44 protein-coding genes are annotated in these 45,595 nt (G+C 68.0%); 29 read left to right on the plus strand and 15 right to left on the minus strand.

Annotation, left to right across the window (positions count from 1 at the left end; translation table 11 throughout):
• Positions 1 to 123: 123 nt before the first annotated feature.
• The 4 genes from ACXMYJ_RS20555 to ACXMYJ_RS20570 all read right to left on the minus strand — a co-directional run bounded on the left by ACXMYJ_RS20555 (position 124) and on the right by ACXMYJ_RS20570 (position 5,985).
• Positions 124 to 498 (minus strand): limonene-1,2-epoxide hydrolase family protein, encoded by a 375-nt coding sequence (locus ACXMYJ_RS20555; RefSeq protein ID WP_460358702.1) that lies wholly within the window; start codon positions 496 to 498, stop codon positions 124 to 126.
• A 54-nt stretch (positions 499 to 552) separates the two neighbouring features.
• A complete protein-coding gene (locus ACXMYJ_RS20560) occupies positions 553 to 1,977 on the minus strand; it encodes an HNH endonuclease signature motif containing protein (protein ID WP_443188634.1) in 1,425 nt (474 codons plus the stop codon).
• Between the two features lie 144 nt (positions 1,978 to 2,121).
• A complete protein-coding gene (locus tag ACXMYJ_RS20565; RefSeq protein ID WP_460358703.1) occupies positions 2,122 to 5,052 on the minus strand; it encodes an aminotransferase in 2,931 nt (976 codons plus the stop codon).
• Positions 5,053 to 5,112: 60 nt separating this feature from the next.
• A complete protein-coding gene (locus ACXMYJ_RS20570) occupies positions 5,113 to 5,985 on the minus strand; it encodes an alpha/beta fold hydrolase (RefSeq protein WP_460358704.1) in 873 nt (290 codons plus the stop codon).
• 106 nt (positions 5,986 to 6,091) lie between these two features.
• Between ACXMYJ_RS20570 and ACXMYJ_RS20575 the strand changes: the two genes are divergently transcribed.
• The 12 genes from ACXMYJ_RS20575 to ACXMYJ_RS20630 all read left to right on the plus strand — a co-directional run bounded on the left by ACXMYJ_RS20575 (position 6,092) and on the right by ACXMYJ_RS20630 (position 18,399).
• Positions 6,092 to 6,691 carry a TetR/AcrR family transcriptional regulator gene (locus ACXMYJ_RS20575; RefSeq protein ID WP_460358705.1) on the plus strand — a complete coding sequence of 200 codons (600 nt, stop codon included), beginning with the start codon at positions 6,092 to 6,094 and terminating at the stop codon, positions 6,689 to 6,691.
• A 78-nt stretch (positions 6,692 to 6,769) separates the two neighbouring features.
• Positions 6,770 to 7,243, plus strand: coding sequence for a VOC family protein (locus tag ACXMYJ_RS20580; RefSeq protein WP_443188636.1), 474 nt, complete (start codon positions 6,770 to 6,772; stop codon positions 7,241 to 7,243).
• Positions 7,244 to 7,421: 178 nt separating this feature from the next.
• Positions 7,422 to 8,189 (plus strand): MlaE family ABC transporter permease, encoded by a 768-nt coding sequence (locus tag ACXMYJ_RS20585; protein ID WP_460358706.1) that lies wholly within the window; start codon positions 7,422 to 7,424, stop codon positions 8,187 to 8,189.
• Complete coding sequence (locus ACXMYJ_RS20590; RefSeq protein ID WP_260754841.1) at positions 8,186 to 9,040, plus strand: ABC transporter permease; 855 nt, start codon at positions 8,186 to 8,188, stop codon at positions 9,038 to 9,040. The genes ACXMYJ_RS20585 and ACXMYJ_RS20590 overlap by 4 nt, the downstream gene beginning before the upstream one ends.
• Before the next feature lies 1 nt (position 9,041).
• A complete protein-coding gene (locus tag ACXMYJ_RS20595) occupies positions 9,042 to 10,490 on the plus strand; it encodes an MCE family protein (protein ID WP_260754840.1) in 1,449 nt (482 codons plus the stop codon).
• Between the two features lie 34 nt (positions 10,491 to 10,524).
• Positions 10,525 to 11,565, plus strand: coding sequence for a virulence factor Mce family protein (locus tag ACXMYJ_RS20600; RefSeq protein WP_396884627.1), 1,041 nt, complete (start codon positions 10,525 to 10,527; stop codon positions 11,563 to 11,565).
• Positions 11,562 to 12,914: an MCE family protein gene (locus ACXMYJ_RS20605; RefSeq protein WP_443188638.1), complete on the plus strand. Its 1,353-nt coding sequence runs from the start codon at positions 11,562 to 11,564 to the stop codon at positions 12,912 to 12,914. Before ACXMYJ_RS20600 ends, ACXMYJ_RS20605 begins: the two co-directional genes overlap by 4 nt.
• Positions 12,911 to 14,230 carry an MCE family protein gene (locus ACXMYJ_RS20610; protein ID WP_260754838.1) on the plus strand — a complete coding sequence of 440 codons (1,320 nt, stop codon included), beginning with the start codon at positions 12,911 to 12,913 and terminating at the stop codon, positions 14,228 to 14,230. Before ACXMYJ_RS20605 ends, ACXMYJ_RS20610 begins: the two co-directional genes overlap by 4 nt.
• Positions 14,227 to 15,381, plus strand: coding sequence for a virulence factor Mce family protein (locus ACXMYJ_RS20615; protein ID WP_396884625.1), 1,155 nt, complete (start codon positions 14,227 to 14,229; stop codon positions 15,379 to 15,381). The genes ACXMYJ_RS20610 and ACXMYJ_RS20615 overlap by 4 nt, the downstream gene beginning before the upstream one ends.
• 1 nt (position 15,382) lies before the next feature.
• A complete protein-coding gene (locus tag ACXMYJ_RS20620) occupies positions 15,383 to 16,882 on the plus strand; it encodes an MCE family protein (protein ID WP_260754837.1) in 1,500 nt (499 codons plus the stop codon).
• Positions 16,883 to 17,053: 171 nt separating this feature from the next.
• Entirely contained in the window at positions 17,054 to 17,713 is a 660-nt protein-coding gene (locus ACXMYJ_RS20625; RefSeq protein ID WP_443188641.1) for a tetratricopeptide repeat protein, read from the plus strand.
• The gene (locus ACXMYJ_RS20630) at positions 17,710 to 18,399 is read left to right on the plus strand and encodes a hypothetical protein (RefSeq protein WP_460358707.1); all 690 of its coding nucleotides are present in this window, start codon (positions 17,710 to 17,712) and stop codon (positions 18,397 to 18,399) included. Before ACXMYJ_RS20625 ends, ACXMYJ_RS20630 begins: the two co-directional genes overlap by 4 nt.
• Positions 18,400 to 18,403: 4 nt before the next feature.
• Here the strand turns inward: ACXMYJ_RS20630 and ACXMYJ_RS20635 are convergent, their stop codons facing one another.
• On the minus strand, positions 18,404 to 19,096 hold the full coding sequence (locus ACXMYJ_RS20635; RefSeq protein ID WP_460358708.1) for an SDR family NAD(P)-dependent oxidoreductase: 693 nt from the start codon (positions 19,094 to 19,096) through the stop codon (positions 18,404 to 18,406).
• An 89-nt stretch (positions 19,097 to 19,185) separates the two neighbouring features.
• On the opposite strand from ACXMYJ_RS20635, the gene ACXMYJ_RS20640 reads away from it, so the two are divergent.
• Positions 19,186 to 20,457, plus strand: coding sequence for a WS/DGAT/MGAT family O-acyltransferase (locus tag ACXMYJ_RS20640; RefSeq protein WP_460358709.1), 1,272 nt, complete (start codon positions 19,186 to 19,188; stop codon positions 20,455 to 20,457).
• A gap of 99 nt (positions 20,458 to 20,556) precedes the next feature.
• Here the strand turns inward: ACXMYJ_RS20640 and ACXMYJ_RS20645 are convergent, their stop codons facing one another.
• Positions 20,557 to 21,216: a TetR/AcrR family transcriptional regulator gene (locus ACXMYJ_RS20645; protein ID WP_260754833.1), complete on the minus strand. Its 660-nt coding sequence runs from the start codon at positions 21,214 to 21,216 to the stop codon at positions 20,557 to 20,559.
• Positions 21,217 to 21,280: 64 nt separating this feature from the next.
• Here ACXMYJ_RS20645 and ACXMYJ_RS20650 point away from each other — a divergent pair, with 64 nt between their 5' ends.
• The 3 genes from ACXMYJ_RS20650 (at position 21,281) to ACXMYJ_RS20660 (ending at position 25,159) form a co-directional block, all read left to right on the plus strand.
• Positions 21,281 to 22,747, plus strand: coding sequence for a carotenoid oxygenase family protein (locus ACXMYJ_RS20650; protein ID WP_460358710.1), 1,467 nt, complete (start codon positions 21,281 to 21,283; stop codon positions 22,745 to 22,747).
• Between the two features lie 22 nt (positions 22,748 to 22,769).
• Positions 22,770 to 23,291 (plus strand): DoxX family protein, encoded by a 522-nt coding sequence (locus ACXMYJ_RS20655; RefSeq protein WP_460358711.1) that lies wholly within the window; start codon positions 22,770 to 22,772, stop codon positions 23,289 to 23,291.
• Positions 23,292 to 23,416: 125 nt separating this feature from the next.
• On the plus strand, positions 23,417 to 25,159 hold the full coding sequence (locus tag ACXMYJ_RS20660) for a DUF3556 domain-containing protein (protein WP_460358712.1): 1,743 nt from the start codon (positions 23,417 to 23,419) through the stop codon (positions 25,157 to 25,159).
• A 30-nt stretch (positions 25,160 to 25,189) separates the two neighbouring features.
• On the opposite strand, the gene ACXMYJ_RS20665 is transcribed toward ACXMYJ_RS20660, so the two are convergent.
• Entirely contained in the window at positions 25,190 to 25,954 is a 765-nt protein-coding gene (locus tag ACXMYJ_RS20665; protein WP_443188657.1) for a FadR/GntR family transcriptional regulator, read from the minus strand.
• Positions 25,955 to 26,197: 243 nt separating this feature from the next.
• Here ACXMYJ_RS20665 and ACXMYJ_RS20670 point away from each other — a divergent pair, with 243 nt between their 5' ends.
• Genes ACXMYJ_RS20670 through ACXMYJ_RS20680 form a run of 3 tightly spaced genes read left to right on the plus strand, consistent with a single transcriptional unit; the run spans position 26,198 to position 29,319 of the window.
• Positions 26,198 to 27,355 carry a thiolase family protein gene (locus ACXMYJ_RS20670; RefSeq protein WP_260754829.1) on the plus strand — a complete coding sequence of 386 codons (1,158 nt, stop codon included), beginning with the start codon at positions 26,198 to 26,200 and terminating at the stop codon, positions 27,353 to 27,355.
• Complete coding sequence (locus tag ACXMYJ_RS20675) at positions 27,352 to 28,152, plus strand: crotonase/enoyl-CoA hydratase family protein (RefSeq protein WP_260754828.1); 801 nt, start codon at positions 27,352 to 27,354, stop codon at positions 28,150 to 28,152. The genes ACXMYJ_RS20670 and ACXMYJ_RS20675 overlap by 4 nt, the downstream gene beginning before the upstream one ends.
• A 24-nt stretch (positions 28,153 to 28,176) precedes the next feature.
• A complete protein-coding gene (locus ACXMYJ_RS20680) occupies positions 28,177 to 29,319 on the plus strand; it encodes an acyl-CoA dehydrogenase family protein (protein ID WP_460358713.1) in 1,143 nt (380 codons plus the stop codon).
• Between the two features lie 150 nt (positions 29,320 to 29,469).
• Here the strand turns inward: ACXMYJ_RS20680 and ACXMYJ_RS20685 are convergent, their stop codons facing one another.
• The 3 genes from ACXMYJ_RS20685 to ACXMYJ_RS20695 form a co-directional block, all read right to left on the minus strand.
• On the minus strand, positions 29,470 to 30,222 hold the full coding sequence (locus tag ACXMYJ_RS20685; protein ID WP_443188647.1) for a fasciclin domain-containing protein: 753 nt from the start codon (positions 30,220 to 30,222) through the stop codon (positions 29,470 to 29,472).
• Between the two features lie 121 nt (positions 30,223 to 30,343).
• A complete protein-coding gene (locus tag ACXMYJ_RS20690; RefSeq protein WP_460358714.1) occupies positions 30,344 to 30,940 on the minus strand; it encodes a TetR/AcrR family transcriptional regulator in 597 nt (198 codons plus the stop codon).
• The gene (locus ACXMYJ_RS20695) at positions 30,937 to 31,893 is read right to left on the minus strand and encodes an SDR family NAD(P)-dependent oxidoreductase (RefSeq protein ID WP_460358715.1); all 957 of its coding nucleotides are present in this window, start codon (positions 31,891 to 31,893) and stop codon (positions 30,937 to 30,939) included. The genes ACXMYJ_RS20690 and ACXMYJ_RS20695 overlap by 4 nt, the downstream gene beginning before the upstream one ends.
• A gap of 58 nt (positions 31,894 to 31,951) precedes the next feature.
• Here ACXMYJ_RS20695 and ACXMYJ_RS20700 point away from each other — a divergent pair, with 58 nt between their 5' ends.
• Genes ACXMYJ_RS20700 through ACXMYJ_RS20710 form a run of 3 tightly spaced genes read left to right on the plus strand, consistent with a single transcriptional unit; the run spans position 31,952 to position 34,387 of the window.
• The gene (locus ACXMYJ_RS20700; protein WP_260754823.1) at positions 31,952 to 32,473 is read left to right on the plus strand and encodes a gamma carbonic anhydrase family protein; all 522 of its coding nucleotides are present in this window, start codon (positions 31,952 to 31,954) and stop codon (positions 32,471 to 32,473) included.
• A gap of 58 nt (positions 32,474 to 32,531) precedes the next feature.
• Positions 32,532 to 33,680, plus strand: coding sequence for an NAD(P)H-binding protein (locus ACXMYJ_RS20705; protein ID WP_460358716.1), 1,149 nt, complete (start codon positions 32,532 to 32,534; stop codon positions 33,678 to 33,680).
• Positions 33,677 to 34,387: a CPBP family intramembrane glutamic endopeptidase gene (locus ACXMYJ_RS20710; RefSeq protein WP_443188651.1), complete on the plus strand. Its 711-nt coding sequence runs from the start codon at positions 33,677 to 33,679 to the stop codon at positions 34,385 to 34,387. Before ACXMYJ_RS20705 ends, ACXMYJ_RS20710 begins: the two co-directional genes overlap by 4 nt.
• Position 34,388: 1 nt before the next feature.
• Here ACXMYJ_RS20710 and ACXMYJ_RS20715 read toward each other — a convergent pair whose 3' ends face one another.
• The gene (locus ACXMYJ_RS20715; protein WP_260754820.1) at positions 34,389 to 34,667 is read right to left on the minus strand and encodes a helix-turn-helix domain-containing protein; all 279 of its coding nucleotides are present in this window, start codon (positions 34,665 to 34,667) and stop codon (positions 34,389 to 34,391) included.
• A gap of 78 nt (positions 34,668 to 34,745) precedes the next feature.
• Here ACXMYJ_RS20715 and map point away from each other — a divergent pair, with 78 nt between their 5' ends.
• Positions 34,746 to 35,516, plus strand: coding sequence for a type I methionyl aminopeptidase (gene map, locus ACXMYJ_RS20720; RefSeq protein ID WP_443188652.1), 771 nt, complete (start codon positions 34,746 to 34,748; stop codon positions 35,514 to 35,516).
• Here the strand turns inward: map and tet(V) are convergent.
• Positions 35,513 to 36,820: a tetracycline efflux MFS transporter Tet(V) gene (gene tet(V) / locus ACXMYJ_RS20725; protein ID WP_460358717.1), complete on the minus strand. Its 1,308-nt coding sequence runs from the start codon at positions 36,818 to 36,820 to the stop codon at positions 35,513 to 35,515. The two genes, map and tet(V), sit on opposite strands and share 4 nt — an antisense overlap.
• 121 nt (positions 36,821 to 36,941) lie before the next feature.
• On the minus strand, positions 36,942 to 37,763 hold the full coding sequence (locus ACXMYJ_RS20730; protein ID WP_460358718.1) for an enoyl-CoA hydratase: 822 nt from the start codon (positions 37,761 to 37,763) through the stop codon (positions 36,942 to 36,944).
• 119 nt (positions 37,764 to 37,882) lie between these two features.
• On the opposite strand from ACXMYJ_RS20730, the gene ACXMYJ_RS20735 reads away from it, so the two are divergent.
• Genes ACXMYJ_RS20735 through ACXMYJ_RS20745 form a run of 3 tightly spaced genes read left to right on the plus strand, consistent with a single transcriptional unit; the run spans position 37,883 to position 40,814 of the window.
• The gene (locus tag ACXMYJ_RS20735; RefSeq protein ID WP_460358719.1) at positions 37,883 to 38,977 is read left to right on the plus strand and encodes a CaiB/BaiF CoA transferase family protein; all 1,095 of its coding nucleotides are present in this window, start codon (positions 37,883 to 37,885) and stop codon (positions 38,975 to 38,977) included.
• Between the two features lie 31 nt (positions 38,978 to 39,008).
• A complete protein-coding gene (locus ACXMYJ_RS20740) occupies positions 39,009 to 39,761 on the plus strand; it encodes a 3-hydroxyacyl-CoA dehydrogenase (protein WP_460358720.1) in 753 nt (250 codons plus the stop codon).
• Positions 39,762 to 39,821: 60 nt separating this feature from the next.
• Entirely contained in the window at positions 39,822 to 40,814 is a 993-nt protein-coding gene (locus ACXMYJ_RS20745; RefSeq protein WP_460358721.1) for an NAD(P)H-dependent flavin oxidoreductase, read from the plus strand.
• A 101-nt stretch (positions 40,815 to 40,915) separates the two neighbouring features.
• Here ACXMYJ_RS20745 and ACXMYJ_RS20750 read toward each other — a convergent pair whose 3' ends face one another.
• Together ACXMYJ_RS20750 and ACXMYJ_RS20755 are read right to left on the minus strand one after the other, a co-directional pair.
• Complete coding sequence (locus ACXMYJ_RS20750; protein WP_260754814.1) at positions 40,916 to 41,047, minus strand: hypothetical protein; 132 nt, start codon at positions 41,045 to 41,047, stop codon at positions 40,916 to 40,918.
• A 104-nt stretch (positions 41,048 to 41,151) separates the two neighbouring features.
• Positions 41,152 to 41,718, minus strand: a complete 567-nt coding sequence (locus ACXMYJ_RS20755) for a DoxX family protein (RefSeq protein ID WP_460358722.1) — start codon at positions 41,716 to 41,718, stop codon at positions 41,152 to 41,154.
• A 154-nt stretch (positions 41,719 to 41,872) separates the two neighbouring features.
• Here ACXMYJ_RS20755 and ACXMYJ_RS20760 point away from each other — a divergent pair, with 154 nt between their 5' ends.
• Genes ACXMYJ_RS20760 through ACXMYJ_RS20770 form a run of 3 tightly spaced genes read left to right on the plus strand, consistent with a single transcriptional unit; the run spans position 41,873 to position 45,468 of the window.
• The gene (locus ACXMYJ_RS20760) at positions 41,873 to 44,161 is read left to right on the plus strand and encodes an MMPL family transporter (RefSeq protein WP_460358723.1); all 2,289 of its coding nucleotides are present in this window, start codon (positions 41,873 to 41,875) and stop codon (positions 44,159 to 44,161) included.
• On the plus strand, positions 44,154 to 44,858 hold the full coding sequence (locus ACXMYJ_RS20765) for a TetR/AcrR family transcriptional regulator (protein ID WP_460358724.1): 705 nt from the start codon (positions 44,154 to 44,156) through the stop codon (positions 44,856 to 44,858). The genes ACXMYJ_RS20760 and ACXMYJ_RS20765 overlap by 8 nt, the downstream gene beginning before the upstream one ends.
• Positions 44,839 to 45,468: a class I SAM-dependent methyltransferase gene (locus tag ACXMYJ_RS20770; protein WP_460358725.1), complete on the plus strand. Its 630-nt coding sequence runs from the start codon at positions 44,839 to 44,841 to the stop codon at positions 45,466 to 45,468. The genes ACXMYJ_RS20765 and ACXMYJ_RS20770 overlap by 20 nt, the downstream gene beginning before the upstream one ends.
• The last annotated feature ends 127 nt before the right edge of the window (positions 45,469 to 45,595 follow it).

Below are 45,595 nucleotides of genomic sequence, written 5' to 3' on the forward strand. Positions count from 1 at the left end.
GCCCGGCAACCGACTCCGCATCCAACAGCTCACGCTGATCCTCAGAATGCCCCTGCATCCATTAATCATCTCGAGAACCCAGCCACAAACCCCGCCACCACGCCGGATTAATTCAGCAGACTCCTAGCTCCAGGCGGAGGTCACCGTCGCCATGTCGAAATAGTCGCGCCAGGACGCGATCCGGCCGCCGACGATCTCGAACACGCCGGCCACCGGCAGCGGCAGTTCCCGGCCGTCCTTGAAGCGCATCACGTCGATTCGTTCGTTCAACACCAGTCCGCCCGAACAGACCTGACGGTGCACCTGGAAATCGATGCCGTCCACCATGCCGGTGAACTCGGCGATGAACGTCTTGATGGCATCGCGCCCGACCGCCGGATCCATCGGGATATTGTGGTAGACACCGTCTTCGGTGAAGTAGGCGGCCAATTCCTCGGGATCGGGGTCGGCCCACTTGGCGCAGAACTCGGTCACCAGGTCGTTGGGGGTGCGTGTCATCGTGTGATGAAACCCAGCGACGGCGCATAAAGCAACCCCTCTCATGCGGCGGCGTTACGGGCCTTGGTCGTTTTCGGGGAGTAGGTAGCGTTCGGGGTGGTGGTAGCCGTTGATGCGGTGTTGGCCGGCCTCGAGTTCGGGTGGTGGGTGCCATTCGGTCTGGTTCTTGGCGTTTTTGGTGGTGGTCCAGCCGGTGTTCTCGATCATGCGGTTGTGCGGTCCGCAGGCGAAGGTCAGATCGTCGATGTTGGTCTGTCCGTCGTCTTTCCAGCCGGTGACGGCGTGGTGGACCTGGGCCCACGAGCCGGGAACGGTGCAGCCGGGCCGGGTGCAGCCCCGGTCGCGGGCATGCAGGACCAGCCGCTGGGCGGCGTTGGCGAACCGTTTGGCCCGACCCAGATACAGGCTTTGACCGGTGTGCTCGTCAAAGACGTACAGGTAGTGGTGGGCCTGGGCGGCCATCCGGATCAGGTCGGGCATCGGTAGCAATGATCCGCCGCCGGTGACCGCCACCCCGGCCCCCTTTTCCAGCTCCTGCAAGCTGGTCGAGACGATCACCGTCACCGGGAGGCCGTTGTGGCTGCCCAGTTGGCCGGATTCGAGCAGCCTGCGTCCCACGGCCAGCAACGCATCATGGTTGCGTTGGGCCTGGGTGCGGGTATCGCGCCCACCGTCATCGCGGTCGGGCTCAGCGTGCCGATCAGCGCCCGGCGCCGCCCCGGTATCTCCGCCTGATGCCTGCTCGGCGGGTGGCGGGTTGTTACCTGCCGCGGGGTCGTCGGGGAGATTGGCGCCTGGGGCGGCTTCTTTGGCGAAGATCGCCTGCCAGATCGCCAGCGCTTCGGGGCTGAGCACCCCGGAGATCTTGGCCGTGCCGTCGGGACGCTGCTTGCTGATCGTGATGCCACACTTTTCGGCCAACTCCTTGTCGGAGGGTTCGGCGCCGTCCTGGTCGATCATCGTCAACAGCACCCGCGCGGCTTCGGTCAGGTTCTCCGGATCCAATCCCGCCCCGGCCCACGCCAGGTGCCGGTCGGCCTCGGCGCGGGTGCCGACGTCAACCCAGGACGGCAGCTTACGGTGGAACTTCGCGATCACCGCGACATGCTCCTCATCGAGCAACCCTCGAGCCTGGGCGGCGGCGGTGGCCTCCCACAGCGGCGGCAACGGTTGTCCGGTCATGGCTCGGCGCGGCCCCAACGTCTTGGCGCGGGCGAGCCGGCGCGCCGCCTCAGCACCACTGACCCGCAGGGTCGTGGTCAGCATCTCTTTCCAGCTCGCCGCGCCCACCCGGGACGGTTCGGTTTCGTCTGTCAGCCGCGCCAGCACCTTGTGCTCCAGTGCCGGGACCGACCGCAGCACCCTGGTCAACTCGGTCAGCAGGCCAATCAGCTCGCGGTGGGAGAGCTCGTCGGCGGCTTTGGACAGCACGGCGATCTGCTCGACGATCGCCTCCACCGCCTCGGACACCAACTCCATATATCGAACATTAGTTCGAGGGTCCGACAACAAACCCGCCCGCGCACAACGCAAGTGACACACGAAACCACAGTGACCAAAGAAAATTCTGAGGCTCAACTCTGATGCTCATCGGGCCGGCTTCGGCGCCATTGCCGGTGGGTGCTACCAGCCCTCGGTCAGCACCCGATCCAGGGTGTCGACGTAGAAGTCGGCGGCTTCGACGTCGATGCAGAGCGGCGGCTTGGTCTTGAGGATGTTCTGGTGGTCCCCGGTGGGCTGAATCACCACGCCGAGATCGAGCATCCGGTCGCAGATCGCTGCGGTCTCCTCGGTCGCCGGCGCCAGCGACTGCTCATCCCGGATCATCTCGACGCCTAGGTACAGCCCGAACCCATGCACGGTGCCGACGATCGGGTGACGATCGCGCAGCGCCTCCAGCCGGGCTTTGAGGTGTTCGCCGACGCGGCGGGCGTTGTCCTGTAAACCCTCGTCGCGCAACACGTTCAAGACGGTCAGACCGATCGCGCACGACAGCGGACTGCCGCCCGTCGACGAGAAGAAGTAGCCCTGGCTGGAGAACGCGTCGGCGACAGCGCGACTGGTGATCACCGCGCCGAGCGGATACCCGTTGCCGGTCGCCTTGGCCACCGCAACGATGTCGGGCACTGCGTCCTGTTGTTCGAAGCCCCAGAACCAGTTGCCCAGCCGGCCGTAGCCGACCTGCACCTCGTCGGAGATCGCCAGCCCGCCACCGGCCCGCACCGCGGCGTACACCTGCTGCAGGTAACCGTCCGGCAGCGCCATGCCGCCGGCGTTGCCGTATACGCTCTCGCAGATGAACGCCGCCGGCGCGCGCCCCGATGCGATGAGGTCTTCGATCTGAGCCACCGCCTCGTCGGTGTAGCGGAAAGCCTCAGTGCCGCGGAACTTGCCGCGGAAGCTGTTCGGCGATTCCACGGTGTGCACCCAATCCGGCCGGGTCGCAAGCGCATTCGGGTTGTCAGCGGTAGACGTCGACACCGCGTCGGTGCCGAATGTCCAGCCGTGATAGGCCTCGCGGACCGCGACCACGTCGCGACGGCCCGTCGCTGCCGTCGCCAGCCTGATCGCGAGATCGCTGGCCTCCGAACCCGAATTGACCAGGAACACCGTGTCCAGCGGGTCGGGCAGCAGCGCGGCCAGCCGCTCACTGAACTCGACAACAGCCTCGTAGTTGAACCGTGAATTCGTGTTCAGCTTGCGCAACTGGCGGGTGGCGGCATCTGCGATCCGCGGATGTGCGTGGCCCAGGACGGTCACGTTGTTGACCATGTCGAGATAACTACGGCCGGCGGTAGACATCAAATAGTGCCGACGGCCCCGCTCGATCTGCGGCGGTGTGCGGTAGTAGAACTCTTGAACCGGAGCGAAACTCGCGTCCCTGCGGGACAGCAGGTCCGCGGCGGCGCGGCCTGGCAGGGGTGCGAGGCCGAGTAGCGGTCGCGGATCCCGGGAGTGGGCCAGCCACCCCGCAGCGAGCTCGGCGCGCACGAACGCAGGGGCCGCCGGTGCACCGGCCGGGCGCACACTGACCTCGAACCGGTCGCGCGCACGCGAGGTGCCCACGAGCTCCCCGGCGGTGACGGCCCCGGTGGGCCCAGGAGTCACGCCGACCAGTGTCACCTCGAAATCCTTGCCGCGCAACGTGATCGATCCGGTGCTGTCGTGCAGCGCCTCGCCGTCCCACGGTGCTGCGATCGGCGTGTCGGCGGCAGTCCACACGCTGACGCCGGTGGCCACCACCTCCGGGCTGTCCTGGCTCAGTCTCGGCGCCCGGCACAGCATCGCCTCGCCGAAGCGGGTCACCACAACCGCGGCGCCCCGGTCCAGGGCGGCCTGTGCGGCGTCCTCGTCCGTGCCGGGTCGGAGCGATCCAGCCGAGTCGAACGCGTCGTCGTACAGATCCGACGTCGTTGACAGGTCGAGGCTCACGGCCGCCGACCGGTCCACGCCGATGAGCTGCGCCTGGACCGCCACCGGGGGACGCGTCTCGGCCAATCCCAGGTCGGCCTTGATCTGCGCGGTCATCACGTCGACCGGGACGGAGGTGGCCACCTCGAACATGCGACGCTCGCCGTCGGACTGCGCGGTGATGTAGTCGTTGTCCGGGTCGAGCGCTGCCTGCTGTGCTCCGCTCACGATCAGCACCGCGGTCCGCAACACGATCAGCGGCCAGAGCGCGTCGGCCTCGGCCGCCGACAGCGGACGTACGGCGTGGAAGGCCCTGATCGCCGGGAGTACAGAAACAACTTGGGCACCAACATGTCCCAGTACCGACGAGGCGGTGATGGCGAGCTCGGAGACCGCCCAGGTGTGGGACAGGTCGCCGAAGTCGATGACTCCGTCGGGGCGCACACGGGCGCCCTCGCGGGACACCACCACGTTCGCGTCGGTCAGGTCGATGTGGGCGGCCTGGCGCGGCAGCTTCTCATCGAGCGGGGTGATTCGCGCCCACGCCTCCCGCGCCGCTGCCAGCAGCCGGTCCCGCAGCGGCGCGTCGGCGACATGCGAGCTCAGCGTCTCCACCACATCCATGCCGAATCGCAGGTCCCACTGCAGGATCCGGTCCAGTCCGGGATGGGTGAACTGCGCCAGGGCCCGGCTCACGCGCCCGGCGACGTCGCCGAGACCGGCGACCGCCTCCGGGCTCAGGTACCCGGACTGTAGCAACGTCCCGCCCGGCAGGTAGCGCAGCAGCCGCACATACGCGGTGCCGTCTGCCAAATCCTCGACGGCCGTGCACTTCTGCCCGGCCTTGTTCTCCAACGGAACCGACACCCGCAGCGCCGGTTCGGCCTCCGCGATCAGCTGCGCGGCTTCGTCCTGTGCGGCCAGTTCCTCGGCTGTGAACGCCGGATTGGCGATCTTGAGGACGCCCACGATCTGACTGTCGTCGGCGTGGACGGTGAAATTCTTGTCCTGTTGGCTGCCCAGCGACTCCACACGCGCGGTGATGCCGTAGTGCGTGGACAGGATGTCGGCTGCCTGGGCCTCACTCACCTGCGGGGCGGGCAGCTCAGGCTGCTCCAGAAAGTTGAAGCCCCGAGCGCTCATCGGGCCACTCCGCTCTTCGCGCGAGCGCTCATCGGGCCACTCTGCTCTTCGCGCGAGCGCTCATCGCAACACGAACTCGGTGACGACGTCCGAGAACGCGTCGTTGTCGTCCCCGGCCGCGGTGTGTCCGGCACCGGAGAGCTCGACGAACTCGGCACCCGGGACCTTCGCCAGGAAGTCGTGCACCGCTTCCTCGCTCACCACATCGGACAGTTTCCCGCGCACCAGCAGGATCGGGATCGTTAACTCGATCGCCGCCTGCTCGAGCAGCTCGACCCGCACGAACGGGTCCTCGTTCGGCTTGGTCAGAAACGCCGGATCCCAATGCCAGTACCACCGGCCGTTGTGGCGCCGCAGATTCTTCCTGAGCCCTTCGGGGCTGCGGGGTTTCGTCCGGTGCGGCAGATACGCGGCCACCGCGTCGGCGGCCTGCTCCAGTGAGTCGAAGCCGTGAACGTGACTGAACATGAAATCGCGGATGCGGGCGCTGCCTTCCTTCTCGTAGCGCGGCACCACATCGACGAGGATCAACCGCGCCACGCGCCCGGCACGGGCCTGCCGGGCCGTCAGAATCCCGGTCAGGCCGCCCATGCTGGCGCCGATGAGCACGGTCGGCCGCCCGATCTGGTCGAGCACCGCGCAGGTGTCGGCACACAGCGACTCGACGGTGTAGTTCGCGTCGGGGGAGCGGTCGCTGTCACCGTGGCCGCGGCTGTCGAGCGCGACCACGTGCAAACCCTCACCGGCCAGGATCTTTCCGGTCTTCTTCCAGGAGAACCGGTTCTGCCCACCGCCGTGCAGCATCAGCACCGAGGGGCGCGCGGAGTCGAACCCGGCGGTCCCCGCCGGCTTGTTCCACTCGTCGGCCACAAGTGTCAGGTCTTCGGCGCCGCGGAAGGTGACGGTCCTTGGTTCGTTGCAGGTGGTGCTCACGGGCGTCCTCTCGGCTGGTCCCCGCGATCACGCTACTGCGCGGGCGGGTGGTTGCCGTCCCGGGGCCGGGTCAACCCTGCTGACAGTAATATTTACGGTTGTGACAATGGGGGGTCATCATGATGACGATCGACGGCGCATCATCACCGCCGCATACCACTGCCTGGCAGAACCGCACTCCGGACCTGTTCCGGTGTCGGCGATCCTGCGTGGGGCCGGAGTGTCCAGCCGGGCGTTCTACCGGCATTTTCTGTCGAAGGACGACCTCTTCCTGGCGTTGCTGCAGCAGGAGTGCGAGGCGGTCGTCGCTGCGGTGGACGCGGTCGCCGACGCCGCGGTCGGCACACCGACCGACCAGCTCGCGGCGTGGATCGCCGCCGTGTTCGACCTCGTGGTGGACCCGCAGCAGCGACTGCAGCTGACCGTCATCGACTCCGAGGAGGTCCGAGCGGCCAGAGGCTACCGCGAGCTGAGGGAGCGCTTTCACGCCGACCGTGAGCGGTCGCTGTCGGAGATCCTGCGCCGTGGCCGGCATGACGGCTCTTTCCCGCTTACCGAACCCGAGATCGATGCCGTCGCGATCAATGCGGTGGTCAGCAGGGTGCTCGGCAACCAAAACAGCGACGATCCGCAGATCCGCAAGCAGGCCCAGGAGACGGTGCTGGATTTCGCGCTGCGGGCGGTCGGAGCCACCGGCCCACGGTGAACCGCGGCGCCCGCCGATGAGTGGCGGGGCGTCGCCGAGTCGGAACGGGCAGGACACTGTTCGACCGAAGGAGCTGCCATGCCCGCCATCACGCCGTCGCTGTGGTTCGACGACAACCTGGAGGAGGCGGTCGCGTTCTACACCGCGATCTTCCCGAACTCCGCCGTCGAGTGCGTCGCGCGCTACACCGACGCCGGCCCCGGGAATCCCGGCGAGGTGGTGACGGCGACGTTCACGCTCGACGGTCAGCGCTTCATCGCCATCAACGGCGGGCCGCAGTTCCCGTTCACCGAGGCCGTGTCGTTCACCGTCGCCTGCCGTGACCAGGACGAGGTCGATCACTACTGGGACCGGCTGGTCGACGGTGGCCAGGAATCGCAGTGCGGTTGGCTCAAGGACCGCTACGGGCTGAGCTGGCAGATCGTGCCGGACCGGCTCAGTGAATTGATCGGCGATCCGGATCCCGCGCGGGCGGCGGCGGCGACCAAGGCGATGCTGGGCATGCGCAGGATCGTGATCGCCGAACTCGAAGGCGCCGTCCGGAGTATCTAGTCACGACGTATCCAGTTGGTCTCAGCTCGCCCGACGGCGTTCGTATTGCCAGCTCAGAATTTCTTGATATACGGTTCTGCGCGTCCTCGGCTGTGTAACCTCAGCCCCACCCGAATCGGGGCCAGGCCGGTTGTCGGAGGACCGATGGCTGAGGTGCACACGGGGAGGGGCGCGATAGATGGTCGCTTCTGACGTGATCGCCAAGCCCGTGCGCGCTTTCGGCGGCTTCTTCTCGATGGCGCTGGACACCTTCGTGGCGCTGTTCCAGCCGCCGTTCGCGTGGCGTGAGTTCATCTCCCAGGCATGGTTCGTCGCTCGGGTGTCGATTGTGCCGACGCTGCTGCTGACGATTCCCTACACCGTGCTGCTCACCTTCATCACAACGATCCTGCTGACCGAGCTCGGCGCCGCGGACTTCTCCGGGACCGGAGCTGCGCTCGGCACCGTCCGCCAGATCGGGCCGATCGTGACCGTGTTGGTGGTCGCCGGCGCGGGGGCCACCGCGATGTGTGCCGATCTGGGCGCCCGCACCATCCGCGAGGAACTCGACGCACTGCGGGTGATGGGCATCAATCCCATTCAGGCCCTTGTGGTTCCCCGGGTCCTGGCCGCCATGGTCGTGTCGCTGGCGCTGTCGGCGACCGTGATCCTCGTCGGCCTGTCGGGGGCCTACTTCTTCGTCGTGTACATCCAGCACGTGTCGCCGGGCGCGTTCGCGGCGGGCCTGACGCTGATCATCGGTACCGCCGATGTGGTGATCGCGTTGATGAAGGCCGCGTTGTTCGGGCTCTCCGCCGGTCTGATCGCCTGCTACAAAGGGATTTCCGTGCGTGGCGGCCCGGCTGGGGTCGGCAACGCGGTGAACGAGACCGTGGTGTTCACCTTCATGGCGCTGTTCGCGATCAACATCGTCGCGACGGCCGTAGCGATCAAGATCACGCTATGACAGTCGCTCGGCCCCATTCCCAGTTCCCGTGGCTGAAAGGCCGGTTCCGCTCCGTCGCCGATCCCTGGATCGACATCGGGGTGCAGACGAAGTTCTACGGCCGCACATTGCGCTCCGTCGGCTACGTCTTCAGCCACTACAGCGTCGAGTTGATCCGGATCGTCGCCCAGATGGGGCTCGGGGCGGGGGCGCTCATCGTCATCGGCGGGACGGTCGCGATCGTCGGCTTCCTGACGGTCACCACCGGCGCGCTGGTGGCGGTGCAGGGCTACAGCGACTTCTCCGAACTCGGCGTCGAGGCGCTGACCGGCTTCGTGTCGGCCTACTTCAACGTTCGGCTGATCGCACCGGCCACCACCGCGATCGCGTTGTCGGCCACCATCGGCGCCGGCGCCACCGCACAACTCGGCGCCATGCGGATCAACGAGGAGATCGACGCGCTCGAGGTGATGGGCATCCGGTCCATCGCGTTCCTCGCCTCGACCAGGGTGGTCGCCGGCTTCCTCGTGGTGATCCCGTTGTACTGCGTGGGTGTGCTGATGGCGTTCTGGGCGGCGCGGTTCGGTACGACCGTGATCTACGGTCAGTCGACGGGCGTCTACGACCACTACTTCAAGACGTTCCTCAACCCCACCGACCTGATGTGGTCGTTCGGGCAGTGCATCGTGTTGTCGGTGATCATCATGCTCGTGCACACCTATTACGGCTACACCGCGCGCGGCGGGCCGGCAGGCGTCGGGGAGGCCGTCGGGCGGGCGGTGCGCACCTCGCTGATCGTCTCGGCGTCCGTGCTGGTGCTCCTCTCGCTCGCCGTCTACGGCCAGTCCGGCAACTTCAATCTGGCGGGCTGACATGGACCAACACGACGAGGGCCTGCATCCGGCGTGGTACACGCTGATCCTGCTCGTCCTGCTCGCGGTCGCCCTGTGGCTGACGTACTCGTTGTTCTTCGGCACGTTCAAGCCGCACGAAACGGTGACCTTGACCTCTGAACGTGCGGGCCTGGTGATGGAGACCAACTCCAAGGTCAAGCTGCGCGGTGTCCAGGTCGGGCGGGTCTCTGCCATCCAGGGCGGCAGCCAACCGGTGGCGCTGACGTTGGAGATCGACAAGGACAAGATCGCGTTCATCCCGGCCAACGTCGAAGGTCAGATCCGGGCGACCACGGTCTTCGGTGCCAAGTTCGTCGACCTGGTCTATCCGGAGAATCCCCAGGGACAGCTGCAAGCCGGGCAGGTGATCGAGTCCCGCAATGTCACCGTCGAAGCCAACACGGTGTTCCAGAACATCGTCGACATCATCGAGCGCATCGACGTGGCCAAGCTCAACAGCACCCTGTCAGCGCTGGCCGACGGTGTCCGTGGGCAGGGCGAGCGAATCGGCCAGGCCACCACCGACGCGAATCAGGTCCTGCTCCAGCTGAATCCGCGCAGCGACACGATCGCCGCCGACTGGCGGGCGCTACGAGATTTCAACGACACGTACAGCGCTGCCGCGCAGGACATCCTGACCACCCTGGATGCGCTCAGCACCACCAGCACGACCATCACCGCCCGCGCCACCCAGCTGGATGCTCTGCTGCTGGCCACCACGGGACTCTCCAACAGCGGCATCAGCTTGCTGGCGCCCAACCAGGCCAACCTCATCAAGGCCGTCAACGTGCTCGAGCCGACCACGAACCTGCTGCACAAGTACAGCCCGTCCTACACCTGCCTGCTGACGGGGGCGAAGACCCTGCTCGACACCGGCGGCTACGAGGCGCCGGGCGGCAACGGACGAACGTTGGTGCTCGACGTCGGGCTGACGCTCGGCGATGACCCGTACCACTACCCGGACAACCTGCCGATCATCGGCGCCAAGGGCGGGCCGGGCGGCAAACCGAGCTGCGGTTCGCTGCCCGACGTCGCCAAGAACTGGCCCGTGCGAAACCTGGTCACCAACACCGGATTCGGCACCGGGATCGACTGGCGGCCCAATCCGGGCATCGGTTTCCCGGCCTGGGCCAACTACCTGCCTGTCACCCGGGCGGTGCCGGAACCGCCGAGCATCCGCAACCTCTTCGGCGGACCCGCGATCGGTCCGGTTCCGTATCCGGGCGCGCCCGCCTATGGCGCGGACCTGTACGCACCGGACGGCACCCCGCTGTGGCCGGGACTGCCACCGGCACCGCCCCCGATGGCGCCGCGGGACCCCGGACCGAGGCCCGGCTCCGAGCCGTTCATCGTGCACCACCCGGCGCAGATGCAGCCGACGCCCCGACCACCCGTGCCGTTGCCGCGCGAGGCGGCTCCGAAACCATGACCGCCGTCGCAAGAGCGAGGAGAGGTACACCGCCATGCCGGGCTTGACAACCAGGGTGCGCCACGACGCCGTGCGTCTCGGCGCGTTCCTGACTGTGTGCCTGATCGGTGTTTTCGGATTGTTCGCGGTGTTCGGTCAGATGCGTTTCGGGGAGAAGACCCACACCTACAAGGCTGCGTTCGCCAATGTGACCGGGCTGGAGAACGGGGACTTCGTCCGCATCGCCGGCGTCGAGGTGGGCAAGGTCAAAAAGGTCGCCATTCAGCCGGACACGACGGCGTTGGTCGAGTTCACCGCGGATCAGTCGGTGGTGCTGACCGAGGGCAGCAGGGCCGTCATCCGGTACGACGACCTGATCGGTGGGCGCTATCTGGCGCTGCAGGAGGGGGCCGGCGCGACGACGACTCTCGAACCCGGAGAGACGATTCCGATGGCCCGCACCGCGCCGGCGCTGGACCTCGACGCGCTGATCGGTGGATTCCGGCCTCTGTTCCGGGCGCTGGATCCCGAGCAGGTGAACGCACTGTCGGGTCAGCTGATCTCGGCCCTGCAGGGACAGGGCGGGACGATCAACTCGTTCCTGGCGCAGACTGCGACCCTGACGAGCACGCTGGCCGACCGGGACCAGCTGATCGGCCAGGTGATCACCAACCTCAACGTCGTGCTGGGCTCGCTCGGTGATCAGAACGACCAGTTCGCCAAGGCGATCGACGCGCTCGCCGACCTGGTGCAGACGCTGCGGGATCGCAAAGAGGACCTGAGCAACGGCCTGGCGTATACGAACGCCGCGGCCGCCACCGTCGCGGACCTGCTCACACAGGCTCGTCCGCCGCTGGCCAAGACGGTTCGGGAGACCGACCGCTCCGCGGCGATCGTGGTGGCCGATCACGAGTACTTCGACAACTTCCTCAACACGCTCCCGGACGCGTATCAAGCGCTGGCGCGCCAAGGCATCTACGGTGACTTCTTCAGCTTCTACCTGTGCGACATCGTGCTGAAGCTCAACGGTAAGGGCGGGCAGCCGGTGTACGTCAAGGTCGCCGGCCAGTCCACCGGGAGGTGCGCGCCGCGATGAAGTCCTTCAGTGAACGCAACCAACTCGTCGTCGGCGTCGTCGGGCTGGCGGCCACGATCGGCATCGTGCTGGGGTCGTTGAACTACGACAGGCTGCCGTTTCTGCAGGGCAAGGAGTACTCGGCCTACTTCGCCGAGGCGGGCGGCCTGAAAACCGGTGAAGACGTGCAGGTTTCGGGATTCACCGTGGGCGACGTCAAGTCCATCGAGTTGGACGGATCAAGTGCGCGCGTCACGTTCACCATCGCCCGGGACATCCGGCTCGGTGAGCGCACCGAGGCGGCGATCAAGACCCAGGGCCTGCTGGGCTCCAAGATGCTGGAGATCACCTCGCGGGGCGGGGGTCAACTCGACGGTCCGATCCCGCTCGAGCGCACCACGTCGCCGTACCAACTCCCCGACGCGCTGGGCGATCTGGCGATGACGATCAGCGGGCTCGACACCGATCAGCTGTCTGATTCGCTGCGGGTCCTGTCGGCGACGTTCGCCGACACCCCGCCGCAACTGCGCGTTGCCGTGCAGGGGGTCGCGCGGTTCTCGGAGACCCTCAACGAGCGCGACGCCGAGTTGCGATCCCTGCTGGGCAACGCCGAGAAGGCCACGACGGTGCTGGCCGAGCGCAGCAATCAGGTCGTGAGCCTGGTCGCGAACAGCAACGCGCTGCTGATCGAGCTGCGGAACCAGAGCGCCGCCCTTGATCAGATCTCCGGCAACATCTCTGCGCTCAGCGATCAACTGCTGGGCTTCATCGCCGAGAACCGCGAAACGCTGCGGCCCGCGCTGGACAAGCTCAACGGCGTGCTGACGATGATCGACAACCGCAAGGAACGCCTGCAGAAGTCCATCCAACTGCTTCAGCAGTACTCGATGTCGCTGGGCGAGTCGGTGGCGTCCGGGCCGTTCTTCAAGACCTATGTCGCCAACCTGCTCCCGGGCCAGTTCCTGCAGCCTTTCATCGACTCCGCGTTCTCCGATCTGGGGCTGGACCCCACTGTGCTGTTGCCCTCGGAACTGACCGATCCGCCCGTCGGACAGCCGGGCACACCGGCACTGCCTTCGCCCTACCCCCGGACAGGGCAGGGCGGCGAGCCGCGACTGACGGTTCCCGACGCCATCACCGGCAATCCCGGCGACCAGCCGTGCGGGCCGCCCGGGCTGCCGTTGCCCGGCCCGGGCTGCTACCCCTATCGCGCGCCGCTGCCGGCGCCGCCACCCGGCGGGCCGCCGCCGGGGCCGCCCGCCGAGGCGGCACCGGGCCAGCAGTCGATTCCGGGACCGACCCCGGCGCCGGTGCTGGTACCCGCGCCCGGTGAGGCGCCTCATCTCGGATCCGCGGAGGCCGGACGATGACGCGCACCCTCCGGATCCTCCTGATCGCTTCACTGGCTGTGATTCTGGTCGGTGGCGTGGTCGTGCTGCTGCGCACCACCGATCGGATCAGCCGCACCTACGCCGTCGCGTACTTCGAGAACAGCAACGGCATCTATGCAGGCGACCATGTCAGTATCGTCGGCGTGCCCGTCGGCAGGATCGAGTCCATCGAGCCGCAGCCGGAGTCGGTCAAGATCTCCTTCTGGTACGACAGCAAGTACAAGGTGCCGGCGGACGCGAAGGCGGTGATCCTGTCGCCGACGCTGGTGACGGCGCGCACCATCCAGCTCACCCCCGCCTACACGGGTGGGCCGGTGATGGAGGACGACGCGGTGATCCCGCGGGAGCGCACCGCGGTCCCGGTGGAATGGGACGAGGTCCGCCAGCAGCTGGCGACACTGGCCGACACATTGCAGCCCACCGAGCCCGGCGGCGTGAGCCCGCTCGGCTCCGTCATCAACACCACCGCCGACAATCTTCGCGGCGAAGGCGCCAACATCCGGGACACCGTCATCAAGCTGTCGCAAGCCGTTTCGGCGCTGGGGGACAACAGCACCAACATCTTCTCCACGGTCAAGAACCTGGCGACCCTGGTGTCCGCGCTGCAGGACAGCACCAACCTGATGCGTCAGCTCAACCAGAATCTGGCCGGCGTGACCGGTCTGCTCGCCGACGATCCCGACGAGGTGGCCAACGCGGTCCGGGACCTCGACAGGGCCGTCGGGGAGGTCCAGACATTCGTTGCCGACAACCGCGAATCGCTGGGCACCACGTCGGACAAACTCGCGGGCGTGACCCAGGCGTTGACGGACAGTCTCGCCGACGTGAAGCAGTTTCTGCACGTGGCTCCCAACACCCTGCAGAACTACGTCAACATTTGGCAACCCGCCCAGGGCGCGGTCAGCAGTGTGCCGATGATCAACAACTTCGCCGACCCGGTCTCCTTCCTGTGCGGCGCCATCCAGGCGGCCTCACGCCTGGGCGCCGAGGAGTCGGCGAAACTGTGCGTGCAGTACATGGCGCCGATCATCAAGAACCGCCAATACAACTTCCTGCCGCTCGCGCAGAACGTCTTCGTCGGCGCCACCACCAGGCCGAATGAGCTCACCTACAGCGAGGACTGGCTGCGTCCCGATTACATTCCGCCGCAACCGGTTTCCGCCGAGCCGCCGGCGGGTGCGCCACCGTCACCAGCCATGGGGCCGCTCCTGCCCGCGGAGGCGGCGCCGCCCACCGCGCCCAACCCGGCTGACGGCCTGCAGGGCCTGATGGTGCCGCATGGAGCAGGATCATGATGCGCGCCAGCGCATTTCGCGCGGTTGCCATCGCGACCGTGCTGGTCGGGTTGCTGGCGGGCTGTTCCGACTGGCGCGGGCTGAACTCCGTTCCGCTGCCCGGTGTCGAGGGCACGGGGCCGGGAGCGTTTCAGATCCAGGCGCAGATGCCAGAGGTCGACACCATCGAGCCGAACTCCCGCGTCCGGGTCGCTGACGTCAACGTCGGCCACGTCAGAAAGATCGAACGTCAAGGCTGGCATGCGCTGGTGACGATGCAGCTCAATGGCGACGTCGAGCTGCCGGCGAACGCGACAGCGACCCTCGGCCAGACCAGCTTGCTGGGTTCGCTGCACATCGAATTGGCGCCACCCACCGACGAAGCGCCGCAGGGCAGACTGAAAGAGGGCTCGCTGATTCCGCTGTCGTCATCGCGGGCCTACCCGACCACCGAACAGGCGCTGGCTGCCATCGCCATGCTGCTCAACGGCGGCGGCATCGGCGAGATCCAGGACATCACCGAAGCGTTGAGCACCGCCTTCACCGGTCGGGAGAACGACCTGCGCAGCCTGATCGAGCAGCTCGACAAGGCCATCGGTTACCTCGACGACCAGAAGGACGACATCATCGCCGCGGCGGAGAGCCTCAACAACCTGGTGGGACAGCTCGCGGAGCAGAAACCCGTGGTGGACAAGGCCCTACGGACCATCCCCGATGCGCTGGCCGTGCTCAGAGACCAGCGCAACAACCTTGCCGAGGCGCTCACCCAGTTGGGGAGGTTCAGCGCGCTGGCCGCCGACTCGGTCAACCAGACCCAGGAGGCGCTGGTTGCCGAACTCGAAGACCTGGGCCCGGTGCTGGAGGAACTCGCCGATGCCGGCCCCGCGCTGACCCGCGCGCTGAGCTTCCTGCCGACGTTCCCGTTCCCCAAGGAGACGCTGACCAACTGGATGCGCGGCGATTACGCCAACCTCACGTTGATCCTCGACCTGACATTGAGCAGGATCGACTCCGGATTCTTCACCGGAAGCCGGTGGGAGTGCGACCTGACCTGGCTGGAGTTGCAGTGGGGCCGCACCATCGGGCAGTTCCCCAACCCGTGCATCGCGGGCGGCCCCGGCACCGCGGGCAACCCGTTGGTCGCTCCGTACCGCTGGGACCAGGGGCCATAGCATGCGTCTGACTCGTCGAATCCTGATCCAGCTAGCGATCTTCGCCGTCATCGCGACGACCGCCCTGGCGATCATGGTTTTCGCCTACATGCGGTTGCCCGCGTTCCTCGGCATCGGGCAGTACCGGGTGACCGTGGAGCTGCCCGAAACGGGTGGCCTGTACCCGAGGGGCAACGTCGCCTATCGCGGCGTCGAGGTCGGCGAGGTGAAGAGCGTCCAGCTGACCGATAAAGGCGTCGTGGCGGTGCTGTCGCTGAATGACGACGTCGAGATTCCCGCCGATGTCGACGCCGAGGTGCACAGCGTGTCCTCGGTCGGTGAGCAGTTCGTGCAGTTGCTGCCCCGAAGCGCCGAGGGGCCGGTGCTCAAGGACGGCGACGTCATCCCGATGGACCGGACGTCGATTCCGACGGACATCAACGGGGTGTTGAACGCCACCAACACCGGCCTTGAGGCGATACCGCAGGAGAACCTGCAGACCGTCGTCGACGAGGCCTACACCGCCGTCGGCGGGCTCGGGCCGGACCTGCGCCGGTTGGTCACCGGCAGCACCGCACTGGCCATCGACGCCCGCAAGAACCTCGAGTCGCTGACCACGCTGATCGACCAGTCCAAACCGGTGCTCGATTCTCAGACCGAGACCGGCGACTCGATCCAGGCGTGGGCGGCGAATCTGGCGAGCATCTCCGGGCAGCTGCAGAACCAGGACCCGGCCGTGGCCGGGATTCTGGAGAAGGGGCCGGGCGGCGCCGAGGAGGTGCGGGCGCTGTTCGACCGGCTGCAACCGACGTTGCCGATCGTGCTGGCCAACCTGGTGAGCGTCGGCGAGGTGGCGGTCACCTATCAGCCCAGCCTTGAGCAGTTACTGGTGCTGCTGCCGCAGGGCACCGCGGTCACCCAAGCCGTCGGCGTGCACAAGCGCAACACCAAGCAGGACTACATGGGTGATGCCCTGGTCTTCAACCTGAACCTGGCGATCCCGTTTTTCCCGGCGCCGATTCCGTTGCCGCCCCAGCAGTTGCCGCCGCCATGCACCACCGGCTTCCTTCCGGCGCAGCAGCGTCGCGTGCCGACCTTCGAGGACTACCCCGACAGGCCGGCGGGCAACCTGTACTGCCGCGTCCCGCAGGACGCGCCGTTCAACGTCCGCGGCGCCCGCAACCTGCCGTGCGTCTCCGTGCCGGGCAAACGCGCCCCTACGTGGCAGGACTGTGAAAGCGACGAGGTGTACGTGCCGCTCAACGACGGCTACAACTGGAAGGGCGATCCGAACGCCACGCTGTCCGGAGAGCCGATCCCCGACATGCCACCGGATGTTCCGGTCGCGGTGACGCCTCCACCGCCGGGGACGCCTCCGCTGCCCGTGGCGGCTGCCGAATACGACCCCGCCTCTGGCGAATACGTCGGTCCGGACGGGAAGGTGTACACGCAATCCAACCTTGCCGGTGGCGCGTCGGGGGAGCGGCCGTGGCAGTCGATGCTCGTCCCGCCCGGGGGCTGACCGCTCGCTGTCTGCGGACGACTGGGGCACGGGACTGTTCCGAACGTGGTGGTCAATAGTCAGTGCGTCGAATCGGCTCGCGGCCGCCGACGATATGGTGTCGGACACGTAAGTTGGTACCGACCTGTGCACCGACCCCGATCTGGCCCGCCGGCCGCTGAGGAAACATTGATGGCAGACGAGAAGAGACCCGCTGAGGAGGAGTCGACCACCGAGGTCGGCGCGCCCGGCGAGAGCCCTGAAGCCACGGCGTCGGTCGCGGATACGGGCGAGACGGAGTCGGACGGGGTCCAGGACTCCGAGGCCGCCGCGGCCGAGGTCGAGGATGAGGTCGCGCCCCGCAGGCCGATCTCGCATGTCAAGCTCGCGCTGATCGCCGGGACGGTCGGCGTGCTGGCCCTGGCGGGCCTCACCGGCTGGCTCGGATACCGCACCTACGAGTCCAACAAGGCCGAGGAACAGCGAAACGTCTTCTTGCAGGTCGGGCGGCAGGGAGCCCTCAATTTGACGACCATCGACTGGCAGAACGCCGACGCCGACGTCCAGCGCATTCTGGACTCGGCCACCGGCACGTTCTACGACGATTTCCAGCGGCGCGCGGAGCCGTTCGTGGAGGTGGTCAAGCAGGCTCAGTCGAAGTCGGTCGGCACCGTCGCCGAGGCGGGCCTGGAGTCCTCCAGCGACAACGAGGCCCAGGTGCTGGTCGCGGTGACCGTGCAGACCACGAACGCCGGCGCACCCGAACAGCAACCGCGGGCGTGGCGGATGCGGCTGACGGTGCAGGACGTCGACGGCGAGGCGAAGGTGGCGAAAGTGGAGTTCGTGCCGTGAGCGACAAGAACGACGTGACAGTCGGCGCGACCGACGACGACGCGACCGAGATCGTCGAGGCCGACACCGCTGAGCCGGCCGAGCCCGCCGACACCGGGGCGGCCGACGAGACCACCGGGCCGGACGAAACCGAGGCGGTCGACGAGACCGCCGCGGCTGACGAGGTGGCCGGGGCCGCTGACGCGCCTGCGCCGAAAGGCGGCATCGCATGGTCGCGGGTGGTGGCGTTCGCGGTGCTGCCGGCGCTGGCCCTGGTGCTCGCGCTGGGCGCGGGATATCTGAAGTGGCGCGACAATTCGATCCGCAACAGCGAAGTCGCCGCTGCGACGTCGGTGCAAGCGGCCCGCGACAGCACGATCGCGCTGCTGTCCTATAAGCCCGACACCGTCGAACAGCAGCTCGGTGCGGCACGCGAGCTGCTGACCGGTGAATTCCGGGACGCCTACACGTCGTTGACCAACGACGTGGTGATCCCCGGCGCCAAGGAGAAGCAGATCTCGGCCGTCGCGTCGGTGCCTGCCGCGGCGTCGGTGTCGGCGACTCCGAGCGAGGCCGTGGTGCTGCTGTTCGTGAACCAGACGGTGTCGGTCGGCGCGGACGCCCCCACCGACACCGCCTCGAGCGTGCGGGTGACGCTGGAGAAGGACGGCGACCGCTGGCTGATCTCCAAGTTCGATCCGGTGTAGCGGTTCAGCGCGGCTCGCGGCCGGGGTGGTTGCGGGCCAGCATCGGCAGCAGGACCCAGCGCGGGGCCAACCGGTTCAGCGCCGCCGCCACCCGGTTCGCAGCGCCGGGCACGATGATCCGCCGGCCACGGACCAGGCCGTCGACCGCGGCCCTGGCGACGGCCTCCGGCTGCTCCCACAGGAAACTCGGGAGCAACTTCTCGGCGTCCTCGTCGGGAATGCCGGCGGCCTCGCCGAACCCCGTCCGCACCGGACCCGGACACACGACGGCCGCCGTCACGCCGGTGCCCTTCAACTCCTCGCGCATCGCCTCGGTGTAGGAGAGCACGAACGCCTTGGCTGCGCCGTAGGACGCCTGCCACGGCACCGGACCGAACGCCCCGACCGACGCGACATTGAGCACAGCGCCCCGTCCGCGCGCCACCATGGCCGGCACGAACCGGGTGCACAGGTCGACGACGGCAGCGACGTCGACCTCGATGAGCCGCAGTTCGTCGTCGACGTCCACCCGCGCGACCGCCCCCACATTCGCCACGCCCGCGTTGTTGACAAGCACATCCACCGTCAGCCCCAGGGCGGCCACCCGGTCGGGTAACGCCGCCCGGTCCGCACGCTCGGCCAGGTCGGCGGCGAGCACGTGGGCGCGCGTGCCGAGCGCATTGGCCAGCTGCCGCAGCCGCTCGGAACGCCGCGCCACCAGGACCACCTGATGCCCGCGCCATCAACGCCGCCCCCGTGTCCGAGGGCGCGGGCATTGTCGCCATGCCGGCAGCCTAGCCTGGGCCGATGACGGTGCGCCGGCTCACGGCGGTCGACGCGCAGATGTACTGGATGTCGGCGGCGGTCCCCAACGACCAGTTCCTGCTGTACGCCTTCAACGCCTTTGACGACGGCGGCGTCGGCGACCTGGACCGGGCGCTGGACGTCGTGCGTGGCCGGGCGCAGACCTGTGCGGAGTTCGGACTGCGGATCGCCGACACCGGGTTCTGGACATATCCGGTGTGGGCGCCGCGCGAGGTCGCCGTCGACCAGATCGTGGTGCACAACCTCGGCGCGCTCGACTGGCAGGCGTGCCTGGCGGCGGTCGCGGATCTGACCGACGAACAGCTCGACGCGACCGCTCTGACCTGGCGGCTGCACGTGTTCCCGTCCGTCGGCGGCCTGCCGGGCAACGGCACGGGATCGGTTGCGGTGCTGCAGATCTGCCACGCCCTCGCCGATGGCACCCGGGCCTCGGCGCTGGCCGCCCGCCTGTTCGGCCGTGACGTCGATGTGCCCGCGGTGACCGCGCCGGCGGCGTCCGGGGCGGCGCTGCCCTGGCGAGCGTTCGCCGCCGGCCGGGCGCACCGCCGGCTGGTGCGCGACACCGAAGCGGGACTGGTTCCACCGCAAGCGCTTTCGCGACCCGCGTTGACCAGCAATACCCGCCCCGACGGCGCTCGCCGGCTGCGTACGGTGGTGTGCCCGCGCGGACGGTTCGGTGCGTCGACAGTGACCGTCGGCGTGCTGGCGGCGGTGTCGGCGGCGCTGGCCGGTCATCTGCGTGAGATCGGTGACGACCCGGCCGAGTTGGGAGCGGAGGTGCCGATGGCCCGGCCGGGGCCGCCCAGGGCACACAACCACTTCGGCAATGTCGGCGTCGGCCTCTATCCAGGTCTGGCGCCGCAGGAGCGCGCCGAAGCGATCGCGGGGGACCTCCACCGGCGGCGGCGCCGTGCCGCACACCCGGCGATGGAGAGCGAGGCGGCTGCGTTCGCCACCCTGCCGGCCCCTCTACTGCGTTGGGGTACAGCGCAATTCGATCCCGACGTGCGGTCGCCCACAGTGACGGGCAACACCGTGGTCTCCAGCGTCAACCGAGGTCCCGCGGATCTGCGGTTCGGCGCCGCGACGGTCGTGCTGACCGCCGGCTTTCCGAGTCTGTCGCCGATGATGGGCGTCACGCACGGCGTGCACGGCATCGGCGACACGGTCGCGGTCAGCGTGCACGCCGCGGACTCGGCGATCGGCGACATCGACGCCTACGTCGAGCGGCTGGCCCACGCGCTGTCGCCCTGACCGCCGAAATCGCATTCCACGCGCGTCAAGTCGGGAAAATCGCACGCTGGACGCGATCTCGGCGAGGATGATGCGGATCTCACGACGACTCGGCCAACCCTACGAATCGGCCAGTGCCGCGACGACGGACTCCATCGAACGCGTCGCGGCGTCCCGGTCGTCGCCCATGCCGACGAGGGTGTCGATGACCAGAGGGCCGAGGATCTGCGCCAGCCCGTGGCCCTCGTGCCCGAAGAAGCCCGCCAGCTCGAGCATCACCGCGCCGTGGTTGATGCTCCACAACCGGCCCGCGACGGCGAGCTCGTCGTCGACGCGGATGCGGCCGGCCGCCATCATCCGGTGCACGGCGCGGTGCAGCGCGCCGAACGACGCCGCCCATTCGGCGCGGTTGGTCGCGGTACCGGTGGCGGTGATGTCGCTGCGGAATCGGGCGATGGACGCCGGCGAGGCCGCGCCGAACATCATCTGGTAGCGCGCCGGGTTGGCGAGCGCGAACCGGTGATACGCCAGCCCCATGGCCAGGAAATCGGCGACCGGATCGTCGGTGTCCGCGACTTCGGTGAGGACCTGGGTGAACCGGCTGAACACCTCGACGGCGATCGCGTCGAGCAGGCCCGTCATGCCGCCGAAGTGCGTGTAGACCGCCATCGTCGACGTGCCGGCCTCCGCGGCGACGCTGCGGGCACTCAAGGCCGCGAGGCCGTCGCGTTCCATCAGCCGTACCCCGGCCCCGACAAGGCTGTCAGCTACCTGTTTCATGGTTGCCATGCTGCCATAACGGTGTTATACAGAGACCACGTATAACGCTGTTATAGGGGGCGGTATGGCCAATCAGTACCTCGAAGGCGCATTCGCCCCGGTGGCGCAGGAGTACACGCTCACCGATCTCGACGTGGTCGGCCGTATTCCGGACCATCTGGACGGCCGCTACCTGCGCAACGGCCCCAATCCGGTCGCCGAGATCGACCCTGAGCTCTATCACTGGTTCACCGGTGACGGCATGGTGCACGGCATCCGCCTGCGCGACGGCCGGGCCGAGTGGTATCGCAACCGGTGGGTGCGCAGTCCGCGAGTGGCCGCGGCGCTCGGGGAGACACCGCCCCGGGGGGACTACGGCCTGACCCCGATCGGCGCCAACACCAACGTGATAGGCCATGCGGGCAGGACGATGGCGCTGATCGAGGCCGGGGTCGCCCAATACGAACTGACCGACGAACTGGACACCGTCGGCGTCTGCGATTTCGACGGCACGCTGGCCGGTGGCTACACCGCTCATCCCAAACGCGACCCCCAGACCGGTGAGCTGCACGCGGTGTCCTACTGCCTACTCAACGGGAACACCGTGCAGTACTCGGTGATCGGCGTCGACGGCCGGGCCCGGCGCACCGTAAACGTCGAAGTCACCGGAAGTCCGATGATGCACGACTTCTCGTTGACCGAACGGCACGTGGTGTTCTACGACCTGCCGGTCACGTTCGACGCCTGCCAGGCCGCCGCGATCGGTGTGCCGCGTGGGCTGCGGCTGCCCGCCCGGCTGCTGCTGTCCGCGCTGATCGGCCGGGTGCGCATCCCCGACCCCGTCGCGGCGCGCCGCCCGGGCGCCGGCGGCTCTGAGGCCGCCTTCCCGTACTCGTGGAACCCCCGCTATCCGGCTCGTGTCGGCGTCATGCCGCGCGACGGCGGCAACGGCGACGTCCGCTGGTTCGAGGTCGAGCCGTGCTACGTCTTCCACCCGATGAACGCGTTCGACGACGGCGACACCGTGGTGCTCGACGTGGTGCGGCACGAGAAGATGTTCGCCACCGATCATCGTGGTCCCAATGAGGGCCCGCCGACATTGGACCGCTGGACCGTCGACCTCGCCGATGGAAAGATTCGCGAATCCCGGATCGACGACCGCGGCCAGGAGTTCCCGCGCGTCGACGAACGCGTCGTGGGCCGGCGGCACCGGTACGGCTACGCCCCGGCCGTCACCGGAGGCGGGTCCTGCGCCGACACGCTGCTCAAGCACGATTTCGTCGGGAACCGCTCCGTGGCCCGGTCGTTCGGAGCCGGAAAAACGTTGGGCGAGTTCGTGTTCCACCCGTCCAATCCTGAGGCCGGCGAGGACGACGGCGTGCTGATGGGCTACGTCTATGACCGGTCCACCGACCGCAGCGAACTGGCGATCCTGGACGCGGCCACTCTCGATGACCTCGCCTCCGTCCGGCTGCCGCACCGGGTGCCGGCCGGGTTCCACGGCAACTGGGTGCCGACGGCCCAGACGGGCAGGGGGTGGGCAGCGACGTGACAGATGTTCTAAGTTCTGTTGCATGACTGCCTATGACGTCGGAGTGCTGATCCTGCGAGTCGTCCTCGGCTTGACCATGGCTGCGCACGGCTACAACAAGTTCTTCGGCCCAGGAGGACTCAAGGGCACCGCCGGCTGGTTCGACAGCATGGGGATGAGGCCGGGCATGTTCCACGCCCGGGTCGCCGCGACCACCGAGATGGCCGCGGGCATCGGGCTGGCGGTCGGTCTGCTGACCCCGATCCCGGCCGCGGGTTTCGTCGCGCTGATGCTGGTCGCCGCCTGGACGGTGCACAAGCCCAACGGGTTCTTCATCGTCAAGGAGGGCTGGGAATACAACCTGGTGCTCGCAGCGTCGGCGGTCGGCATCGCGACCATCGGCGCAGGCAAGCTGAGCCTCGACCACCTGCTGTTCTCCGGCACGGGCGTGTATGACCTGCTGCACGGCTGGTGGGGGCTGGTGATCTCGGTGGTGCTCGGCCTGGCCGGCGGCATCGGTCAGCTGGTCATCTTCTACCGTCCGCCCGCCAAGACTGGCGCGTAACCTCCCGGCCAACCCCGCAAGGTAGCCCGCGAGCAGACACAAAATCGCACGATCGCGCCGCGAATCGTGCGATTTTGTGTCTGTTCGCGGCCATCGAAACTGAAACACGTTCTAGTCTGTCCGGCATGGGGTTTCTCAAGCAGGACGCTCCCGTCGTCGACTACGCGGAATGGAGTAAGGGCACCCGCGCGGAACGCATCGTGCCGATGGCGCGGCACTGGGCGGAGGTCGGTTTCGGCACTCCCGTCGTGCTGCACCTGTTCTACGTGGTGAAGATCCTGCTCTACGTGCTCGTCGCGTGGCTGATCGTGCTGAGCACCAGCGGGATCGACGGCTTCACGAACGTGGCCGCCTGGTATCACGAGCCGATCGTGTACCAGAAGGTGGTCTTCTACACGATGCTGTTCGAGGTCGTCGGTCTCGGCTGCGGGTTCGGTCCGCTCAACAACCGGTTCTTTCCGCCGATGGGCTCGGTGCTGTACTGGCTGAGACCCAAGACCATCCGGCTCCCGCCGTGGCCGAACCGGGTTCCGTTGACAACAGGCGACACCCGCACCCTGTTCGACGTCGCGCTCTACGGCGCCCTGCTGGTGGTGCTCGTGGTCGCTCTGTTCTCCGACGGCACCGGCCCGATCCCGGAGATCGGGTCCGAGATCGGCATCCTGCCGGTGTGGCAGACGGCGACGATCATCGGGTTGCTGATTCTCGCCGGGTTGCGCGACAAGGTCATCTTTCTGGCCGCCCGCGGCGAGGTGTACGGGTCGCTGGCGGTGTGCTTCCTGTTCAGCGGCGCCGACATCATCATCGCCGCGAAGCTGGTCTGCCTGGTGATCTGGATGGGTGCGGCGACCTCGAAGCTCAACAAGCACTTCCCGTTCGTGATCTCGACGATGATGAGCAACAACCCGGTGATCAGGCCGCGGGCGATCAAGCGGAAGTTCTTCGAGCGCTTCCCCGACGACCTGCGTCCTGGCCGCGCGTCGCGGGTACTCGCGCACTTCTCGACGGCCATCGAGATGCTGGTGCCGCTGGTGCTGTTCTTCTCTCACGGCGGATGGCCCACCGCGATAGCGGCTTTCGTGATGCTGGTGTTCCACTTCGGCATCCTGTCCGCAATCCCGATGGGGGTGCCCCTGGAGTGGAACGTCTTCATGATGTTCAGCGTGCTGGCGTTGTTCGTCGGCAACGCCGGGGTCGGTCTGTCGGACCTGCAGAGCCCCTGGCCGATCGTGTTGTTCGTCGTCGTCGCCGGCACCGTCGTGGTCGGAAACCTCTTCCCCCGCAAGGTGTCCTTCCTGCCGGGCATGCGTTACTACGCCGGCAACTGGGACACCTCGCTGTGGTGCGTGAAGCCGTCGGCCGCCGAGAAGATCACCAACGGCATCGTCGCGATCGCCAGCATGCCCGCCGCGCAGATGGAGAAGTTCTACGGCAGCAAGGAGACCGCCGAGATCTACCAGTACATGGGGTATGCGTTCCGGTCGTTCAACACCCACGGCCGGGCGATGTTCACGCTCGCGCACCGGCTCATGGCCGACGGGAACGAGGACGAGTACGTGCTCACCGACGGCGAACGGATCTGCAGCACCGCGATCGGGTGGAACTTCGGTGACGGACATATGCACAACGAGCAGCTGATCGCCGCCCTACAGAAGCGGTGCCATTTCGAGCCCGGCGAGGTGCGGGTGCTGTTGCTCGACGCGCAGCCGATCCACCGGCAGCGTCAGGAGTACCGGCTGGTCGACGCCGCCACCGGCGAGTTCGAACGCGGTTACGTCATAGTCGACGACATGGTCACCCGGCAGCCGTGGGACGACACTGTTCCGGTGCACGTGACGTGGCAGAGGGACGCCGCCGACGCCTCGTGAGTCGCGGATCGGCTCTGTCTGTGCGGGGGGTCAGCCCATGACGTCGCGGACGGGCACACTCTCGAGGCCGGTCAGCAGCAGCTCCCTGGTCTTGTCGAGATGCTTGCGCCAATGCGTTTCGGCGCCGACGGCGTCGCCGGCGCGCAGAAATTGCATCAGCCTGCGGTAGGACCGCAACAGCGTGTCGTAGTCCGCCTTCGACACCGGGCGCCGTTCGTTGAACACGAAGGCCGTGTGCCTGACCGTGATCTCGTGCAGCATGCCGGCCACGATGCTCAGCGTCGCGTTGCCCGACAGCTGCACCACGCGCAAATGGAACAGCCCGGTGGCCTCGGCCAGCCGGCTGGACTGGTGACCGTCGGCGGCGAGTTCCTCCAGCATCTGCTCCAGCTCGTCGAACGCCTCGGGCGAACCGGACTCGGCGAGCAACCGCGCGGCCATCGGTTCGATGCCCGACTTCGCGGTCAGCAGGTCGGCGATCGTCGCGCCGGACAGTTCGAGCAGCAGCCCCGCCGGTCGGGCGACGACCTCGGGGCCGGGCACCCGCACGCGCGCGCCGGTGCGGGAGCCGCGGCGCACCTCGACCAGGCGCTCGGACTCCAGCACCCGGACGGCTTCGCGCAATGTCGGGCGGCTGACGCCGAAGTGGGCCATCAGCTCGGCTTCGTTGGGCAGGAAGTCGCCGTCCTTGAGCTGTCCTTCGACGACCATCCGGCGCAGCGTGCCGGCGACGAGCTCGGCGGTCTTGGGGGAGCGAACGGCGGCGCGAGAGGCGACGGCGTCCGGCCCGATCATCGGGGCCAGGGGTATGCCGTGGGTCACTGCACCTCCTCGTCGGTCGACTACGCTGCGTGACAGCTGTGCAACTCAGTAAACCATGTGATGACGGGGTAATCGGACCACGCGGGGGTCCGTCCAGGTGCGAACCACCCTGGGAGGTGGCGGCCCGGGTCCAAACCCCTACCAACCAGTAGGTTGACCTAGTAAACCTTGTTGGTTAGGTTCGTGGTAAAGCCGATTCAATGAAGGAGTATCCGCATGGCTGAAGCCGTCATCGTCGAGGCAGTCCGCTCACCAGTCGGCAAGCGCAATGGCGCTCTGTCGGGGATCCATCCGGCCGAGCTGTCGGCCCAGGTGCTCAACGGACTGGTGCAGCGTGCCGGTGTCGACCCCGCGCTCGTCGACGACGTGATTTGGGGCTGCGTCATGCAGGCCGGCGAGCAGGCGCTCGACATCGCCCGCACCGCGGTGCTGTCGGCCGGCTGGCCCGAGACCGTCCCGGGGGTGACCGTGGACCGCCAGTGTGGCTCCAGCCAGCAGTCGCTGCACTTCGCCGTCGCCGGTGTGGTGGCCGGTCACTACGACGTCGTGGTCGCCGGTGGCGTCGAGTCGATGTCGCGCACCCCGATGGGCTCGTCGCTGGCCAACGGCGGCAACCCCTATGGTGAGTCGTTCAAGGCGCGCTACGACAAGACTCCCAACCAGGGCATCGGCGCCGAGATGATCGCCGAGCAGTGGGGCCTGTCCCGCACCGAGCTCGACGAGTTCTCGCTGCGCTCGCATGAGAAGGCTGCTGCCGCACAGGATTCCGGTGCTTTCAAGGATCAGATCGTGGGCATCAAGACCCAAGACGCCGACGGCAACGACACCGTCGTGCTCGAAGACGGCGGCATCCGCCGCGGCGGCACCGTCGAGTCGATGGCCAACATCAAGCCCGCATTCAAGGAGGACGGCGTGATCCACGCCGGTAACTCCAGCCAGATCTCCGACGGCTCGGCCGCGCTGCTGCTCATGTCCGCCGAGAAGGCCAAGGAGCTCGGTCTCAAGCCGCTGGCCAAGGTGCACACCGCGGTGCTCGCCGGCGCCGACCCGGTCATCATGCTGACCGCGCCGATCCCGGCCACGCAGAAGGCGCTCGCCAAGTCCGGCCTGAGCCTGGACCAGATCGGCGCATTCGAGGTCAACGAGGCGTTCGCGCCCGTGCCGATGGCATGGCTGAAGGACATCGGCGCCGACGAGAACAAGCTGAACCCCAACGGCGGCGCCATCGCGCTCGGCCATCCGCTCGGCGGCTCCGGTGCGCGCATCCTGACCACGCTGCTATACCACATGCGCGACAACAACATTCAGTACGGCCTCCAGACCATGTGCGAGGGTGGCGGCCAGGCCAACGCGACCATCCTGGAACTGCTGTGACCGACACCGCCGTCGCCCCTGGCGCGCTCACCGAGCGCCGGGGGAACGTCCTGATCATCACGATCAACCGCCCCGAGGCCCGCAACGCGATCAACGCCTCGGTCAGCACCGCCGTCGGTGACGCACTGCAGTCCGCGCAGGAGGACCCGGAGATCCGGGCCGTCATCCTGACCGGCGCCGGGGACAAATCCTTCTGTGCCGGAGCCGATCTCAAGGCGATCTCACGCGGGGAGAACCTGTTCCACCCCGAGCACTCGGAGTGGGGTTTCGCCGGCTACGTGCGGCACTTCATCGACAAGCCGACCATCGCCGCGGTCAACGGCACCGCGCTGGGTGGTGGCACCGAGCTGGCCCTGGCCAGTGATCTGGTGGTCGCCGAGGAACGCGCGAAATTCGGTCTGCCCGAGGTGAAGCGTGGTTTGATCGCCGGCGCCGGCGGCGTATTCCGCATCGTCGAGCAGCTGCCGCGCAAGGTGGCGCTGGAGCTGATCTACACCGGTGAGCCGATCAGCTCGGCCGACGCGCTGCGCTGGGGTCTGATCAATCAGGTCGTGCCCGACGGCACCGTCGTCGACGCTGCTCTGGCTCTGGCCGAACGGATCACCTGCAACGCGCCGCTGGCCGTGCAGGCCAGCAAGCGGGTGTCCTATGGCGCGATCGACGGTGTGGTCGCCGGCGACGAGCCGTTCTGGAAGCAGACCTTCGGCGAGTTCTCGACTCTGCTGAAGACCGAAGACGCCATGGAAGGACCGCTGGCCTTCGCGCAGAAGCGCGAGCCGGTCTGGAAGGCCAAGTAAGCCAAGCAAGGGAAGCGAAAAGCCATGAAGCGCACCATCTATGACGCCGAGCACGAGGCGTTCCGCGAGACCGTCAAGGAGTACATCGAGCGTGAGCTCGTCCCCCACCACGAGAAGTGGGAGACCGAGCGCATCGTGGACCGGTCGGCCTACACCGCGGCGGGCAAGTACGGCCTCATCGGGTTCAACATGCCCGAGGAGTTCGGCGGCGGTGGGTCGGACGATTTCCGGTTCAACGCGATCATCGACGAGGAGATCGCCAAGGCCGGTGTGCACGGACCCGCGCTGAGCCTGCACAACGACGTCGTCGGGCCCTACTTCAAGGACCTGACCAACGACGAGCAGAAGAAGAGGTGGCTGCCGGGCATCGCCAGCGGCGAGACGATCATCGCGGTCGCGATGACCGAGCCCGGCGCCGGCAGCGACCTGGCCGGCATCCGCACCTCCGCGGTGCGCGACGGCGACGACTGGATCATCAACGGCTCCAAGACGTTCATCTCGTCGGGCATCAACTGCGACCTGTGCGTCGTGGTGGCCCGCACCGACCCGGAGGCCGGGCACAAGGGCTTCTCGCTGTTCGTGGTGGAGCGCGACATGGAGGGCTTCAGCCGCGGCCGCAAGCTCGACAAGATGGGTTTGCACAGCCAGGACACCTCCGAGCTGCACTTCGAGAACGTCCGGGTGCCGAACGCGAACCTGCTCGGCAAGGAGGGGCGCGGCTTCTACCACCTGATGACCAACCTGCCCTCGGAGCGACTGTCGATCGCGATCTCGGCGATCGCCGGCGCGCGGGCGGTGTTCGACGAGACGCTGCAATATGCCAAGGACCGCAAGGCTTTCGGCCAGCCGATCGGCAGCTTCCAGCACAACCGGTTCCTGCTCGCCGAGATGGAGACCGAGCTCGAGGTCACCGAGACCTACATCGATCGCTGCCTGCAGGGCGTGGTCGACGGAGAGCTGACCGCGGTCGAGGCGGCCAAGGCGAAGTGGTGGGCCACCGAGGTCGCCAAGAAGGTCGTCGACCAGTGCGTGCAGTTGCACGGCGGCTACGGCTACATGATGGAGTACCGGGTCGCCCGTGCCTACGTCGACGGGCGCATCCAGACGATCTTCGGTGGCACCACCGAGATCATGAAGGAGATCATCGGTCGCGACCTGGGTATCTGAGTCGGCCCGCCGACGTGGAATCTGAGTCGGCCCGCCGACGAGAAATGCCCCCGCCCGAGGCGGGGGCATTTCGTGTGCCGACAGTGCGGTGAGAGCGGTGATTTCGCGCAATCACCAGACCCAGCGCACTCTCGGCGCTGAGACGGCCGGCTAGCCGATCGGTGCCTCGGCCGCGGGCACGGTGGGCGACTCGGCCGGTGCTTCCGCCGGCGCCGGTGCCGGCTCGGTGGTCTCGGTCGGGGACGTGGTCGTCGTCTCGGTGGTGCTCGTCTCCGACGTGCCGGTCGGCGTGATCGGGGCCGGGGCCTCGGTCGGGTCGAGCACCTTGTCCACGAGGTAGATGCGGGCGTTCTGCGCCGGGATGCCGCCGCAGAGCACCTCGGTGGTCTCGTTGACCTGGATGTCACCGCCGGAGCCGGTCACCTCGATCTCGGTGCCCTCCTGGGTGGGACGCTGGCCCTTGACGTCGTCGGGGCCGAGCAGGCCGAGGAACGCGTGGTAGTACAGCAGGCTGGTCAGCGCGGCCGGATCGGTGCGCAGCACCTCCTGCTGGTCGGGCGGCAGCGCGGCGAACGCCTCGTTGGTGGGCGCGAACACCACGTACGGCCCGTTGTCGAGCACGCTGGTGATGTTCACGGCAGGGTTCATCTGCCCCGAGAGCGCGGCGTTGAACGTCGAGATCTCGGCGATCGAGGACAGCGCGGTGCTGACCGGCAGGTTCGCCAGGCCCTTCCAGTTCGGCAGTGCCTCCTTGAACGCGCCGCACTCGGGTCCCTGCGGATCCGGGATCTCCGCCGCGGGGGTGGTCGGTTCGGCGTGGGCGTTGATGGACAGCGGGACCGACAGGGCGATCGCGGCGGCACTGACAGCGACGCCGATGGCCTTGCTGGTAGGGGTCTTCACGTTGCGCTCCTTACAGTCGTCAAGTCGCCTGGCATGGTATGTGCCGCTGTCGGCGACGGCCAAGTCGAGTTAGCGGGCGAGGCCTGTCGCTCTACCCGTCGGCAGTGCTCTGAGCTGGGCTTCAAGGCGTCGGCGAGGTGTCGGGCAACAGGGTTGCGACGACGCTGCTCAACCCGGCCGCGGTGGCCTCGAACGTCGCGGTTCCCGAACTGGCCTGCACCATCGCGCCGACCAGCCCGAACTCCAGCGTCTCGGTGACCTCGGGCCATACCTGCGAGCGCAGCGCCGCGCACACCCGGCGGTGTAGTTCGGCATGGATGCGACGCCGGATGACCTGCACCGACGGCTCCCGCGAGACCAGCGCGCCGGCGCACGCGGCGGCCAGCCCGGGATGCTTCGCGGGAAGCATCACCAGCTGGTTGAACAGCGCGGCCGCCCGCGCCCGCGCCGACTTGTCCACATCGACGGTCAGCGGCGCGTCCCGGAGCAGATTGAGATAGATCTCGGCGACGATCGCGTCCTTCGACCGGAAGTACACGCAGAGTTCGCGGTGCGAGACGCCGGCCGCCGCGGCGATGCGCTGTGTGCTCAGCCCGTCGAACGCGACCTCGGCGAGTTGCGCGACGGTGGCGTCGAGGACGGCGGCCACCACCGCATGGTCGTCGCGGTCGCGGTCACCGTAGGAGCGAAGGTAGAAGACCTTCGCGCCGGTGGTCACGCACCCGCGCCCGAACTCGACGCGGTCGGTGTGCAGAGGTGTTCGGACAGTGCCCACAGTGCCAGCGCACGGGATTCGTCGACGGCGTAGGGAGCGGCGGTGCGCACCCGGCAGTCGGACAGGTACACCCCGCCGCTGCTGTCGAGTTCGTCGCTGACGGCCGCCCACACCTGGGTGGCGGCGCCGCACTCCGGTGTCGTGAACTGCGTGCGGAAGTCGGTCGGCGGCTTGTCGCCGGTCCGTTTCGCGCTGGACTTGTTCAGGCTCGTGAAGTCGTCGTCGGTCATGTGGCGGGCCAGCGAGGTGGCCACGATCCCGGGGTGCACCGCGAAGGCGCGCACGCTGCTGTCACGCAGCCTGCGGTCCAACTCGACCGCGTGCAGCATGTTGGCGGTCTTCGACGCGCCGTAGGCGGCGAACTTGTCGTAGTCGCGGTGCTCCCAGTTCGGGTCCTGAAAATCGACGTCACCCAGGCGGTGTCCCTCAGAGGACAGGTTGACCACCCGTGCGCCGTCGGCGGCGACCAGCGCGGGGAACAGCAGCCGCGTCAGCTCGAAATGGCCCAGATAGTTTGTGCCGAACTGCATTTCGAAGCCCTCGGCGGTACGGCCGAACGGGGTGAACATCACTCCCGCGTTGTTCATCAGCACGTGCACCGCCGGCGTCAGCTCGGCGATCTCCGCCGCGGCTGCCGCGACGCTGGCCAACGACGTCAGGTCCAGGTGCACCGACGACAGCGCCGCGTCGGACACCTCGGCGTGTATCCACGCCTCGGTCTCGGCGAGCGCATCGGTGTTGCGGGCCGCCAGGATCACGTGCGCACCGGTCCTGGCCAGGGCGCGGGCGGACTCGCGGCCCAGTCCGGAGGAGGCGCCGGTGATGACGCAGGTCTTGCCGGTGAGGTCGACTCCCTCGACGATGTCGAGTGCGGTCGGCGCTGACGTCGATGTCACGACGTGAGGATCGCACGTGGCGTCGGGACCGTCCGCACCCGGCCCTACGATGACGGCCATGCCTGAGCCACTGATCCTGCCCGTCGCCGGCCACTCACCCGACCTGCACCCCGACAGCTGGGTGGCGCCCAACGCCACCGTTGTCGGCCGGGTCAGCCTCGCCGCCGGCGCGAGCGCTTGGTACGGCGCGATCCTGCGGGCCGAGGCCGAGCCCATCGAGATCGGGGCCGGCACCAACATCCAGGACGGCGTGACCATCCATGTCGATCCCGGCTTCCCGGCACGGGTGGGCGCGGGAGTCAGCGTCGGGCACAACGCGGTGCTGCACGGCTGCACCATCGAGGACAACTCACTGGTCGGCATGGGCGCGGTGGTGCTCAACGGCGCCGTCGTCGGATCGGGCTCGTTGATCGCCGCCGGCGCGGTGGTGCCGCAGAACGCGGTGATCCCGCCGGGATCCATGGTCGCCGGGGTGCCGGGCAAGGTGCGGCGCCAGCTCAGCGAGGACGAGATCGCCGGCATCCGCAGCAACGCCGCGGTGTATCAGGAGCTGGTGAAGCTGCACCGGAACCAGGCGTGACCGACCTAACCCCGCGCCCCGTGTTCTGAACTCAGGCGGCCTGGGTACAGGGCTTACCGTGAAACCCGTGCGCACCCTGGTCACCGGCGCGACCGGCTACATCGGATCCCGCCTGGTCGCGGCGCTCCTCGAGGACGGACACCAGGTGGTCGCGGCAAGCCGAGATCCGGACCGGCTGGCGGAGTTCGGCTGGTACGACAGTGTCTCGACGGTGACGCTCGACGCGCACGACGAGATCTCGGCCAACCAGGCCTTCACCGACGCCGGTCCCGTCGACGTCGTCTACTACCTGGTGCACGGAATCGGCCAGCCGGGATTCCGCGAGGCCGACAACCGCGCCGCGGCCAACGTGGCGGCCGCGGCGAAGGCCGCCGGGGTGGGACGCATCGTCTACCTGGGCGGGTTCGTACCGAATGAGAACTCGCTGTCGGAGCACCTGGCCAGCCGGGCCGAGGTCGCCGCCGCGCTGACCATCGACGGCGGGCCGGACGTGGTGTGGCTGGGGGCCGCGATCATCATCGGTGCGGGCTCCACGTCGTTCGAGATGCTGCGCTACGTCGGCGACCGGTTCCTGCTGCTGCCCATGCCGGAATGGTCGGCCAACCCGATCGACCCGATCGCGATCAGCGACGCGCTGCACTATCTGGTCGCCGCGATCGACACCGACGCCGTGCCCGCGGGCGCCTACGACATCGCCGGTCCGGAAACCACCACCTACGGTGACCTACTGCGCACCTACGCGAAGGTGGCCGGCATCTGGCGCACGCCGGTCGCGGTGTACGGCGTCGACACCTCGCTGGTCTCGAAGCTGACCGGCGCCGTGCTGCCCGTTCCGGGTGGACTGGCCGCCGATCTCGTTGAGTCCCTGGACTTCCCGATGTTGGCGACGGCGAAGAGTCTCCGGGATCTGGTGCCCGATCCTCCCGACGGACTGGTGGGCGTCCAGGACGCGATCCAGCGGGCGGTCGCCAGCCCGCCGCGCCGGCCCGTCGACGAGCTGACCGACCCGCACCATCTCGCCGACACCGACCCCGAGTGGGCCGGGGGCGACACCCTACGGCTGCGGCAGCTGGCCCGCGCGGTGACACCGCCGGTGGCCCGGCCTATTCTCGGTCTGCTCTGTTTCGTCCCGGGTCCGGTCGCGGCGGCCGTGCGCACCGGGCTGGACACCGTGCTCGGACTGGTGCCCAGGGTGAGTACGGCGTGAGCGCCGAGGTGGGTTGGGCCGGCGAGTTGCGCAAGATCGCGCGCAGGAAGGCTCCGCCGTACAACGAGCCACCGTCGGTCGTCGGCAAACGCAAATGGGTGGTCGGCGTCGTCCTGCTGATCGGCGCGGCACTGCTGGGCTACTCGCTGAGCCGGCCGCCCGGCGACGAGACCTTCATCTGGCTCACCCTCGCACTCGCCGGCGTGTGGGCAGCGGGCGCTTTCGCTTCGGGCCCGCTGCACATGGGCCACGTCTGTGTCCGCGGCCGCAACCAGCGGCCCGTCATCACCGGAACCGCGGTTGGGCTGCTTCTCGGCGGCATCTTCGTGCTCGGCGGTCTGGTGGTGCGCGAGATCCCCGGCGTCAACGACTACATCCGCGAAGTCCTGCAGTACTCGAACGCCGGCCCGCTGTACCTGATCATCTTCATCACGGTGATCAACGGGCTGGCCGAGGAGATGTTCTTCCGCGGCGCGGTGTACACCGCACTGCTCAAATACCATCCGGTGATCGTCTCGACGGTGCTCTACGTCATCGCGACGGCGGCCACCACCGGCAACCCGATGCTGGGCTTCGCCGCGATCATCCTGGGCACTGTGTGCGCGCTGCTGCGGCGCGCCACCGGGGGAGTGCTCGCCCCGATGTTGACGCACTTCTTCTGGGGGCTGGTGATGGTGCTGGCGTTGCCGCCGATGTTCGGGGTGTAGCTCAGATCGCCAGTTGTTCGTCGGCGTCCTGCGCATCGGCGCCGCGCCACACCTCGACCGCCCGCTGCAACGGCAGACCGAGTGCGTCGCACAGTCCGACCACAGTGCCGAAGCTCGGGCTCGGCATCCTGCCCACCTCGATCTTGCGCAGCGTCTCCGGGGAGATCCCCGCGGCCCGGGCCACGCCCTCGGGGGCGCGGCCCGCCCGTGCCGTTCTCAGTAGCGCGCCGAGGCGTTGACCGGCGCGGATCTGTTCGGGACTCAGCGGTACGCGGACCATGCCGCACAGCATAACGGTATTCAAATACCGCGCCTGCTACCGTGGCGGTATAAAAATACCGACACGACGGAGCAGCGCATGATCGAACTCAAGACCGCCAAAGAGATCGACAAGATGGCGGTCACCGGCGAATTCGTCGCCCGCACCCTGCAGACACTGAGCGGTGAGGCCGAGCCGGGTGTCAACCTGATGCAGCTCGAACACCGGGCCAGGGCGCTCGTCGACGAGCGCGGCGCGACGTCCTGCTATTGGGACTACGCACCGTCGTTCGGTCGCGGACCCTTCCGCAACGTCATCTGCCTATCGGTCAACGACGCTGTGCTGCACGGACTTCCACACGACTATGGGCTCGCCGACGGCGACGTGCTGAGCATGGACTTCGCGGTGTCGATCGACGGCTGGGTCGCCGACGCGGCGGTCACCGTGATCGTCGGTGAGCGCGTCGACCCAGCGGACGCCGCGCTGGTCGACTCCACCCGGCGCGCGCTGAGCGCGGGCATCGCTGCCGCGGTCCCCGGCGGGCACCTCGGCGACATCTCGGCGGCCATCGGCGAGGTCGCGGCTGCCGAGGGGTACGCCGTCAACACCGACTTCGGCGGCCACGGACTCGGCCGCACCATGCACGAGGACCCGCACGTCCCCAACCGCGGAAACCGCGGACGCGGGATGAGGCTGCGCCCGGGACTGACGCTGGCGCTGGAGCCGTGGTGGGCGCGGGGCACACGGCGCCTGACCGTCGACGACGACGGCTGGACCCTGCGGTCGGCCGACGGCTCCCGCACCGCGCACTCCGAGCACACCATCGCCGTCACCGAGGACGGTCCGCGCATCCTCACCGCAGCGCCTTAGCTCAGCGGGTGGGCCAGTTCGTCCTGTCGCATCCGCGCGGCCCGCAGTGCCACCGCGGCCAGCAGCACCGGTGCCACGCCCGCGGCCAGGAAGATCGCTTCCATCGGAACGACTTTCGACAGCGGGCCGACGATCGCGAACGACACCGGCATGAACGCCAGGGACACGAAGAAGTCGAGGCTCGACACCCGGCCCAGCATCTCGGGCGGCACCCGGCGCTGAAGCAGGGTGCCCCAGATGACCATCCCGGCGCCATCGGTGACGCCGACAACGAACGTCGCCGCGGCCATCAGAGGGAACGACGACGTGACACCGACGATCACCAGCGGGACCGAGCCCAGGCCCCACATCGTCATCATCACCGTCAGATACCGGCGCGGCAGTCGCCGCGACGACACCGAAAGCGCGCCCAGTGCACTGCCCATCCCGAAGAACGCCAGGATGAATCCGTAGGTCTGCGCACCGTGGGTGAAGCGGTTCTGCACCAGGAAGGGCAGCAGCACCTCGATCGGTCCGAGCACGACGAGCACGAACATGCTGGCGAACAGCAGCGTCCACAGCAGCCACGGGGTGCGCAGCACGAACACCCAACCCTCGCGCAGGTCCCGCAGCAGATTCGGGCGCGAAACTTCTACCGGGCCGGGATCTCTCGGTGCCGGCCGGGTGAACAGCAGCAGGCCCAGACCGACCGCGAACAGCATGGCCACCATGACCGCACCCGTCGCCGGCACTGTCGCGCCGACCACCAGCCCGGCCACCGCGGGACCCACCGCGCGCTGGAACACCGGCCGGACCACCCCTTCGACACCGTTGGCGGCCAGCAGCTGCTCGGCGGGCAGAATCCTCGGCAGAATCGCGCTGTACGCCGGGAAGAAGAACGCCGCCGCGATGCCCAGTGCCGCGGCTGCCACCGCCATGTGCCAGATCCGTAGTGCCCCAACAAGTCCGAGCGCGGCGACGGTCGACACCACGACCGTGTTGACCGTCGCGACCACGATGATGATCCCGCGCTGGCTCAGCCGGTCAGCGGCCAGGCCGCCGACCAGCACGAACGCGACCAGTCCCGCGCCAAGGCACGTCGCGACCAGCGACAGCGAGGTGGGGTCGTTGGACAGCTCGATGACCTGCAGCGCCATCACCACGGCCCACATGCCCTCGGCGAAGATGGACAGCGACACCGCCGCGATGAGCAGGCGGTACTCGCGGAAGCGGAACGGCGCGAGCACCCGCCAGCCGGCGGGGGCCACCGGCTGCTCCGGCCCCGATCGTGCGCTGTCGCGCCCGGTCTCGTACTTCGTGCTCACCGATCGATGGTCGCCGACGAGCACGGGATGCGTCGAACCATTTTCTACCGCCGAAATCGCATTCCACGCGCGCTTTTCACGACTTGACGCGCGTGGAATGCGATTTCGGCGAAGTGAAGGGTTATGAGTCGGTGAACGTCGCCGGGCGGCGCTGCTGGAATGCCTTGGTGCCCTCGCGGAAATCGTTGGACTCCAGCAGGATCAGCTGTCCGGTCTTCTCCCGCTCGAGCGCACCGTCCAGTTCGAACAGCGTCGCGGCGTTGATCGCGTCCTTGGTCTTGCGCAATGCCACGGCCGGCCCGGACACCAGGGTGCCGATCACCTTGTCGACCTCGCCGTCGAAGTCCGCAGCCGGGAACACGGCGCTCACCAGGCCCCAGCCGTAGGCCTCGTCGGCCGAGAGGCGTTCGGCCAGCAGCGCCATCCGCATCGCACGGATGCGACCCACCGCCGCCGCGATCAACGCCGAGGCCCCGCCGTCGGGCATCAGGCCGATCTTGGTGAAGGCCAGCATGAAAAACGCCTTCTCGGAAGCGAGTACGACGTCGCACGCCATGGCCAGCGAGACACCCACCCCGGCTGCCGCGCCCTGCACGATCGCGACCGCGGGCTGGGGCAGCGCGGCGATCGCGCGGATGCAGCGGTTCGCGGCGTCGAGCACGTCGGCCGGCGTTCCCGCCGCGCCCGGATTAGCGTGGTCTTCTTCGCTGATTCCCGCCCCCGAGCAGAAGCCGCGGCCCGCGCCGCCGAGGCGCACGACGCGCACCCGAGGATCGGTGGCGGCGCGTTCCAGCGTCGAGGCCAGCGTCTGCAACATCGGCGCAGTGAGTGAGTTCAGGCTCTCCGGGCGGTTCAGCGTGATGGCGAGGATGCCGCCGTCGAGGCCGACGGTCAGGTCGTCGATGCCTTGGTAGACGTCGGTGCTCGGGTCGGTGGTGGTCATGAATGTCCCCTTCATTGGGGCCTTCGGTGACTGCTGAAGCCCCGTGGCCGGTCGACTTGGTTATACAAGTAAGCTATGTCGCGGTCAACCGAGCGATACTCACGAAGGGCGGTCAGGGCATGGCTGGACCACTACAGGGACTTCGAGTTGTGGAGCTGGCCGGCATCGGCCCCGGACCCCATGCGGCAATGATCCTCGGCGACCTCGGTGCCGATGTGGTGCGCATCGAACGCCCAGGTAAGGGCCCCGGCCCGGCGACCAAACCAGGTGGCGACTACCTGCTGCGCAACCGCCGGTCGGTGGCGGCGAACCTGAAGAGCGAAGAGGACCGCGACATGGTCCTGAGGCTGATCGCGAAGGCCGACGTGCTGATCGAGGGGTTCCGGCCCGGGGTCACCGAACGGCTGGGGCTCGGTCCGGCGGACTGCGCGAAGGTCAACGAGAAGCTGATCTACGCGCGGATGACCGGCTGGGGCCAGGACGGCCCTCGCGCCCAGCAGGCCGGCCACGACATCAACTACATCTCGCTCAACGGTGCGCTGCACGCGATCGGCCGGGCCGGGGAGCGGCCGGTGCCGCCGCTGAACCTCGTCGGCGACTTCGGTGGCGGATCGATGTTCCTTCTGGTCGGGGTGTTGTCGGCGCTGTACGAGCGGGAACGCTCGGGCAAGGGCCAGGTGGTCGACGCCGCGATGGTGGACGGCTCCAGCGTGTTGTCGATGATGATGTGGGCGTTCCGCGGCATGGGCATGTGGAGCGACGAACGCGGCGTGAACATGCTCGACACCGGCGCGCCGTACTACGACACCTACGAATGCTCCGACGGGCGCCACATTGCGGTGGGCTGCATCGAACCGCAGTTCTACGCCGAGTTCCTCAAGGGCATCGGTCTCGAAGGTGTCGACCTGCCCGACCAGAACGACATGAGCCGCTGGCCGGAGCTCAAAGAAGCCTTCACCAAGGCGATCGCCGCCCACGACCGCGACCACTGGGCCGAGGTGTTCTCCGGCACCGACGCCTGCGTGACGCCGGTGCTGTCGTTCGCCGAGGTGGAGTCCGAACCGCACAACACCGAGCGCAACACCTTCTACTCGGAGAACGGTTCGCTCTACCCCGCACCCGCGCCGCGGTTCTCGCGCAGTGTGCCATCCGCCCCGAAGCCCCCTGGGGTACCCGGCGCGGACACCGAAGCTGTTCTGCAGGAATGGATTTAGTCAAAGTCAAGGTCAGGAAAGGACTGGTTTTGTGGAGATCAAAGACGCCGTAGCCGTCGTCACCGGAGGTGCTTCCGGTCTCGGTCTGGCGACCACGAAGCGGCTGCTGGACCGGGGCGCCTCGGTGGTGGTCATCGACCTCAAGGGCGAGGAGGCCGTCTCCGCGCTCGGCTCGCGCGCGAAGTTCGTCGAGGCCAATGTCACCGACCCGGAGCAGGTGAGCGCCGCGCTGGACGCCGCCGAGGAGATGGGCCCGCTGCGTATCGACGTCAACTGCGCGGGCATCGGCAACGCCGCCAAGACGCTGGGCAAGGACGGCCCGTTCCCGCTCGACGGGTTCAAGAAGGTCGTCGAGGTCAACCTGATCGGCTCCTTCAACGTGCTGCGGCTGAGCGCCGAGCGGATTGCCAAGACCGAGCCGATCAACGGTGAGCGCGGCGTCATCATCAACACCGCGTCGGTGGCCGCGTTCGAGGGTCAGATCGGCCAGGCGGCGTACTCGGCGTCCAAGGGTGGCGTCGTCGGCATGACCCTGCCGATCGCCCGTGATCTCTCGCGCGAGCTGATCCGCGTCTGCACGATCGCGCCGGGACTGTTCAAGACCCCGCTGCTGGGCTCGCTGCCCGAGGAGGCGCAGGCGTCGCTGGGCAAGCAGGTGCCGCATCCCGCGCGCCTGGGCGACCCCGACGAGTACGGCGCCCTGGCGGTGCACATCGTCGAGAACCCGATGCTCAACGGTGAGACGATCCGCCTCGACGGCGCGATCCGGATGGCGCCCCGATGAGCGCTTGCGCGAAGAGCGAGGAGCACCGATGAGCGCTTGCGCGAAGAGCGAGAGGCACCGATGAGTCTGAAGACGAAGTTCACCGAGACGTTCGGGGTCGAGCACCCGATCGCTCAGGGCGGTATGCAGTGGGTGGGTCGCGCGGAACTCGTTGCAGCCGTGGCGAATGCAGGGGCGCTGGGTTTCATCACCGCGCTGACACAGCCGACGCCGGCGGACCTGGCCAACGAGATCGCCAAGACGCGGGATCTGACCGACAAGCCGTTCGGGGTCAACCTGACGATCCTGCCGGCGATCAACCCGCCGCCGTACGACGAATACCGTCAGGTGATCGTCGACGCAGGTATCAAGATCGTCGAGACCGCGGGCTCCAACCCGGCGCCGCACCTGCCGATGTTCCACGACAACGGCATCAAGGTGCTGCACAAGTGCACCTCGGTGCGGCATGCGGTCAAGGCCCAGTCCCTGGGTGTGGACGGCATCAGCATCGACGGGTTCGAGTGCGCGGGGCATCCGGGTGAGGACGACGTGCCCGGACTGGTGCTGATCCCGGCGGCGGCCGACAAGATCGAGATCCCGATGATCGCCTCGGGCGGGTTCGCCGACGGGCGTGGTCTGGCCGCGGCGCTGGCGCTGGGTGCCGACGGCATCAACATGGGGTCGCGCTTCATGTGCACGGTCGAGTCGTGCATCCACCAGAACGTCAAGGAAGCGATCGTGGCCGGGGACGAGCGGGGCACGGAGTTGATCTTCCGCAGCTTGCACAACACCGCGCGGGTGGCGTCCAACGTGGTCTCGCGTGAGGTGGTGCAGATCCTCGCCGAGGGCGGTCAGTTCGAGGACGTCAAGGATTTGGTGGCCGGAGTACGTGGCCGCAAGGTGTTCGACGACGGCGACATCGACGCCGGCATCTGGACCGTCGGAACCGCCATGGGCCTGATCAACGACATCCCCACCGTCGGCGACCTGGTCGCCCGCATTGTCGGGGAGGCGGAGGATCTGATCTCGAACCGTCTCGCAGAAATGGTCATGCCTGCAGCGCAGCGGGTGTGATCGCCGGATCGCCCGGACGCACCTCGGGTTCGCCCGAGGTGCCCGGGCGTCGGGCAAACTCGATAACGCAGGGACGCGCGCCCGTGAGGGCGCGCGTTCTTTCACACCGCGGTGGGCAGAACCTGCTCGTCGTCGAGCTGCTCGGAGGTCAACCCCTCGACCAGGACATCGCCGTGGTAGAGAGCGTCGAAATCAACCTTGATGACATCAGCACTGGTGTCGTCGATCCACATGTACTGAACAGTAACCACGGGCTCTAAGGAATCTTTGAGCCTCGTATCGGAAAACTGTGGCAATTCTTACCGCCGGGTAGGTTCGTTGCCTACCGGCGGGTAGCTCACGGTCCCGCCGGTGCGGGTGGTGCGGTGAAGTGGATCGGATTGACGCCGTACAGCGCGACCCAGGTCAGTACGGCGACGACGAACGCGAGTGCGACCAGCGCCACCCTGACCCGGGTGGACCAGACGATGCGGCTCAGCATGCGATGGTCGACGGAGTACCGGCCCGCGCCGGTGAAGATCAGCGTGGCCGCCCCGAGGCCGAGCAGGAACGGCACGTTGAACGGTTCGGACCAGAACGCCGCGCCGGACACATTGACCGCCCAGGCGCACAGCATCACGCCGAGTGCGGCGCAGCCGGCCAGCGGCGTGAGCACGCCAAGCAGCAGTGCGATGCCGCTGATCGTCTCGGTGGCGGTGACCATGAACGCCGCGAACGCCGGCAGCCGCCAGCCGGCGTCGCCCATGAATTGCACCGTCATGGGGAAGTCGGAGACCTTGATCAGGCCGGCCTGCAGGAGGGCCGCGCCGATGCCGAGGCGAAGGATGAGGAGGCCGACGTCGGCGGAGCCGGCGATCGGGCTGCTGTCGGCGGAGCCGGCGATCGGGCTGGGGCGTTCGGTCATCGACGCTGACGGTAGCGGGTTGCGGGGCTTCCGGGTGGGCTTCGTGCTCATGAACAGGTTGACCGCATGCGGTCGCGGAATTCATCGCCGACCCGTTGACCGACTGAAGTTACCGCTGATAACTTAGCGGCGATAATCCTGGGGAAGGGTCACCGTGCTGCACCGCATCGCTTCACTGGCCATCGCGGCACCGCGCCGCGTTCTCGTCATCGCACTGCTGGTCATGGTGGCCTGCGGCATCTTCGGCGCGCCGGTGGCCCGGCACCTGTCGGCCGGTGGCTTCCAGGACCCCACGTCGGAGTCGGCGCGCGCCACCCAGGTGCTCGTCGACAAGTTCGATCAGGGTGACATGGAGATGCTGATCAGCGTCACCGACGACACCTCGGCCGAGGGCGCTGACAGTCCGTCGGCACGCAGCGTGGGCACCGACCTGGCCGACCGGTTGGCGGCCTCCCCTCACGTCGTATCGGTGACGTCGGCGTGGACGGCCCCGCCTTCGGCGGCTCCGGCTCTGATCAGCGAGGACGGCAGGACCGGGCTGATCGTCGCCGGGATCACCGGCGGTGAGAGTGAGGCGCAGAAGCACGCCAAGGCGCTGGCCGAAGAGTTGGTTTACGACCGCGACGGCGTCTCGGTGAACGCGGGCGGTGTCGCGATGACTTATGTCCAGATCAACGCGCAGAGCGAAAAAGACCTGCTGATGATGGAGTCCATCGCGATTCCGCTGAGCTTTGTCGTGCTGGTCTGGGTGTTCGGCGGCCTGCTCGCGGCCGCGCTGCCGTTGGCGGTCGGTGCGTTCGCGATCCTCGGGTCGATGGCGGTGCTGCGCGCCGTCACCATGGTCACCGATGTGTCGATCTTCGCGCTGAACTTGACGATCGCGATGGGTCTGGCGCTGGCGATCGACTACACCCTGCTGATCATCAGCCGCTACCGCGACGAGCTCTCCGAAGGACACGACCGCGATACGGCGCTGGTGCGCACCATGATGACCGCGGGCCGCACCGTGCTGTTCTCCGCCATGACCGTCGCGCTGTCGATGGTGGCGATGGTGCTGTTCCCGATGTACTTCCTGAAGTCGTTCGCGTATGCGGGCATCGCCGTGGTCGGCTTCGCCGCGGTGGCGGCCATCCTGATCGCACCGGCGGCGATCGTGGTCGCCGGGGACCGGCTCGACTCGCTGGATGTGCGGCGCCTGTTCCGGCGGGTGTTCCGCCGGCCGGAACCGGTGGCCAAACCGATCGAGCAGATGTTCTGGTACCGGTCGACGAAATTCGTGATGCGGCGGTCGATTCCGATCGGCGCCGCTGTCGTCGCGCTGCTGCTGGTGCTGGGCGCCCCGTTCCTCGGCGCCAATTGGGGATTCCCCGACGACCGGGTGCTGCCGGAGAGTGCCTCGGCGCGCCAGCTCGGCGACGAACTGCGCACCGACTTCGCCGTCGACTCGTCGACCAATGTCGTTGTGGTGCTGCCCGACACCGAGGGTCTGCACCCCGAAGCGCTCTACGATTACGCCGCCGAACTGTCCCGCGTTCAGGACGTGTCCTCGGTGTCCTCGCCCGGCGGCACGTTCGTCGACGGGGTCAGGGTGGGTCCGCCGTCGGCGGCCACCGGAATCGCCGACGGCAGTGCGTTCCTGACCATCGGAAGTACCGCGCCGTTGTTCACCGATGCGTCGGAGGTCCAGCTGGACCGGTTGCACGGCGTCGCCGCGCCCGATGGCCAGCAGGTACTGCTGACCGGCCTGGCTCAGATCAACAGGGACAGTTCCGACGCCATCACCTCGCGGCTGCCCACCGTGCTCGGCGTGATCGCAGCCATCACGTTCGTGTTGCTGTTCCTGCTCACCGGCAGTGTGGTATTGCCGCTGAAAGCGTTGGTGCTCAACATCTTGTCGTTGACCGCTGCGTTCGGTGCGCTGGTGTGGATCTTCCAGGAAGGTCACCTGGGCGCGCTCGGAACCACTCCCACCGGGACCCTCGTCGCGACCATGCCGGTGCTGTTGTTCTGCATCGCGTTCGGTCTGTCGATGGACTATGAGGTGTTCCTGGTCTCCCGGATCCGTGAGTACTGGCTGGCATCGGGCTCGACGACCGCCGAAGGCAGCGACGAAAGCGTGGCGCTCGGACTGGCACGCACCGGCCGGGTGGTCACCGCCGCGGCGCTGGTCATGTCGATCTCGTTTGCGGCGCTGATCGCCGCCCAGGTCGCGTTCATGCGGATGTTCGGGGTCGGTCTGACCCTGGCGATCCTTGCGGACGCCACGCTGGTACGGATGCTGCTGGTGCCCGCGTTCATGCATGTGCTGGGCCGATGGAACTGGTGGGCGCCGAAACCATTGGCGAAATTGCATGAACGCATCGGGTTCAGTGAGACCCTGGACGACGTGGGCGTCCCCGCCTCGCGCCCGGAACCGGTCGCAACCGGGAAAGAGAATGGCTGATCCGAACGCGTCACCGCGCCGCCGGCACCGCGCACCCCGCGGCGCCGGTGATCAACTGCGCACTGAGATCCTGGACGCCGCAACCGAACTGCTGCTCGAAACCGGAGACGAGAAGGTGGTCTCCATTCGGTCCGTGGCCGACCGTGTCGGGGTCACACCGCCGTCGATCTACCTGCACTTCGCCGACAAGACCGCTCTCCTGCACGCGGTGTGCAGCCAATACTTCGAAAAACTCGACGAAGAGATGCAGACCGTGGCCGGTGCGTACGTCTCGGCGTTCGACGTGTTGCGCTCCCAGGGCATGGCGTATCTGCGATTCGCGATGAAAACGCCCGTGCTGTACCGGATCGCGATGCTCGGGCATGGCAGCCCCGGCAGCGACGTCGACCTCGCCCTGAACAGCTCGGCGTTCGGGCACCTGCGCGCGACGGTGCAGGCGCTGATCGCCGAGGGGATCTACCCGCCGGGGGACCCGACGCGGCTGGCGCTGCAACTGTGGACCGCCGTCCACGGCATCGCGGCGATGCTGATCTCCCGCCCCTACCTGCCCTGGGGAGATGTCGAACAGTTCGCCGACGGCCTGATGCGGGCGGTGTGCTGCGGTCACGTCATCTCCGGGGCGATCAGGCCGGACGACTCACCGCAGGACATCATGACCTGGTTGAAAGGGGTGGTTGATGAGCGAAACCGTGGATAACCCGTTCTTCGCGCGGCTGTGGACGGCGTTGGCCTCGCGTGAACCCGAATCGCTGCGCGCGATGCGCCGCGCGAACCTGGCCGGGCTCAGCGGACGAGTCCTTGAGGTCGGGGCGGGCACGGGATCGAACTTCGCGTTCTACCCCGACACCGTCACCGAGGTGGTGGCCGTGGAACCCGAACGCCGGCTGGCCGCGGTTGCGCAGCAGGCGGCTGTCCGCGCGACGGTGCCTATCGTGGTGAGCACCGACGTCGTCGAACGGTTCGCCGACGCCGAACCGTTCAACGCCGTGGTCTGCTCGCTGGTGCTGTGCTCGGTCGATGACCCGGAAGCCGTTGTGGCCCAGCTGTTCTCCATGCTGCGTCCGGGTGGACAGCTGCGCTACCTGGAACACGTGGCGGGAACGGGCGCCCGCGCGCGGCTGCAGCGGGTCGCCGACGCGACGCTGTGGCCGCGGCTGCTCGGCAACTGCCACACCCACCGCCACACCGAAGACACCATCGTCGGCGCGGGATTCCGCGTCGACGGGGCCAAGCGGGAGTGGGCGTTCCCGAAGTGGGTGCCGACGCCGGCGGCCGAGTTCGCGATCGGGGTCGCGGTCCGCCCCTAACCTCGATCTTTCACGTGGCGGGTAGTTGAGGTCTTTTCGTGGCGTGGGTGGGCGGTTCTGACGTGGGCGGCCTGGGGTTCCGGCGTTGCGTCTCGCCGGTGCTCCTGGGTCCTTTGCTCGTCGGAAT

It is taken from the genome of Mycobacterium sp. ZZG (genome assembly GCF_054786995.1).

What these genes read in the sequence shown, in the direction of transcription:
- ACXMYJ_RS20555 (WP_460358702.1), bottom strand. Translation starts at nt 498, where the DNA reads ATGACACGCACCCCCAACGACCTGGTGACCGAGTTCTGCGCCAAGTGG.
- ACXMYJ_RS20560 (WP_443188634.1), bottom strand. Translation starts at nt 1,977, where the DNA reads ATGGAGTTGGTGTCCGAGGCGGTGGAGGCGATCGTCGAGCAGATCGCC.
- ACXMYJ_RS20565 (WP_460358703.1), bottom strand. Translation starts at nt 5,052, where the DNA reads ATGAGCGCTCGGGGCTTCAACTTTCTGGAGCAGCCTGAGCTGCCCGCC.
- ACXMYJ_RS20575 (WP_460358705.1), top strand. Translation starts at nt 6,092, where the DNA reads ATGGGGGGTCATCATGATGACGATCGACGGCGCATCATCACCGCCGCA.
- ACXMYJ_RS20580 (WP_443188636.1), top strand. Translation starts at nt 6,770, where the DNA reads ATGCCCGCCATCACGCCGTCGCTGTGGTTCGACGACAACCTGGAGGAG.
- ACXMYJ_RS20585 (WP_460358706.1), top strand. Translation starts at nt 7,422, where the DNA reads ATGGTCGCTTCTGACGTGATCGCCAAGCCCGTGCGCGCTTTCGGCGGC.
- ACXMYJ_RS20590 (WP_260754841.1), top strand. Translation starts at nt 8,186, where the DNA reads ATGACAGTCGCTCGGCCCCATTCCCAGTTCCCGTGGCTGAAAGGCCGG.
- ACXMYJ_RS20595 (WP_260754840.1), top strand. Translation starts at nt 9,042, where the DNA reads ATGGACCAACACGACGAGGGCCTGCATCCGGCGTGGTACACGCTGATC.
- ACXMYJ_RS20600 (WP_396884627.1), top strand. Translation starts at nt 10,525, where the DNA reads ATGCCGGGCTTGACAACCAGGGTGCGCCACGACGCCGTGCGTCTCGGC.
- ACXMYJ_RS20605 (WP_443188638.1), top strand. Translation starts at nt 11,562, where the DNA reads ATGAAGTCCTTCAGTGAACGCAACCAACTCGTCGTCGGCGTCGTCGGG.
- ACXMYJ_RS20610 (WP_260754838.1), top strand. Translation starts at nt 12,911, where the DNA reads ATGACGCGCACCCTCCGGATCCTCCTGATCGCTTCACTGGCTGTGATT.
- ACXMYJ_RS20615 (WP_396884625.1), top strand. Translation starts at nt 14,227, where the DNA reads ATGATGCGCGCCAGCGCATTTCGCGCGGTTGCCATCGCGACCGTGCTG.
- ACXMYJ_RS20620 (WP_260754837.1), top strand. Translation starts at nt 15,383, where the DNA reads ATGCGTCTGACTCGTCGAATCCTGATCCAGCTAGCGATCTTCGCCGTC.
- ACXMYJ_RS20625 (WP_443188641.1), top strand. Translation starts at nt 17,054, where the DNA reads ATGGCAGACGAGAAGAGACCCGCTGAGGAGGAGTCGACCACCGAGGTC.
- ACXMYJ_RS20640 (WP_460358709.1), top strand. Translation starts at nt 19,186, where the DNA reads ATGACGGTGCGCCGGCTCACGGCGGTCGACGCGCAGATGTACTGGATG.
- ACXMYJ_RS20645 (WP_260754833.1), bottom strand. Translation starts at nt 21,216, where the DNA reads ATGAAACAGGTAGCTGACAGCCTTGTCGGGGCCGGGGTACGGCTGATG.
- ACXMYJ_RS20650 (WP_460358710.1), top strand. Translation starts at nt 21,281, where the DNA reads ATGGCCAATCAGTACCTCGAAGGCGCATTCGCCCCGGTGGCGCAGGAG.
- ACXMYJ_RS20655 (WP_460358711.1), top strand. Translation starts at nt 22,770, where the DNA reads ATGACTGCCTATGACGTCGGAGTGCTGATCCTGCGAGTCGTCCTCGGC.
- ACXMYJ_RS20660 (WP_460358712.1), top strand. Translation starts at nt 23,417, where the DNA reads ATGGGGTTTCTCAAGCAGGACGCTCCCGTCGTCGACTACGCGGAATGG.
- ACXMYJ_RS20665 (WP_443188657.1), bottom strand. Translation starts at nt 25,954, where the DNA reads ATGATCGGGCCGGACGCCGTCGCCTCTCGCGCCGCCGTTCGCTCCCCC.
- ACXMYJ_RS20670 (WP_260754829.1), top strand. Translation starts at nt 26,198, where the DNA reads ATGGCTGAAGCCGTCATCGTCGAGGCAGTCCGCTCACCAGTCGGCAAG.
- ACXMYJ_RS20680 (WP_460358713.1), top strand. Translation starts at nt 28,177, where the DNA reads ATGAAGCGCACCATCTATGACGCCGAGCACGAGGCGTTCCGCGAGACC.
- ACXMYJ_RS20700 (WP_260754823.1), top strand. Translation starts at nt 31,952, where the DNA reads ATGCCTGAGCCACTGATCCTGCCCGTCGCCGGCCACTCACCCGACCTG.
- ACXMYJ_RS20715 (WP_260754820.1), bottom strand. Translation starts at nt 34,667, where the DNA reads ATGGTCCGCGTACCGCTGAGTCCCGAACAGATCCGCGCCGGTCAACGC.
- map (WP_443188652.1), top strand. Translation starts at nt 34,746, where the DNA reads ATGATCGAACTCAAGACCGCCAAAGAGATCGACAAGATGGCGGTCACC.
- ACXMYJ_RS20730 (WP_460358718.1), bottom strand. Translation starts at nt 37,763, where the DNA reads ATGACCACCACCGACCCGAGCACCGACGTCTACCAAGGCATCGACGAC.
- ACXMYJ_RS20735 (WP_460358719.1), top strand. Translation starts at nt 37,883, where the DNA reads ATGGCTGGACCACTACAGGGACTTCGAGTTGTGGAGCTGGCCGGCATC.
- ACXMYJ_RS20745 (WP_460358721.1), top strand. Translation starts at nt 39,822, where the DNA reads ATGAGTCTGAAGACGAAGTTCACCGAGACGTTCGGGGTCGAGCACCCG.
- ACXMYJ_RS20750 (WP_260754814.1), bottom strand. Translation starts at nt 41,047, where the DNA reads ATGTGGATCGACGACACCAGTGCTGATGTCATCAAGGTTGATTTCGAC.
- ACXMYJ_RS20755 (WP_460358722.1), bottom strand. Translation starts at nt 41,718, where the DNA reads ATGACCGAACGCCCCAGCCCGATCGCCGGCTCCGCCGACAGCAGCCCG.
- ACXMYJ_RS20765 (WP_460358724.1), top strand. Translation starts at nt 44,154, where the DNA reads ATGGCTGATCCGAACGCGTCACCGCGCCGCCGGCACCGCGCACCCCGC.
- ACXMYJ_RS20770 (WP_460358725.1), top strand. Translation starts at nt 44,839, where the DNA reads ATGAGCGAAACCGTGGATAACCCGTTCTTCGCGCGGCTGTGGACGGCG.